At 65.7% G+C, this 56,456-nt stretch carries 55 protein-coding genes, 3 tRNA genes and 5 pseudogenes (1 of these 63 running past the window's edge); 33 read left to right on the plus strand and 30 right to left on the minus strand.

Annotation, left to right across the window (positions count from 1 at the left end):
• Nucleotides 1–91: 91 nt before the first annotated feature.
• Together P8R42_11795 and P8R42_11800 are read right to left on the minus strand one after the other, a co-directional pair.
• A tRNA-Arg gene (locus P8R42_11795) sits at nt 92–165 on the minus strand.
• Between the two features lie 45 nt (nt 166–210).
• Nucleotides 211–284 (minus strand) — tRNA-Pro (locus tag P8R42_11800).
• A gap of 207 nt (nt 285–491) precedes the next feature.
• On the opposite strand from P8R42_11800, the gene P8R42_11805 reads away from it, so the two are divergent.
• Both P8R42_11805 and P8R42_11810 read left to right on the plus strand, forming a co-directional pair.
• A complete protein-coding gene (locus tag P8R42_11805; GenBank protein ID MDG2305311.1) occupies nt 492–2,213 on the plus strand; it encodes a carboxylesterase family protein in 1,722 nt (573 codons plus the stop codon).
• A gap of 27 nt (nt 2,214–2,240) precedes the next feature.
• Nucleotides 2,241–3,125 carry an alpha/beta hydrolase-fold protein gene (locus P8R42_11810; protein MDG2305312.1) on the plus strand — a complete coding sequence of 295 codons (885 nt, stop codon included), beginning with the start codon at nt 2,241–2,243 and terminating at the stop codon, nt 3,123–3,125.
• 9 nt (nt 3,126–3,134) lie between these two features.
• On the opposite strand, the gene rdgB is transcribed toward P8R42_11810, so the two are convergent.
• Nucleotides 3,135–3,713, minus strand: coding sequence for an RdgB/HAM1 family non-canonical purine NTP pyrophosphatase (gene rdgB / locus P8R42_11815; GenBank protein MDG2305313.1), 579 nt, complete (start codon nt 3,711–3,713; stop codon nt 3,135–3,137).
• Entirely contained in the window at nt 3,710–4,489 is a 780-nt protein-coding gene (rph, locus tag P8R42_11820; GenBank protein ID MDG2305314.1) for a ribonuclease PH, read from the minus strand. The genes rdgB and rph overlap by 4 nt, the downstream gene beginning before the upstream one ends.
• A gap of 238 nt (nt 4,490–4,727) precedes the next feature.
• On the opposite strand from rph, the gene P8R42_11825 reads away from it, so the two are divergent.
• From P8R42_11825 to P8R42_11840, 4 genes are all read left to right on the plus strand, one after another.
• Nucleotides 4,728–5,726, plus strand: a complete 999-nt coding sequence (locus P8R42_11825; protein MDG2305315.1) for a sigma-54 dependent transcriptional regulator — start codon at nt 4,728–4,730, stop codon at nt 5,724–5,726.
• Entirely contained in the window at nt 5,723–6,172 is a 450-nt protein-coding gene (locus P8R42_11830; GenBank protein ID MDG2305316.1) for a response regulator, read from the plus strand. Before P8R42_11825 ends, P8R42_11830 begins: the two co-directional genes overlap by 4 nt.
• 75 nt (nt 6,173–6,247) lie before the next feature.
• Nucleotides 6,248–7,393 carry a hypothetical protein gene (locus tag P8R42_11835; GenBank protein ID MDG2305317.1) on the plus strand — a complete coding sequence of 382 codons (1,146 nt, stop codon included), beginning with the start codon at nt 6,248–6,250 and terminating at the stop codon, nt 7,391–7,393.
• 378 nt (nt 7,394–7,771) lie between these two features.
• Nucleotides 7,772–8,092 (plus strand): hypothetical protein, encoded by a 321-nt coding sequence (locus P8R42_11840; protein ID MDG2305318.1) that lies wholly within the window; start codon nt 7,772–7,774, stop codon nt 8,090–8,092.
• Here the strand turns inward: P8R42_11840 and P8R42_11845 are convergent.
• Entirely contained in the window at nt 8,067–8,846 is a 780-nt protein-coding gene (locus P8R42_11845; GenBank protein ID MDG2305319.1) for an RNA methyltransferase, read from the minus strand. The genes P8R42_11840 and P8R42_11845 overlap by 26 nt on opposite strands.
• 25 nt (nt 8,847–8,871) lie before the next feature.
• Between P8R42_11845 and P8R42_11850 the strand changes: the two genes are divergently transcribed.
• Complete coding sequence (locus P8R42_11850; GenBank protein MDG2305320.1) at nt 8,872–9,738, plus strand: VOC family protein; 867 nt, start codon at nt 8,872–8,874, stop codon at nt 9,736–9,738.
• An 80-nt stretch (nt 9,739–9,818) separates the two neighbouring features.
• Here P8R42_11850 and P8R42_11855 read toward each other — a convergent pair whose 3' ends face one another.
• Nucleotides 9,819–10,085, minus strand: coding sequence for a hypothetical protein (locus tag P8R42_11855; GenBank protein MDG2305321.1), 267 nt, complete (start codon nt 10,083–10,085; stop codon nt 9,819–9,821).
• A gap of 65 nt (nt 10,086–10,150) precedes the next feature.
• Between P8R42_11855 and P8R42_11860 the strand changes: the two genes are divergently transcribed.
• Entirely contained in the window at nt 10,151–11,491 is a 1,341-nt protein-coding gene (locus P8R42_11860; protein ID MDG2305322.1) for a hypothetical protein, read from the plus strand.
• A gap of 31 nt (nt 11,492–11,522) precedes the next feature.
• Here P8R42_11860 and P8R42_11865 read toward each other — a convergent pair whose 3' ends face one another.
• Nucleotides 11,523–13,091, minus strand: coding sequence for a GMC family oxidoreductase (locus tag P8R42_11865; protein MDG2305323.1), 1,569 nt, complete (start codon nt 13,089–13,091; stop codon nt 11,523–11,525).
• A 7-nt stretch (nt 13,092–13,098) separates the two neighbouring features.
• Entirely contained in the window at nt 13,099–14,037 is a 939-nt protein-coding gene (locus tag P8R42_11870; GenBank protein ID MDG2305324.1) for a hypothetical protein, read from the minus strand.
• 104 nt (nt 14,038–14,141) lie between these two features.
• On the opposite strand from P8R42_11870, the gene P8R42_11875 reads away from it, so the two are divergent.
• Complete coding sequence (locus P8R42_11875; GenBank protein MDG2305325.1) at nt 14,142–14,573, plus strand: DoxX family protein; 432 nt, start codon at nt 14,142–14,144, stop codon at nt 14,571–14,573.
• Nucleotides 14,574–14,579: 6 nt separating this feature from the next.
• Here the strand turns inward: P8R42_11875 and P8R42_11880 are convergent, their stop codons facing one another.
• The 3 genes from P8R42_11880 to P8R42_11890 all read right to left on the minus strand — a co-directional run bounded on the left by P8R42_11880 (nt 14,580) and on the right by P8R42_11890 (nt 17,475).
• Nucleotides 14,580–15,467 carry a DUF2333 family protein gene (locus tag P8R42_11880; GenBank protein MDG2305326.1) on the minus strand — a complete coding sequence of 296 codons (888 nt, stop codon included), beginning with the start codon at nt 15,465–15,467 and terminating at the stop codon, nt 14,580–14,582.
• The gene (locus P8R42_11885) at nt 15,467–16,375 is read right to left on the minus strand and encodes a CsgG/HfaB family protein (protein ID MDG2305327.1); all 909 of its coding nucleotides are present in this window, start codon (nt 16,373–16,375) and stop codon (nt 15,467–15,469) included. Before P8R42_11885 ends, P8R42_11880 begins: the two co-directional genes overlap by 1 nt.
• Before the next feature lie 191 nt (nt 16,376–16,566).
• Nucleotides 16,567–17,475 (minus strand): TIGR01777 family oxidoreductase, encoded by a 909-nt coding sequence (locus P8R42_11890; protein MDG2305328.1) that lies wholly within the window; start codon nt 17,473–17,475, stop codon nt 16,567–16,569.
• Nucleotides 17,476–17,563: 88 nt separating this feature from the next.
• Between P8R42_11890 and P8R42_11895 the strand changes: the two genes are divergently transcribed.
• Nucleotides 17,564–18,865: an ATP-dependent 6-phosphofructokinase gene (locus P8R42_11895; protein MDG2305329.1), complete on the plus strand. Its 1,302-nt coding sequence runs from the start codon at nt 17,564–17,566 to the stop codon at nt 18,863–18,865.
• Here the strand turns inward: P8R42_11895 and P8R42_11900 are convergent.
• The gene (locus tag P8R42_11900; protein MDG2305330.1) at nt 18,822–18,989 is read right to left on the minus strand and encodes a hypothetical protein; all 168 of its coding nucleotides are present in this window, start codon (nt 18,987–18,989) and stop codon (nt 18,822–18,824) included. The genes P8R42_11895 and P8R42_11900 overlap by 44 nt on opposite strands.
• A 519-nt stretch (nt 18,990–19,508) precedes the next feature.
• On the opposite strand from P8R42_11900, the gene P8R42_11905 reads away from it, so the two are divergent.
• Complete coding sequence (locus P8R42_11905; protein ID MDG2305331.1) at nt 19,509–21,227, plus strand: amidohydrolase family protein; 1,719 nt, start codon at nt 19,509–19,511, stop codon at nt 21,225–21,227.
• Between the two features lie 154 nt (nt 21,228–21,381).
• A complete protein-coding gene (locus P8R42_11910) occupies nt 21,382–22,971 on the plus strand; it encodes a sulfatase (GenBank protein ID MDG2305332.1) in 1,590 nt (529 codons plus the stop codon).
• Nucleotides 22,972–22,975: 4 nt separating this feature from the next.
• Here the strand turns inward: P8R42_11910 and P8R42_11915 are convergent, their stop codons facing one another.
• Together P8R42_11915 and P8R42_11920 are read right to left on the minus strand one after the other, a co-directional pair.
• Nucleotides 22,976–23,494: a thermonuclease family protein gene (locus P8R42_11915; protein ID MDG2305333.1), complete on the minus strand. Its 519-nt coding sequence runs from the start codon at nt 23,492–23,494 to the stop codon at nt 22,976–22,978.
• Between the two features lie 25 nt (nt 23,495–23,519).
• A complete protein-coding gene (locus tag P8R42_11920) occupies nt 23,520–24,278 on the minus strand; it encodes a class I SAM-dependent methyltransferase (GenBank protein MDG2305334.1) in 759 nt (252 codons plus the stop codon).
• 84 nt (nt 24,279–24,362) lie between these two features.
• Here P8R42_11920 and P8R42_11925 point away from each other — a divergent pair, with 84 nt between their 5' ends.
• Entirely contained in the window at nt 24,363–25,478 is a 1,116-nt protein-coding gene (locus P8R42_11925) for a sugar phosphate nucleotidyltransferase (protein MDG2305335.1), read from the plus strand.
• Between the two features lie 101 nt (nt 25,479–25,579).
• Nucleotides 25,580–26,851 (plus strand): CHAD domain-containing protein, encoded by a 1,272-nt coding sequence (locus P8R42_11930; GenBank protein MDG2305336.1) that lies wholly within the window; start codon nt 25,580–25,582, stop codon nt 26,849–26,851.
• 8 nt (nt 26,852–26,859) lie between these two features.
• On the opposite strand, the gene P8R42_11935 is transcribed toward P8R42_11930, so the two are convergent.
• Nucleotides 26,860–27,468 (minus strand): HAD family phosphatase, encoded by a 609-nt coding sequence (locus tag P8R42_11935; GenBank protein ID MDG2305337.1) that lies wholly within the window; start codon nt 27,466–27,468, stop codon nt 26,860–26,862.
• Nucleotides 27,469–27,555: 87 nt separating this feature from the next.
• Between P8R42_11935 and P8R42_11940 the strand changes: the two genes are divergently transcribed.
• The 4 genes from P8R42_11940 to P8R42_11955 all read left to right on the plus strand — a co-directional run bounded on the left by P8R42_11940 (nt 27,556) and on the right by P8R42_11955 (nt 30,220).
• On the plus strand, nt 27,556–28,008 hold the full coding sequence (locus P8R42_11940) for a cytochrome c (GenBank protein ID MDG2305338.1): 453 nt from the start codon (nt 27,556–27,558) through the stop codon (nt 28,006–28,008).
• A 2-nt stretch (nt 28,009–28,010) separates the two neighbouring features.
• Nucleotides 28,011–28,550: a nuclear transport factor 2 family protein gene (locus tag P8R42_11945; protein MDG2305339.1), complete on the plus strand. Its 540-nt coding sequence runs from the start codon at nt 28,011–28,013 to the stop codon at nt 28,548–28,550.
• A 22-nt stretch (nt 28,551–28,572) separates the two neighbouring features.
• Entirely contained in the window at nt 28,573–30,012 is a 1,440-nt protein-coding gene (locus P8R42_11950; GenBank protein MDG2305340.1) for an amidohydrolase family protein, read from the plus strand.
• Between the two features lie 135 nt (nt 30,013–30,147).
• Nucleotides 30,148–30,220, plus strand: a tRNA-Thr gene (locus tag P8R42_11955).
• Between the two features lie 557 nt (nt 30,221–30,777).
• Here the strand turns inward: P8R42_11955 and lnt are convergent.
• The 4 genes from lnt to P8R42_11975 form a co-directional block, all read right to left on the minus strand.
• Nucleotides 30,778–32,292: an apolipoprotein N-acyltransferase gene (gene lnt / locus P8R42_11960; protein MDG2305341.1), complete on the minus strand. Its 1,515-nt coding sequence runs from the start codon at nt 32,290–32,292 to the stop codon at nt 30,778–30,780.
• The gene (locus P8R42_11965; GenBank protein MDG2305342.1) at nt 32,293–33,447 is read right to left on the minus strand and encodes a response regulator; all 1,155 of its coding nucleotides are present in this window, start codon (nt 33,445–33,447) and stop codon (nt 32,293–32,295) included.
• A 33-nt stretch (nt 33,448–33,480) separates the two neighbouring features.
• On the minus strand, nt 33,481–33,603 hold the full coding sequence (locus P8R42_11970; GenBank protein ID MDG2305343.1) for a hypothetical protein: 123 nt from the start codon (nt 33,601–33,603) through the stop codon (nt 33,481–33,483).
• A 71-nt stretch (nt 33,604–33,674) separates the two neighbouring features.
• Nucleotides 33,675–33,818 (minus strand): ATP-binding protein, encoded by a 144-nt coding sequence (locus P8R42_11975; protein ID MDG2305344.1) that lies wholly within the window; start codon nt 33,816–33,818, stop codon nt 33,675–33,677.
• Nucleotides 33,819–33,990: 172 nt separating this feature from the next.
• Here P8R42_11975 and P8R42_11980 point away from each other — a divergent pair.
• Nucleotides 33,991–34,421: pseudogene (locus P8R42_11980) on the plus strand (IS3 family transposase).
• Nucleotides 34,422–34,429: 8 nt separating this feature from the next.
• Here the strand turns inward: P8R42_11980 and P8R42_11985 are convergent.
• The gene (locus tag P8R42_11985) at nt 34,430–36,091 is read right to left on the minus strand and encodes a glycosyltransferase family 39 protein (protein MDG2305345.1); all 1,662 of its coding nucleotides are present in this window, start codon (nt 36,089–36,091) and stop codon (nt 34,430–34,432) included.
• 470 nt (nt 36,092–36,561) lie between these two features.
• On the opposite strand from P8R42_11985, the gene P8R42_11990 reads away from it, so the two are divergent.
• Nucleotides 36,562–36,786: a hypothetical protein gene (locus P8R42_11990; protein MDG2305346.1), complete on the plus strand. Its 225-nt coding sequence runs from the start codon at nt 36,562–36,564 to the stop codon at nt 36,784–36,786.
• A gap of 102 nt (nt 36,787–36,888) precedes the next feature.
• Here P8R42_11990 and smpB read toward each other — a convergent pair whose 3' ends face one another.
• Nucleotides 36,889–37,362: an SsrA-binding protein SmpB gene (gene smpB, locus P8R42_11995; protein MDG2305347.1), complete on the minus strand. Its 474-nt coding sequence runs from the start codon at nt 37,360–37,362 to the stop codon at nt 36,889–36,891.
• 106 nt (nt 37,363–37,468) lie between these two features.
• Between smpB and P8R42_12000 the strand changes: the two genes are divergently transcribed.
• Together P8R42_12000 and P8R42_12005 are read left to right on the plus strand one after the other, a co-directional pair.
• On the plus strand, nt 37,469–37,804 hold the full coding sequence (locus P8R42_12000) for a hypothetical protein (GenBank protein MDG2305348.1): 336 nt from the start codon (nt 37,469–37,471) through the stop codon (nt 37,802–37,804).
• Nucleotides 37,805–37,813: 9 nt separating this feature from the next.
• Nucleotides 37,814–39,058, plus strand: a complete 1,245-nt coding sequence (locus P8R42_12005; GenBank protein MDG2305349.1) for a sulfotransferase — start codon at nt 37,814–37,816, stop codon at nt 39,056–39,058.
• 31 nt (nt 39,059–39,089) lie between these two features.
• Here P8R42_12005 and P8R42_12010 read toward each other — a convergent pair whose 3' ends face one another.
• On the minus strand, nt 39,090–40,007 hold the full coding sequence (locus P8R42_12010) for an SDR family oxidoreductase (protein ID MDG2305350.1): 918 nt from the start codon (nt 40,005–40,007) through the stop codon (nt 39,090–39,092).
• A gap of 96 nt (nt 40,008–40,103) precedes the next feature.
• On the opposite strand from P8R42_12010, the gene P8R42_12015 reads away from it, so the two are divergent.
• A complete protein-coding gene (locus P8R42_12015; protein MDG2305351.1) occupies nt 40,104–40,697 on the plus strand; it encodes a hypothetical protein in 594 nt (197 codons plus the stop codon).
• A 179-nt stretch (nt 40,698–40,876) separates the two neighbouring features.
• Nucleotides 40,877–41,791 (plus strand): annotated as a pseudogene (locus tag P8R42_12020) (porin).
• Here the strand turns inward: P8R42_12020 and P8R42_12025 are convergent.
• The 6 genes and pseudogenes from P8R42_12025 to P8R42_12050 form a co-directional block, all read right to left on the minus strand.
• Nucleotides 41,751–42,128: an aspartate 1-decarboxylase gene (locus P8R42_12025; protein MDG2305352.1), complete on the minus strand. Its 378-nt coding sequence runs from the start codon at nt 42,126–42,128 to the stop codon at nt 41,751–41,753. The pseudogene P8R42_12020 and the gene P8R42_12025 sit on opposite strands and share 41 nt — an antisense overlap.
• Nucleotides 42,129–42,277: 149 nt before the next feature.
• Nucleotides 42,278–43,099, minus strand: a pseudogene (gene panC / locus P8R42_12030) (pantoate--beta-alanine ligase).
• A gap of 54 nt (nt 43,100–43,153) precedes the next feature.
• Nucleotides 43,154–43,942 (minus strand): annotated as a pseudogene (gene panB / locus P8R42_12035) (3-methyl-2-oxobutanoate hydroxymethyltransferase).
• Between the two features lie 152 nt (nt 43,943–44,094).
• On the minus strand, nt 44,095–44,781 hold the full coding sequence (locus tag P8R42_12040; protein ID MDG2305353.1) for a deoxynucleoside kinase: 687 nt from the start codon (nt 44,779–44,781) through the stop codon (nt 44,095–44,097).
• Between the two features lie 60 nt (nt 44,782–44,841).
• Complete coding sequence (locus P8R42_12045; GenBank protein MDG2305354.1) at nt 44,842–45,066, minus strand: hypothetical protein; 225 nt, start codon at nt 45,064–45,066, stop codon at nt 44,842–44,844.
• A 214-nt stretch (nt 45,067–45,280) separates the two neighbouring features.
• The gene (locus tag P8R42_12050; protein MDG2305355.1) at nt 45,281–46,219 is read right to left on the minus strand and encodes a methionyl-tRNA formyltransferase; all 939 of its coding nucleotides are present in this window, start codon (nt 46,217–46,219) and stop codon (nt 45,281–45,283) included.
• A gap of 127 nt (nt 46,220–46,346) precedes the next feature.
• On the opposite strand from P8R42_12050, the gene P8R42_12055 reads away from it, so the two are divergent.
• Complete coding sequence (locus P8R42_12055; protein MDG2305356.1) at nt 46,347–46,784, plus strand: PKD domain-containing protein; 438 nt, start codon at nt 46,347–46,349, stop codon at nt 46,782–46,784.
• Between the two features lie 65 nt (nt 46,785–46,849).
• On the opposite strand, the gene P8R42_12060 is transcribed toward P8R42_12055, so the two are convergent.
• Both P8R42_12060 and P8R42_12065 read right to left on the minus strand, forming a co-directional pair.
• Entirely contained in the window at nt 46,850–47,584 is a 735-nt protein-coding gene (locus tag P8R42_12060) for an N-formylglutamate amidohydrolase (protein MDG2305357.1), read from the minus strand.
• Nucleotides 47,581–48,152 (minus strand): annotated as a pseudogene (locus P8R42_12065) (dienelactone hydrolase family protein). Before P8R42_12065 ends, P8R42_12060 begins: the two are co-directional and overlap by 4 nt.
• Nucleotides 48,153–48,401: 249 nt before the next feature.
• Here P8R42_12065 and P8R42_12070 point away from each other — a divergent pair.
• From P8R42_12070 to P8R42_12105, 8 genes are all read left to right on the plus strand, one after another.
• Complete coding sequence (locus P8R42_12070; GenBank protein ID MDG2305358.1) at nt 48,402–49,181, plus strand: IclR family transcriptional regulator; 780 nt, start codon at nt 48,402–48,404, stop codon at nt 49,179–49,181.
• 265 nt (nt 49,182–49,446) lie between these two features.
• Nucleotides 49,447–50,196: an electron transfer flavoprotein subunit beta/FixA family protein gene (locus P8R42_12075; GenBank protein ID MDG2305359.1), complete on the plus strand. Its 750-nt coding sequence runs from the start codon at nt 49,447–49,449 to the stop codon at nt 50,194–50,196.
• A gap of 19 nt (nt 50,197–50,215) precedes the next feature.
• Nucleotides 50,216–51,175, plus strand: a complete 960-nt coding sequence (locus tag P8R42_12080; GenBank protein ID MDG2305360.1) for an FAD-binding protein — start codon at nt 50,216–50,218, stop codon at nt 51,173–51,175.
• Nucleotides 51,176–51,256: 81 nt separating this feature from the next.
• Nucleotides 51,257–53,479, plus strand: a complete 2,223-nt coding sequence (locus P8R42_12085; protein MDG2305361.1) for a (Fe-S)-binding protein — start codon at nt 51,257–51,259, stop codon at nt 53,477–53,479.
• Between the two features lie 52 nt (nt 53,480–53,531).
• Entirely contained in the window at nt 53,532–53,978 is a 447-nt protein-coding gene (locus P8R42_12090) for a DUF192 domain-containing protein (protein MDG2305362.1), read from the plus strand.
• Between the two features lie 53 nt (nt 53,979–54,031).
• Nucleotides 54,032–55,186, plus strand: coding sequence for an SGNH/GDSL hydrolase family protein (locus P8R42_12095; GenBank protein ID MDG2305363.1), 1,155 nt, complete (start codon nt 54,032–54,034; stop codon nt 55,184–55,186).
• The gene (locus P8R42_12100) at nt 55,183–56,391 is read left to right on the plus strand and encodes an MBOAT family O-acyltransferase (GenBank protein MDG2305364.1); all 1,209 of its coding nucleotides are present in this window, start codon (nt 55,183–55,185) and stop codon (nt 56,389–56,391) included. Before P8R42_12095 ends, P8R42_12100 begins: the two co-directional genes overlap by 4 nt.
• An 8-nt stretch (nt 56,392–56,399) precedes the next feature.
• Nucleotides 56,400–56,456, plus strand: the 5' portion of a protein-coding gene (locus tag P8R42_12105; protein ID MDG2305365.1) for a hypothetical protein. It continues 69 nt past the right edge of the window; the window shows 57 of its 126 coding nt (coding positions 1–57); the start codon lies at nt 56,400–56,402; its stop codon lies off the right edge, out of view.

Below are 56,456 nucleotides of genomic sequence, written 5' to 3' on the forward strand. Positions count from 1 at the left end.
CGTCTCTGAACCCGAACAAAGTGGTCACACGACGGTTCCGAGGCCGATCGGAATCAGGTCGACGACCCCGCAACCCCCCGATTTCACGAACTGCGCCAGGAAGGACTTGAACCTTCGACCTACGGCTTAGAAGGCCGTTGCTCTATCCACCTGAGCTACTGGCGCGCATGATTTCGTCGGTCGGCCGCGGTGGCTCGAGCATTGTGTAAGTCGGGGTGAGAGGATTTGAACCTCCGACATCCTGCTCCCAAAGCAGGCGCGCTACCAGGCTGCGCCACACCCCGATGCTCGTGTTTGCTACCGCGATTGCCGAGGCATCATTAGAAGGTTCACCACGTCGACTGTCAATGTTGCGGTCCGCTCAGGCCCCCATGGCCCCTCATGCGGGCCATCGGGGCCGTTTCGAAGTCCCTCGACTGCTTCGTCCGGACACCCCTATTATGGTGGATGTTCTTGGGGCCGATACCCAGGACCCGGGGGAGATCCAAGCATTGAGCAGAATTTCGCACCTTCTCACCTTTGCGTTGACGGTGGGGCTTCTCGTTTCCGCGTGCTCGTCGAGCGATCCCGAGCAGACGACGTCGGACGACCCCACTCCCCGGGTCGAACCGACCGATCCCCCTACCCCGGCTGAGCCGACCGACCCACCGACGCCGGCCGACCCGGCGCCCCTCGACGTAACGACAGAAGGCGGCAAACTCCGCGGGACGACCGACGGGGGCGTTCGGAGCTTCATGGGAATCCCCTACGCGGCACCTCCCGTGGAAGGCCTCCGCTGGAGATCTCCCGCCCCGGCGGCCGCGTGGGAAAGCGTACGCGAGGCGAAGCTCGCCGGGCCTCCCTGTCCGCAGAACATCCCGGTCATGAACGCGCCCACGGGCTTCGAAGACTGCCTGTACTTGAACGTCCTCACGCCGGATCCGCTTCCCGCCGGGCCCGCCCCGGTCATGGTCTGGATCCACGGCGGCGGCTTCACGTCCGGCGACGGTCGGCATTATACCGGCGCGACCAATGGGCGGACCATCGCGGCCGAGACCGGCACGATTGTCGTGACCCTGAACTACCGACTGGGCCAGCTCGGCTTCCTCGCCCACCACGCGCTCACCAACGAAGACCCGTCCCGCCCGTCGTCGGGTAACTACGGCCTCGAGGACCAAGTCGCCGCACTCGAATGGATCGAGCGAAACATCGCCGCGTTCGGTGGCGACCCCGAGAACGTGACGATCTTCGGCGAATCCGCCGGCGGGATCAGTGTCTGTGCCCTGCTCGCCTCACCCCTCTCCGGTGGACTCTTCCACCGCGGCATCATCCAGAGCGGCCCCTGCACGACGAAATTCGCAACGCTGGCAGATGCCGAACGGCAAGGGGAACGCTTCGCCGAGCAGCTCGGCTGCGGCGACGCGCTCGAGGTCCTCGAGTGCATGCGCAAAGCGCCCGCGGACCGCGTCGCGGCGGCCCTCCCTCCCGATCCCGCGTTCTTCTTCTCCGAAGGCGAGTTCGGGAGCTGGTTCCCGATCGTCGACGACTTCGTTCTGACCGAGAACATCGCGGACAGCTTCGCCTCCGGGAGCTTCCACCGAGTGCCGCTGCTCGTCGGTTCGAACGAGGATGAAGGGACGCTCTTCGTGGCGCTCTCGCACGATCATCTCGGCCGACCGCTCGAAGCGTCACAGTACCGGGACCGCATCGCTCTTCTGATCAGCGACGATGACGAGACGATCGACCGCGTCGAGGCACGGTATCCGCTCGACGCATTCGAAACGCCCGGGCTCGCGCTTTCCGAGTCCTTCGGCGACGCCGCGCTCGCGTGTCCGACGATTGAAACAGCCCGCCTCGCCGCCGATCACACGCCGACCTATCTCTATCAATTCGACTACCCCGATGCGGCGTTTCAGATCCCGCTGAACATCGAGATCGACCTGGGCGCGTTCCACTCCGCGGAAATCTCCTACGCCTTCGGCACGCCGGCGACGGACGCGCCTTTCAGCGACGTCGAGGAACAGCTCGCAACGTCGATGGTCGGCTACTGGACGCGGTTCGCCGCGACGGGTGACCCCAACGGCCCCGGCGCCGTCGCATGGCCTCGTCTCGACGACAGCCGCCGCCACCTCATCCTCAGCACCGAGGTCCGCGAGGCCACCGGCGCGCGCGCCGACGCCTGCGCCTTCTGGCGCGAGCTCGGCCTCCGCGCACGCCTGACCCCGGCCGACTAGACGCAGAGTCCTCCAAGGAGACGAGCCATGAGCCCGCGCGAAGAACAGGTCGAGCGATTCCAAACCGATCTCGCACCAGGTGGAGTGGAGTACGAGGTCGTCGCACCAGAAGATCGCAGTGCCGAGCCGCTCCCACTTCTACTCGCACTCCACGGAGGCAACGGTCACGCCGGCTTCGCCGCTCTCGTCCGGTGGCGCCTCGCGCCTCTTTGGAAGAGTGGAGAGGTCCCGCCCTTCGTCGCGATCGTTCCGCGCTCGGGGCGATCGTTCTGGCTGGACCGCGCCGACGGCGCGGTTCGTTGGGAGAGCGTTCTCCAAGGCCCGTTGCTCGACCACTGCGCGACTGCACACGATGCCGACGCGAGTCCGGCCAAGACGCTCCTCTTCGGCATCTCGATGGGTGGAATGGGCGTCCTTCGCCTAGCGTTCCGTCACCCCGAACGCTTCGCGGGTGTCACAGCGCTCGAACCCGGCATCGAGCCGGCCCTGCGCTACGAGGACGTGCGCCCGGAGCACACGTTCTTTCGACCACAGGAACTCATCGAGAAGTTGCACGGCAACCCGGTCGACCCCGAGCATTGGGCAGCCAGCCATCCACCCGCCATCCTCGATGCGAACCCCGATCCCATTCGCCAGAGCGATCTCAAGATCTACCTCGAGGTCGGCAACCAGGACATGCTGAACCTCCACCACGGTGCGGAGTTCCTGCACAGACAGCTGTGGGACCTCGGCGTCGAGCACGAGTACCGGTTGATCGACGGTGCGGATCACATCGGCCGCACTCTCGCCGGTCGCGTCGACGATGCCTTCCGCTTTCTCGCGCGCGTGTTGAACCCGCCCGGGCCGGACCCCGAAGTCGAAGCAGTCAAGAAAGCCCTGACCGGCAAGGGCGGCTTCCTTCTGAACGAGTAGCCGTCCCGCTCAGCCCAGCTTCGGGAGCAGCGCGCGAAGCGCCGCCGCCCGGTGCGACACCTCGTTCTTCTTCGCGGGGTCGACCTCCGCGAGGGTCCGGCCGCCGAAGCACGACGCGAGGAACACCGGATCGTACCCGAAGCCGCCCGCGCCGCGCGGTGCCTGAGCGATCTCGCCCTCAATCACGCCCTCGGCGGAGATCCACTCGTCGCCGTGCGCCAGCACCAGGACGCAGCGGAAGCGCGCCCCGCGGTCGGCGGACTGCCCGATCTCCTCGAGAAGGTGGGCGGTTCGCCCGGCATCGTCGAGGCCCGCGCCGCCGTACCGGGCCGAGTACAGCCCCGGAGCGCCCCCCAAAACGTCGACTTCCAAGCCGGAGTCATCCGCCAACGCCGGGCCGCTGGTGAACCGCGAGATCGCCTGCGCCTTCTTGCGCGCGTTCTCCAGGTACGTCGCGCCGTCCTCGACGACCTCCGGCGCATCCGCCGGAAGCAATTCGAGCCGGAGCGCTCCGGCGGCCAGCGCCTCCAACTCGCGCCGCTTGCCCTCGTTGCGCGACGCAAGCGTGACGGGCCTCGCGAGCTTCACTTCTTTGCGCTGTTCTTCTTCACCCAGTCCGCGATCGCGCGCTCCTGGATCTTGTTGAAGCCACGAATCGCTGTCCATGCCGCGTCGAGCATCGCGTTGAGATCGTCTCGCTCGAACGTTCGTCCTTCGGCGGTTCCTTGCACCTCGACGAGACCGCCGGAGGCCGTCATGACGAAATTCGCGTCGACCTCGGCACGGCTGTCCTCAGCGTACGCGAGGTCCGTGAGCACCTCACCATCGACGAGTCCCACGCTGATCGCACCCACCGGCTCGCGGAGCGGCGACTTCTTCAGCTCCCCGGAAGCCATCAGGGTCTCGATCGCCTGGGCGACCGCGGCGTAGGCGCCGTTGATCGAGGTGGTGCGCGTGCCACCGTCGGCCTGGATCACGTCACAGTCCACATAGAGTGTGCGCTCTCCGAGCATGTTCAGGTCGAGCACTGCGCGCAGGCTACGGCCGATGAGACGTTGGATCTCGTGCGTTCGCCCTTTGATCTTGCCCTTGTTTGCCTCACGCGCACTGCGCGTATGCGTCGACCGAGGGAGCATCGAGTACTCCGCGGTGAGCCAACCCCGACCCGAACCGCGCAGGAAGTCCGGCACTCGATCCTCGAGGCTCACGGCGCACAACACGCGAGTTTCCCCAGCAGTTGCAAGGGCGGATCCCTCTGCGTGTGTCAGGTGACCGACGTCCAGCTGCAGCTTTCGGGGCTCGCTGGCCGCGCGACCGTCGGAGTGTTCCCCCCGTCGGACTTTCGACGCCTTGGGGGCTTTCACCTGCTTCTTTTTCGCTCTAGGCATGCTACGGGCGGTAGCAACCCCTGGTAAACACGGCAATTTTTCGGGCCGTCAGATAATTGTCGGAAAACGCTAAAGATTCGTCGGTTTTTGATCGAATTCTAGCCAGGATCAGGAATCGCCAGAGCAATCTATGGCGACACCCCGCGACACTGTGACATATTCTGGATCACTATTCGCAGAACCGGCCTCTCCCCCGCCGGCAAAAGAGACGTACGTGCAGCAGAACGGAACCACACAGCTGATTGGGCAACACCCGCTCGTGCAACGAGTCCGTAATCTGATCAGGCGGGTGGCCGTTACGGATGCAACTTGCCTGATCCTCGGCGAGAGCGGGACCGGCAAAGAACTCGCTGCGCGCGAGATCCACGGTTGCAGTCTGCGCTCCGAGAAGCCGTTCATCCCGGTAAACTGCGGAGCCATCCCCGCCGACTTGCTCGAGTCCGAAATGTTCGGTCACGAGCGTGGGTCGTTCACGGGAGCGGTCGGGAGCCGAGCCGGCATGTTCCAGCTCGCGAGCGGCGGTACGATCTTCCTCGACGAAATCTCGGAGATGAGCCCCATCCTGCAGGTGAAGCTGCTGCGGGTGCTGCAGGATCATGAAGTCCGACCGGTCGGTTCCGACCGTCCGCGTCACGTCGACGTGCGCGTCATCGCCGCGACAAACAAAGATCTATCGCTCCAGATCGAGCGCGGCCTCTTCCGCGAAGATCTCTACTATCGACTCGAAGTCATTCCGGTGAACCTGCCGCCGATGCGGGAACGTCGCTCCGACATCCCGCTTCTCGTGCGTCACTTCCTGGACCGTCACAACCAGAAGCGGCCCGAGCTCGAGGTCACCATCACCGAAGAGGCGATGGTCCATCTCTGGGAGTACGACTGGCCCGGCAACGTTCGCGAACTTGAGAACCTCCTCGAGCGACTCGTCATCCTCTCAGAAGACTCCGTCATCCGCGTCGAGAACCTGCCGGCCAATGTCCGCTCGTTCATCTCCGAGAAGAAGATTCCTAAGCCGGTCATGTCGGAGGAAGGCCTCAACCTCGCGAACGCAGTCGAGGAGTTCGAAAACCGGCTGATCGACGAGGCGCTCCGCCGCACCAAAGGAAACAAACAGGCAGCCGCTCGCCTCCTCGGACTCAAGCGCACCACCCTCGTCGCCAAACTCCGTCGCCGCCGTGGCGCAGTCGTCGTCGAGAGTGGTATGACCGCGACATGAAACCGGAAGAAACAGGGGATCAGATGCTCGGCAGCGTGCTGGTCGTCGACGACGACGAGGATTCCCGTCGTCTCCTCTCCCACCTTCTCGAGCGCCGCGGATACTCCGTCGTGGTCGCCGACGGTGGACAAGCTGCTCTCGACGTCCTGAGCAGCACCGACGTCGATGTGGTGCTGCTCGATGTGATGATGCCCGTCATGGACGGCTTCGCCGTCTGCCGGGAGCTGAAAAAGGCTCCCGCCACCGCAACGCTGCCCATCATTCTCCTAACCGCCCGCGACGACATGGAGACGCGCGCTACGGGAATGAACCTGGGTGTGAGCGAGTTCCTCGCCAAGCCGGTGAACAAAGAGGAGCTGTTCATGCGAGTGAAGACGCAGGTCGAAGCGCGCCAACGCGGCCGCCAGCTCGACCAGGCCCAGCGTCGCGCCGACCAGATCTCCTGAATCGGCGGCCCACGCCTAACCCTGGAGTCAGCAGCCCGGTTGACACCGGAGCGCCTCGTGTGATGTGCCCGATGAATGCCACAGGACCCCGCTCGATCATGGGTCGCCACCGGGCTTCTGCTCACGGCGGCAAGTCTGATTTCTTGTTCGGATGCGGACCTGAACGAATCGGTCCTCGTCTTCAGCGGTGAAGGCAACCGGCTGAACGCCTACGCACCCGACGCAGGCGACTTGAAGCAGACGGTCATCGAACGCAATTCGATCGACCCCGACGGATGGGACATCAACGCGCAGATTTGTTTCGACCCGCGCGCGCCCGCCGGGTCGAACCGCTTCATCGCCGGGGAGGATACGGACCAACCGGACCCGCCCGCCGGATGGGGATACTTCGAGTTGCACGGCCGCGAGATCGGCGAGCTGTCCGCGACGCGAATCGGGAAGCTGACACCGACGTATCAACCCGCGGGCAGCAGCCCTGAGAACTACGGCTGCGGGTTTCTATCGAACGGAACGCTCGTCACGACCGATGTCGGCAACCAGGCTTCGGGCGACGGGACGGGGCAGCTCATGCTCTGGTTCCCGCCATTCGACTCGACCGATGTTTCGTATTGCAAACTCGACATTGAGATTGGGACGGCGGGCGGAATCTACGTCGGACCGGGCGACGAGATCTACGTCGCGAGCGCTCGCGTGGCACCCGGCATCTGGCGCTACACGCCGCCCTACCCCACATCGAACGACGCGGCCGGCGGCTGCGGACGCGAAGACTCGACCGGCGCGCCCGTCGCCGATTCCATCACGAAGGGACTGTTCATCCCGTCCAGCGCCGAGACTCCGACGACGAGCGCCGTCTGGTCCAACGGGCGCGGCGGCTACTACGTGACGAGCGTATTGAACGGAGTGATCGCGGAGTTCGACCAAGACGGCCAGTTCCTTCGCCGCATCCTCGAGCCCCCCACCGGGGAAGGCCTCGGCCCAGTGCCCTACTCCACTGGATCGCCGTTCGGGATCGGTGTCGATTCGGGCGGGAACATCTACTACGCCGACATCGGGCTGGTCCTGCGCGACAACGGCAGCATCGGTCCGGGCTCGCAGGTCGGCACCGTGCGGCGTATCCAGTTCCGGGGCGACGAGCCACAGGCGCCGGAAACACTGGATTCCGGCCTCAGCTTTCCGGACGGAATCGGGATCCTCGAGTCGCGAGGGGAAGCAGGGGGGTAGTGCCCCCGAGCGGCACCCTGCTTGCGCGCCACCCCGGTTGTTTTTCCCAATTGGGTTGAAATTGCCGTCGACTCGTAGAGTTTCGTCTGAGTAGGTATTTAGATTTGGTGCTTCCGTTGTACCGCTTCCCTATCGCAAGGACGATGTCCGCAGCGGCACGAGACCCGCAGAGGGTAAACCTCTGATTAGTCTAGGGCTTCAGTGAGACCACCATTGGCCCCGACCATGGCGATACTGCATGAGATACCCTCGCGGTGCACACGAACAAGAATCAGACCCCATAGCCTGCTGCTTGCTGTGGCCCTTCTGTGCTTCGGGCTGCCGCCCAGCTCGGGCATCGCTCGGGCCCAGGAAGAAAGCGAGCTCGCCGAGCCTGAGGTGACGGCAGAGCCACGCCCTCAGATTCGGGTGCGCGGAGAGGTGGTGGAGACCGGTTGCTTCATCATCGGAGGGCGAAAGGGCCCCGACCACGAGCAGTGCGCCATCGCTTGCGCCCGCGCGGGTCAGGATCTCGGCGTGCTCGACGAGAAGACGAAGCAGCTCTACGTCGCCGTCGTCGACCGGCGGAGCGGCCCCTCCCAGAACCCGCTCATGCCGTTCATCGCCCACCGCGTCGAGGTGCGGGGAGAACCGCTCGAGTACGGCGAGCTCCCGGCGTTGATCATCTCCGACGTCAAGAGTCTTTCGGGACCCCGCTGATCTTCTTCGCGGCCCACGAGACCTGACGCGCGATCCCCCGCCACACGCGGATGTCGCGCTTCGTGAGCCCACCGCGCCCGAAGAGCGCGCGGATATCCCGCATGATGTGCGCGGGGTTTTGCGGCGAAAGAAAACCGATGCCGCCGAGCGCCGACTCGAGATGATCGAACATCGAGTCCCGCTCCTCTCCGGTCGCGGCGGCGGTGTCCGCTTCGCGCTCGGCGCGTCGCCGCGTCGTCGCCCCTCTCAAAGCCGGCGCCGCGCCTTCCTCCGCGAGGACCAGGTGCACCTCGTACGCACAGATCAGAACGGCCTGGGCGAGATTGAGCGACGCGTACTCGTCGCCGGTCGGAATGCAGAGCAGGCGCTGACACTGGTCGAGGTCGGCGTTGGAGAGACCATGGTCCTCCGGGCCGAAAACGAGCGCGACGCGCCCCGCCTGCGCCTGCGCGACGATCTCCGGGGCCAGCGCGCGCGGGCTCTCGAGCCGTTGGCGCGGTGTCGTCTCGCGTCCGACCGTTCCGATGGCGAGCGTCGTATCCGCGAGTGCGGCGGCGAGGTCGGGGACGGTACGGCGTGCCTTCAGGACGTCACCAGCGTGCGCCGCCATGTGCTGCGCCGTCGCGCCGACCGGCGTGCGCGGCGCGACCAGAACGAGGTCGTCGAGACCCATGTTCTTCATGGCCCGCGCGACCGACCCGACGTTCCCGCCGCGCCGGGGGCGCACCAACACCACGCGAATGCGACCTCGCATCCCCTTGGCTATAGCACTTCCTTCCATGAACCTCCGAGTCGATCACTTCTCTATCGCGGTGCACTCCATGGAGAAGGCGCTGGACTTCTTCTCTCGCTACCTCCCCGTCGAGATGAACTGGAAGCCGGCCGACGGCTATAACGACCAGTTCCGGTGGTGCGACTTCTGGGTTGGAAACGTGAAGTTCGAGCTCATCGAGAGTGCTCGGGCGGGCAGTTTCGTTGAGCAGTTCCTGCAAAAACGCGGAGAAGGCGTTCACCATCTTTCGCTTGAGACCGACGACCTCGAGGGAATCGTCGGCCCGATGGAACGAGACGGCCTGCGGATCGTCGATCGGTTCGAGTCAGACGACGGCGACAAGACCGCGTTCATCTCACCGCGCTCCGCCTTCGGTATGCTCGTGCAGTTCTGGCAGGTGAGCCACGGCGCACCACCTCCGCGCGACCGCATCGCCCCGATGCCGTTCGGCGACGTGCGGACGGCCTTCGATCATCTCTCCGTCGCCGTCGAGAGCCTCGACTCCGGGCTCGCCTTCTTCCAACGCTACTTCCCGATCGACAACCTACGCGATCGGCACATGGGCTACGGCGGCGACTTCGAGCTGCTCCAGTTCGATCTTGCCGGCTACAAGATGGAACTCATCGCCGACGCGAGCGGATCGAGCTTCGTCACCAAGTTCCTCAAAAAGCGCGGACAGGGCTTCCACCACATCTCCATCGACGTCGACGATCTCGCCCCCGTCCTCGAACGCCTCCGCAAAGACGGCGTCCGCGTCGTAGACGAAGCCAACCTCGGCAAAGGCTACAAAACCGCCTTCATCTCCCCCCGCGACGCCCACGGCGTCCTAATCCAATTCTGGCAAGTCCCGGACTTGGAAGGGGACGTTGGTTAGTCTCGCTGATTTTGTTTAGTCGTCGCGAGCTTTCCGAGGCCGAAAGAGGGCTTCGCCACGACTAAACAAAATTAGCGAGACTAACCAACGTCCCTACCCCCATAAGTACGCGAGACTACGACTTCGATTTCGGAGTCTGTGGGGGCGCCGCGGTTGCGGATGTGGCTGGTCCATTCGGGGGTTTCGCGGAGGGCGTCGAAGACGGCGCGGACGATTCGGGGTTTGACGGCGCGCTCCCACTCGGCGCGCCAGGAGGCCTCGTCGAAGTCGTCGTCATCGAGCTGCTCGTCCGCGATCTCGACCTCGAGGCTGAAACGGAGCAGGAAACTGTCCTGTATCTTGTGCATCTATCCTCCCGTGGCTGGTTGCGTCATCTCGACAGCGCCATGCCCCTCCGATATACCCCGCCCGGATGTCTCTGTCGCAGCTCCGGGCCAGTGGGCTCCTTCTGGTCGCCTGCCTGTTCACTCTGGGCTGCCCTAACGGGGAAAACCTCTACGTCCCGCCGCAGGCCACCGCCGCGCCGGGCGGTAGCAACGTTTTCATCTACGTCGCAGAGGCACGAAACGCGGCTGTCGGAACCAACGGTGGCGCGGTCAGCGCCTACAGGCTGGGCGCCGATGGACTGCTCCAGGGCGGCCCGCCGCTCTCGACCGTAACGCTCGTGAACCCGCGTCGCCTGGCGGTTCACCCGGCATTGCCTGTGCTGTATGTCGCGACCCGTTCGCAGATCGTCGGGTTCGACATCTCCAACGGCTCGCTCAGGTCCCTATGCGGCGACGACAGGTTGCTCTCCCCCCCCTGCGCGACGAACCCCCGCGGCAACAACTCCCTGTTCGACATCGCGGTGGGCGCCGATGAAGACGGCACCTTTACCCTCTACGCGGCGGAAACCGGCCAAGCCGGCTCCACCAGCAACCGAAGCCGCCTCGCGGCCTATCCTCTGGGCGACAACGGTGAGCTTCCGGGCTTCGCCGGCTCACAGGGAATCGGTAACGACGTCGTCCAGTTCGAGGCACTCGCGGTCAGCTCCACGTTCGTTTGGGGAGCCGACACCGCCGTGCAGCGAATGTACCGCTTCCTGCGCGAGTCCGACGGCTCGCTGCCGGCCGAAGCTCCGACGCCGACGCCCATCAACTTCCCGACGCCAACGCCAACACCGACTCCGAACGAAGACGGGCCGACGCCCACGCCGACAGCCGAGCCGACGCCCGGACCGGACTTCTTCCTCCTAAACTTCCCCGGCCGTGTCGAAGTCCGCGAGTACCCAAACCCGGAGCCGAACGGGGACCTCGGCATGCTCTACGCCGTCGAGGAAGGCGCACAACGTCTCGGCGCCTGGCCAATCGACGAATTCTACGACCTGCCCAACATTCCGGCCAGCGAGTCGCCGGTCCGGGGCTTCTATCAGTCGATCGTGATCAAGCCCGACCAGACGCGGATCTACGGCGCACTCTTCCAGGACGGCACCGTCGCGTCGTACCGCCTGAACGAGAACGGTGGCATCATCGCATCGTCCGAGGCGATCACGCTACCCAACCCTGCATCCTACCCGACGGGTCTCGGCTACCTTGAGTTCACGCCGACGGGCAACGCACCATCCAAGACCGTCCTCGTGTCGCAGGGCGGCCTCGACCGTGTCGATGGTTTCCGTGTCCGAGAGGACGGAAGTCTCGACGAGAAGCCCTATACCTCGACCGTGCCGCGCACGGGCACCTTCCCGTCCGACATCGCGATCAAAGTCCTGCCCTGAGCGGGCCGGCCGCTTCAGCCTCGGCGCGACTTTAAAGCGGCGCGCCGAGACCGGCCGAGAGCTGGTCTGCGATTCGAAGCGCGAGCGCCATCACCGTGAGCTGCGGGTTTGGACCGGTCGAAGCCGGGAAAAGGCTCGCGTCCGCAACGTAGAGATCCCGCAGGCCGTGGAGCTTGCCGCCGGAATTGGTCGCGCCGCGCCGCGGGTCGTCGGACATACGCACCGTTCCAATCGGATGCCATCCGTCGAGAGCGAAGTCGCGCAGCGGCGTACGCGCCTCAGCGAGAGCACGCGCCTCATCGGGTGACGACAGGCGCGGAACCGAACGCAGCGCCGGGTAGACTTCCTCGGCACCGGCCGCAAACGCCAACTCCGCAGTGACGCCGATCGCGCGAAGCAACCGCTTTCGATCCGCCTCACGAAGCCGGTAACGCACCGAGCGCCGACCCCGTCGGCCCACGCGAACCATACCGGTCGACTCCTCGCGGATCGTCGCGGCAAACGAGCCGAGCCGCGTGACCCGACTCATGACTTCCTTGTGCACCTCCCCAAAGCCGGGAATGGACGGGGCAAGCTCCTCGGGACGCGGGAAGTGACTCCGGATCGAGATTCCCTGCGACTCGAGCGAACGCACCGCAAAACCCTCGGGAACGCTGGCCCACCCGCGAACGTCTCCGCCAAAGCGCGCGGTGACACGCGCGGTGGGATGAAGGCGCAGGTGCTTCCCGAGATGTGGGCGTCCCCGACCAAGCCCGCTGCGCAACAACAGGTGCGGTGTCAGAAGCGCGCCACACGCGACGACCACTCGCTCCGCAACCACCCGCAACTTACGCCCCGTCGCACGACCCTCGGCCGACAGGAACTCCGCCGCCACCCCGAACGCCCGCCCCTGAGACACGAGAAGCTCCGAAGCCCTCGCTCGCGTGTAGAGCGCCGCGCCGGCCTCGATCGCCTGCGGCACGTAGCTCACGTGCATCGCCTGCTTCGCATCCTGGGGACACCCCTGCAGGCACACGCCCGAACCCAGACAGCCGTGCGCGCCCCGCCGAACGCGCTCTCCCGCGTACCCCGTATTCCGCGCACCGACTTCGAGGAGCTCCGCGTTCCGCCCGTACGTGATGTCGGGAACCGCGGCGATCTCGAGATCCTCGGTGATCCGCTCGAAGTACGGCCGCAACGCCGCCGCGTCGAGATCGGCGAGCCCGTGGTCGGCCGCCCAACCGTTCAAAACGTCGTCGGCCGGCTGCTCGTACGTCCCGGCGCCCAGCACGGTCGTCCCGCCGACGCAGCGACCGAGGCGCAGGCCGATCGCCGTGCCGTACGCACTGCCGAGCTGAGCCACGTCGCGATCGAGCACTGCCGCGCCGGGCCTCGGCCCCATCTCTCCTCCGAGGTGGTACGCGCCCTCTTCCACCAGGATCACCGAGTGGCCGCCGCGAGCGAGCGACAACGCGACGGAGGCCCCGCCCGCACCGCTTCCGATGACGCAGACCTGCGCGCGGTCCGAGACGTCGCGTTCGAACTCTGCGCCGTCGTGCACGCGTTCGGAATCACGCAGCGCACGAAGTCGTTCGGGCGTCGGCGTCAATGCGGCCCCCACAGAGGACTCATTGCGAGGTCTGGCCTCCGGTACGAATCAGCCGCAGGACCGGAGTCCCGACTTCGGGCTGGCGAAGCACGCCTCGGTCCGACGCCTCACCCGCCGATTCCGCCTCGAGGCGAGCACGGTGGGCATCGCGGTTCGGCCCTTCGGCCAGTCGACGATCGAGATAGCGCCGATCGAAGCCGATCTCGCCCTGGACACGAGCATCCGCATAGTACGCGGCGAGCGCCGCCGCGCGCCAAGCGAGAGCGATCCGCCGAAGAGCACCAACCCTCGAGCCACACAACCGGTTCAGGACTTCACTGCGGGTATCGGGCGATGCCTGAGTGAACGACTCGCGAGCGACCCATCGGCTCGCGAGATCCAACTGTCGCAACTCGAGGCGAATCCCGACCTCGGTCCGGCCGACACTCCGTCGCGCGAGAACGCGCTCCCGGACGCCCGATTCCGAGGCACCGATCTCGACCGCACCGCCCTCGGGGACCAGGGTCGAAAGCACGGCCTGGAGGAGCGCCTCGTCCCGCCGCTCGCGTGCCTCGCCGGGAAGGTCGGCGAACCACAGCCGCCCCCACGCACAGGCGCACAGGAGGGCGGACGCGAGCTCGATGGCGGCCCCCGACCCGAGGACCCGGGCCTGCGGACCCGCCCCTGCGGAAGCCCACAGTCCGAGCGCGGTGAGGCCCGATGCCCCCAGCGCCCCGGCCAGAGCGAGCATCAAAAACGTCTGCCGGCGCGGCGCACGGGCGATCCGGCCGGCCACCAGTGCCGCCATCACGGCGTACGCAATCGCGAACGGAATCCAGGGGGATGCCTCCGGAGCGAAACCCAGGAGGTTCCCGGTCACCCCGAGCAGCGACAGCGCGAGCGTTCCGCCGAGCAACCCAAAGGCCGCCGCAGCGCTACCAAAGAGCCACCGGAGGCGCCGATCCAGGGGGTCGCGCACGCGCGTTTGTACCACGACCGCGGGGGGCCTGACTACGAATCGGGCACCGACTCGGTTGACCGCAGCGCCTGCCGACCGTAAACCCGGGCGCAAAGGAGCGCATCATGGAAACCGTAGGAACGTTGGCAGCAGACTCGGGCTTTCTCACCTTCGCCCGATTCTCGGTAATCGCATTCTTCGCAATCGTCTTCCTTCAGTCGGGCATCAACAAGGTCGTCGATTCCGAAGGGAACAAGGCCTACATGCAGGAGGCCTTCTCGCAGGCGCCCACCCTCCAGGGGATGATGGGCTCGCTGTTCTGGGCGCTCACCGCACTCGAGCTAGCCGCAGGGATTTTCTGCGGACTCAGCCTCGTCACGTTCAGCTTCATGTCCGGCGGCTTCCTCGCGCGTTGGGGCATGCGCTTCGCGACGATCTCGCTCCTCGCGCTCCTCTTCGGCCAACGCATGGCCAAGGACTACGCGGGTGCCGCGGTCGTGGCCGCGTACTTCGCGGTCGCATTGCTCGGCAACCTGGTCTTCGCGCTCGGGCGCTAGCCCGATTTACTTGTCGAGCTCCTCGCGGACCGAATAGAACTTCTGCCGCGCCTCGGTGACGAATCCGTCGAGGTTGCGGCGGTGGTTCGCGATAAAGCTCGTGTCGCCACCGTTCAACACGACGAGTGGCTTCATCGCGCCGCAGCGAGCGAGCGGCTCTTCGGCCTCATCGAAGAGCGTGACGAGGATCGGGCGCGAGTTGAGTTCGCGCGAGTACTCGATCTTGATGGCTGGCATCATTTGGGCCATCACATGACAGTAACCGGTGGTTCGGTAGTAGACGTCGTCGACCTGGAACCACGGCACCTCGTCTCGCAGGAGGTCGGAGTGCGCCGAGCCGAGCAGATCACCCCATACCTGGATCAGGCGCATCAGTTCGACGTTCCTCGCGTTGATTTGACGCGAGGTTGCCGGGTCCTTCTGCAGCCCTTCGACGTAGGCCTCGAGGTGCTCGACGGCCGTGCGGTAGCGATCCTCGGCCGACGGGAACGCCCACTTCTCGGGGTCGTTGCGTAGCAGGTTGTCCGCCTGCACAAGGTTCTCGTCGTACTCGTCGCTGGAGATCTTGGTGAGGTGGTCCTTGAAGACCCGGACCGTCTCACGCAGGGCCTGCAGGATTCCCATCTGCCGGCTCGCATTATTGTCGGCCATGAGCGTCGGACCCCAGATGACCAGATCGTTCGGCCGCCACCCCGTCATCCCCCGCAGCTCCGTATCCATGATCGTCGCGGTCCCCGTGCCGAAGGCCACTCCGGGAAGCGACCCCTCGGGCACCGCCCCGATCCAGTCGATCTCCAACTCGTTGTGCGCCTTCTGACCGAAGTGCAGAACGAGCGGCGAGACGAGGAACACGAGGGCCATCAAGACCGCGAGGATAGGGACGAGACGTCGCATCAGCCAGTACGCTCCTTCAATCGATCGACGATCTGCACCGTCGCCGAATTCATCGCTGCGCGGGTCGCCTGGGCGAGCGCGCTTTCGGCCACCGCGGTGCTCGCGCTGCCGAAACCAAACAGAGAGAAACCACTTGTAGCGTTCTCCGAGGTGAAACTCCCGTTGGCTACCGCAGTCCCAACTATGCGTCCATTTCGCGCGTCGACGATGTTCAGATCGACCCCGACCTGCCCCGTTCGGCGCGCGACCGACTCCTGGTAGCCCGGATTCGCAACCGCGAGCCCCAGCCCCGTGTACGCGGCGGGGCTGTTCCCCGCGATCGCGCCGGCGATCCCGAGCGCGACGCCGATCAAACCGAGGCTACTACCAGTGCCCGACTCGTCGGACTCCGATATCTCGTTGAACTCGGTCACCGCGCCGCGAAGCAGATAGGGACCGGCCTCGCCCTTGCCCACGAGACGATCGATGCGATCGCGGTTCTGCCAGTAGTAGTCGTAGTCGATGACGATCAGGTTGCCGACGTTCGAGAGCGCGCTCACGAGCTGCGTCTGAACGCTCTCCCCGACATGAGCAGAGAGCTGTTGCCGGGGCGGCGTCCAACCGATCGGCCGCGGACCGTGCGGGAGGACCCCCCAGCTGCCCGGGCCGTACACGATGCTCTGGACGGGCGGTCCGGCGACAGCAGAATCCGCCTGAAGAGCGAAGGGTTCGACGGCGACGACGAAGCGGGGAAACCGCGGATCGTACGGCACCCGGACCAGCGGCACCTCGGCCGCCTCCGGAGCGTACGGCTCGGCCTGCACACCGGCCGCGTCCACCCTGGCGCGGGTACAGCCGCCGAGCGGCGCGAGGAAGAAGGCAGCCATCACGAGGCTGGCAAGGAATCGAGATCGTGCGGGGTTGCGCATCGGGGTCCTCTCCCGGGCGCTAGGCTCGAGCCCCGCACCCTGTTGAAGTCGCAAAGTCGCTGCGAAAGCGAACACGAGCCCCTGTGCGAGGTGACGGCACCCGGGTGAATTATTGCCTCGACCGATGGATCAGGGGCGAGGCTTCGGTGGGGACGGGAGCTTTTCGTGATTTCGGCCGGATGCAGGAGCCACTACCGGTGCAGGATCTCTGCGAGCGCGTCGCCGAGGCTGCGATAGCGAAAGCGATAGCCCGCGGCCTCAGCCCCCGCCGGTAGGACCCGCTGCCCGGTGAGCAGCATCTCGGCCATCTCTCCCAACGCCAGGCGCATGGCGAACGGCGGTACGGAGATCCACGAGGGGCGCCGCATCGCCGCGCCGAGGGCGCGCGAGAAATCGGCCATCGTCCGGGCATCGGGCGCCACGACGTTGATCGGGCCCACCATCCGATCGTTCGTCAGCGAGTCGACCAAAAGCGCTACCACGTCCTGCTTGTGGACCCACGAGAGCCACTGCTTCCCGCTTCCGATCGGGCCTCCGAGGAACATCTGAAACGGCACGATCATCCGCTCGACCGCTCCGCCGCCCTCCCCGAGAACCACGCCGATGCGCGGCAGAACGAGACGCACACCCAGCTCCGAAACCTGCGCCGCCTCCGCCTCCCAGTCGACGCAAAGGCGAGCGAGGAAATCGTCTCCGGGTGGTGCGCTCTCGGCAAGCTTCTCGTTCCCACTCGGACCGTAGTAGCCCACCGCCGAAGCGCTCACGAAGACCGATGGCCGGTGCGCCACGAGCGCGCACGCATCGACGAGTGATCGGGTCGTCGCAATCCTGCTTCGTCGCAGCGCGTGCTTGCGACCTGGCGTCCAACGGCCTTCGGCTATCGACTCTCCCGCGAGATTGATCACGGCATCACAACCATCCACGGCCTGTGCCCAACCCTCGGATGAGCCCGGGTGCACCAGTTGGACGATCGAGGGGAGTCGTCGCGCCGCGGCCTCCACGTCCCGTGTCGAGACGCGCACGTCATGCCCAGCGCGCAGGAGCGCCGGGCAGAGCGCCCGGCCCACAAAGCCGGTCCCGCCGGAAACCAGGACCCTCATCTAGCCGACTTCCACCGCGAGGATTCTGCCCGATCCCGCCACAGGTGCAATCACTCTGCGGGTAGTGTTACCGGCGTTTGCAGTGAAAGTGCCACCAGCAGCAGATCTCGGTGTCCGGCGCATCGACCCCGCGGACAAGCCGTCGCCGCTCCACAGCGCGTTTCTGCGCGACGACCTGGCCGTCGTCATCGCGACCGACCCCGAGGAGATTGCGGCCCAACTCGCCGGTGGGCAGATCGCCGCCTTCCGGCAGGCCGGACCCCGCGAGCACCTCGCCTTCGACGCAGCCCATACCACGATCGGGATCGTCACGTGCGGAGGCCTCTGCCCCGGCTTGAACGACGTCATTCGCGCGGTCACCCGAACCGCGCTGCGCCGGTACGGCGTAAAGAGGGTCCTCGGCTTTCGATACGGCTACTCGGGCCTCGTCTCGGAGTGGGGCCACGAGCCCTGGGACCTCTCTCTGGACGACGTCGCTCTCGTCCATCGCAGCGGCGGATCGATGCTCGGCGTCTCGCGCGGACATCAAAAGCCGGACGCGATGGTCGATGGCCTTCTCAAACACGGCGTGGACACTCTGATCGCGATCGGTGGAGACGGCACGCTGCGTGGCGTGCACGAACTCTGCGGGGAGATCGAGCAGCGTGACGCGCGCATCAACGTCGTCGGCGTGCCGAAGACGATCGACAACGACGTCGGCTGGGTCCAGCGAAGCTTCGGACTCGACACCGCCGTCGCCGTGGCGAGCGAAGCACTGAGCGTCGCGTCGACCGAGGCCCGCAGCGCCTGGGGTGGCGTCGGACTCGTTCGGCTGATGGGTCGCGAGTCGGGGTTCATCACCGCATTCGCGTCGCTGGCGAGCGGAGTCGTGGACTTCTGCCTCATCCCCGAGTCTCCATTCGAGATCGAAGGGAAAGACGGACTACTCGACGCGCTCGAAGCGAAGCTCAACCGCAGTCACGCCGCGGTCATTGCGGTCGCGGAAGGCGCGGGCAGAGATGTGCTCGGAGTCGCGAGCGTCGATGAGTCGGGGAACGAGATCCCGCACGACATCGGCCTTCACCTGCGCGACCGGATCCGGAAAGAGATGGCGGCCCGAGGGGTCACTGTCGACATGAAGTACATCGACCCGAGCTACACGGTGCGCGGTGTGCCAGCGACTGCCAACGACTCGGTCTTCTGCGCGCGACTCGGCCAACATGCCGTCCATGCGGCCATGGCCGGTTTCACCGACATCGTCATCGGCCACTGGAACGAGCACTTCACTTTGGTCCCGACGACGATCGCGACCGCCGAACGTCAGAGAGTACATCTCGACTCGTCGTTGTGGCGCAGCGTGCTGCAGCTCACCGGCCAGAAGCTCGGAAGCAGTCGATCAGGCTCTGCATGAAGGCCTCGAGCCCCGCGTCCCCACTCCCGCCTGCCGCTTCCTGCGCGAGCCGCGCGACGAGATTGCTGGTCCCGCTCGAGTAGTGGAACACCGAGCCCGGATCGTGAGCGAGAGGAGCCCGCACCGCGTATCCGTAGCAACTGATCGAGCGTGATCGCGTCTCGCGCGGTTCGGATCGGCCCACTCGGGAACGGCCGCACGCGCGTCCACGTGGAGCTTCCCCTGCCACACCAGGACACCGACCATCGCGTGCAGCCAGCTCTTGGCCAATGACCACGAACGATGGGTCGCCGTCGCAACCAAAACCGAGGCGTAGCGCTCCGCGACGATCTCGCCGCATTGGATGACGAGGACGGCCCGGGTCCGACCAAGCTCCGGCGAATCCTCAAAGGCGGCGTCGGGAAAACGTGTCAGGCCAGCTTGGTCCACCTCGGGCTCCGGTACCGATCGCGGCCAGGCAGCGTCCGGCCACGGGGCATCGGGCGGCTGGCGGGCAAGCGGAGTCAGATCGTGGCGGACCTCGGGCATCCCTGGTCGTCCGAGATGCCGAGCCGGAATCCGAGAGGGCTGGCCGCGTGCGCGGGGCCAGGCTATATCCCGAGCGAACCGGGCTGCGCGTCGCGGCCCTCTCAGGAGAGACTCAATGAAAGCCGATCTGGTCATCCGCGGCGGCACGATCGTCGACGGCAGCGGAAATCCTTCGTTCACGGGCGACGTCGTCATCGAGGGCGACCGCATCGCAGCGATCGGCAAGCACAGCGGCCCCGCCGCCGAGGAAATCGACGCCCGCGGCAAGATCGTCACCCCGGGCTTCGTCGACATCCACACCCACCTCGACGCGCAGATCACCTGGGACCCCCTCGGATCTCCTTCGAACATGCACGGCGTCACGTCGGCCATCGTCGGCAACTGCGGCGTCGGCTTCGCGCCGTGTCGCCCGAAGGATCGCGACTACCTGATGTTCCTGATGGAGGGTGTCGAGGACATCCCCCAGGCCGCGATGAAGGCCGGCGTCGAATGGGAGTGGGAAACGTTCTCGGAGTACCTCGGCGCACTCTCGCGCCGCCCGCTCGGCATCAACATCGGCGCCCACATCAGCCATGCGCCGTTGCGCGTCTTTGCGATGGGCGAGAAGGGAGCGACAGATGCGGCTGCGTCAGACGAGGAACTCGCGATCATGCGCGAGAGCATCCTCGACGGCATGCGCGCCGGCGCACTCGGCATCGCGAGCGGGCGCACGACGGTTCACCGCACGCCCGCGGGAGACCCGGTCCCAGGTACGTTCGCCGACCGACGCGAGCTCGACACCCTCGCCGGCGCCCTGAAGGACTTCGGCGCAGGCGTCTTCGAGCTCGTGACGCTCGGCGCAGGTGGTGAGGACGCGACGGGCTTTGATCGCGACCACGAATGGATGGTTCCAGTCGCCCTCGAGAGCGGGCGCCCCATGAGCTTCGGACTCATCCAGTGTCTCGCGTACCCGGACGTCTGGCGGGACATCCTCGCGAAGGTCGAGGAGGCGAGCCGCCAGGGCGCGCGCCTGATACCGCAGGTTGCGGCACGCGGCGTCGGCCTATTGATGGGCTTCGGCATTTCCGTTTCTCCCCTTTGGATCTTCCCCGCCGCCGCCGAACTGTCGACGAAGTCGGTCGACGAGCAGCGCACCGCCCTGCGGGACCCCGCGCTACGCGCGCAGCTTCTCGAGAGCGTGAAGAACGAGAACGGCGACATCCTCGGCGGCATGGCCACGGTCAACCACGTGTTCTGTTTGGAGGGCGACGGCATTATGGCGTACGACCTCCAGCCCGAGCGGAGCGTCGCCGCGATCGCCAAGCGCGAAGGCAAGCACTGGGGCGAGGTCATGCTCGACTTCATCGCCGAGACCGACTCGAAGGGCTTCTTCATCGTGCCCCTCTTCAACCCCGATCTCGACGCCGTCGGCGAGATGCTCGCGCATCCGAACACGCACATCGGCCTCGGTGATTCGGGCGCGCACACGAGCCAGACGTGCGATGCCAGCTATGCGACCTTCGTGCTCGCGTACTGGGTTCGCCACAAGGGCAAGCTCACGGTGGAGCAAGCGGTTCGCAAGCTCTCGTTCGACCCCGCACTCGCGTGGGGCCTCCACGGACGCGGGATCCTACATCGTGGGAGCTACGCCGACTTGAATGTCATCGATCTCGAACGTCTGGATCTGGAGCTCCCCGAACTCAGGCACGACTTCCCCACGGGCGCGCCACACCTGAGCCAGAAGTCGGTCGGCTACGACGCGACGATCGTAAACGGGAAGGTGATGATGCGCGAGGGCCAGCACACTGGCGCGCTCCCCGGCACGCTGCTTCGAAACGAGCGCGCCGTCGACTAGAATACCTTCCATCGCCCGACTTACAATCGCCGCGCTGCCGGTATGGCTCGCGCTAGTAGGGCCTCTGTGGGGTCTCCCCGTCAGTTGGTCGGGACTCGACACACTCCGCTTTGCGGGACTCGACGCCGGGCTCGCCCTCGCGATGGTTGGCGCGATGGGGCTCGCCGCGACACTCGGCCGCGTACCGAAGTTTGGTGCCGCGCTCGCGGTGGGCGGCATCCTCGCGTGGAACCTCCGCGAAGTAACGCGATGGCCGGAACATCCCCCCGAGGCCGTAGCGGCGACCGTGGTGATCGGGGCAGCCTTCGCCGCCTGGTTCGGATGGATCGCCACCCGCATCCGCGGCGGCCCGAGCGCAGCCGCACTCGCCGCAGGCCTCGGTTGCGTCGCAGGAATCCTCGCCCTCTCCTATCCGGGCTCCGAGACGTTTCGGCATCACCTGCTGCGTCACCACACGCTGATCGGGACGCCAATCTATTACGTGTTCGAAACCCCGCTCGAGGACGTCTACCGAACAGCCAGGTCACCCGCCGCGACGACCCGCGCGCCGAGCGACGGTACCCCCGCCGAGAAGAGGCACGCAGTTGCCGGTGGCGATCTCGTCTTCGTCCTCGTCGACACCCTGCGTGCCGACCAACTCGACCGCGGGATGCCGCGAACCGCCGCCTGGGCCGAGTCGGGCTTTCGCTTCGACGACGTCGTCGCCAACACCAGTTGGACCAGGCCTTCGGTCGCCAGCATGTTCACCGGCCTTGCCCCCGAGGAACACGGCGCGACCGGCCAGGCCGATGGCCTCCCCGAGAACAGGCCCACGCTTGCCGAGCGACTGCAGCGGCGCGGCTACGAAACGGCCGCGTTCGTGTCGAACTACGGAGCGATCAGCCGTGAAGCCGGCTTCGCACGCGGGTTCGACACGTTCGTCGAGGTTCAGGCCGGGGACGATCACGCGACGCCGCGCGCCGAAGTCGTGAATGCAGCCGTCGAGAACTGGCTCGGGAAGCGAAGGGCGCGTGCCGGGTCCCGCCCGCTGTTCCTGTACGTCCACTACCTGGACCCTCACGAGCCGTACTTCGGCTTCGAACCGTCCCAACAATTCGCAGAACTCCGCGCCGCCTACGACACCGGCGTCGAGTATTTCGACGAGCAATTCGAGCGATTCCGGGAGACGATCGAGCGGGACGTCGGCCACGATACGACCTTCCTGTTCACCGCCGACCACGGTGAGGCGCTCGGAGAGCACGGCATCCACGGCCACGGCAACGCCCTATACCCCGAGCAGATCGACATCCCGCTGGTCCTTCACGGTCCGGGCCTCGCCGCGGGACGCTCGAACGCCCGGCTCGAGGGGCGCGACGTTTTCGGACTCGCGCTCCGGCTCGCCGACCCGGGGGATCAGCCCATCGGCGATTGGGCCGAGTCCGAAGACCGGCCGACGCGGTTCATGTCGGTGTACACGCGGCTGCCGGGAGCGGCGCACCGTCCGTTCTTCCAGATCACCGCAAGCCGCCGCCTCGACGACGGCGACGACGTACTCATCTGGTCCGGATACGGGAATACCTACGAGTTGTTCGACCGCGCCGCCGATCCGGAGTTCCGGCACAACCTCGCAGACGAGCGCCCGGATGCGATCGCCCGGCTCCGCCCGGAACTCGAGAGACGCGGCCTCGTGCGAGCCGAAGGCTCCGCCGTGCGAAACTCAAACCAAACACGCGAGCAACTGCGCGCTCTCGGCTACATCGAGTAGTCGATCAGCGCCGGGGTTTGCGCCGCCGATATTTCCAGGGCGGCTCGGGGTCCTTGTCGTGCCACAGCCCCCGCCCGGCACTCTTCGCCTCACGCTCGAGCGCGGCAACCTCGGCATCCTTCGAGTAGCGACGAAACTGCCACGCGAGCCCCTCGCCGACGATCACGTGTGCATAGTTCCTCCCATCGGGGAGAAACACCTCACCGACGACGCGACCGTACACATCGCTCGGCGTCGTCACTCGCACCACGACCTCCGTGCCTTCGAGCAACTCCTTCGATCGGGAGCGAGCTTTCTTGGAGAACGGCTGACCCTTCTCCGGCGCATCGATACCGAAGATGCGCACGTTCACCTTGCGACCGTCGCTCATCATCACGAACGAGTCGCCATCGAACGCGTGCTTTACTCGCCCATGAATCCCGTCAATCTTCCGCGCGGACGGGGTAGTCTCTTCTCCCTGCGCACACGCCGGCAGGAAGAGGGCCCACAGAAGGATCCAGACACGATGGGGCTTGATCATCATCACGTTGCTTCTCCCCTCTCCCGCCCTACGCCGGCGGATAGTTCGTATCGAGAAGGTCGCCGGGGGTCAGGTCCCAGCGAAGGCCCTCCGCCGCTGGACCAGTCTTTCGCGCGAGAGCCGCAACCGCGAGGGAGCACGCCGTGCGGTGAAGGCCGCGCACCGGCATCGTCCGGGTGAGCGCGAGCATGCGGCCCGGCTCGCCTTCGCCGAGGCGAAGGATCTCGAAACCCGTCTCGGCATTCAGCAGAACGCGCATTGCCTCCGAACTGAACCGCCAGAAGTCCCACGGCTGCTCGTGCGGTGGCCAAGCGGGATGCGTCGCGATCAAGACGAGGCCGCCCGGCTTCAACACGCGATTGATCTCGAGCACGACCTTCCAGGGCATCGCCAGGTGTTCGAAGACGGAAATCGCGAACACGGCATCGAAGGACTCGGCCGGGAGGCTCGCGGAGAGCGCGTGCGCGTCGCCGACCACATCCACATCCTGCCCGGCGCGGACGTCGAGGCCGACGAGATCCACGTGCGGCGCGAGGTCGTTCCGGTGGCGAACGCCGGTCACGTTCCGCGAGCCGAGTTCCAGAACCCGCGGCGCCTGCTGCGCGTTCACGCGGGTGGTGAAGTCCTGCACGATCTCGTAGTAGGCCTGCCCGTCGGCGCGCCTCCGAAACGGAGCCAACAGGAGCGAGGCCAGTTCCAGGGCCACGTAGAGCCCTGCATCGTAGGCGAGCCGGCGGCTCCCCCGCTCCCGCCACAACGCTGCAACTCGTTGCCACCGCGTCCCCATCGTTCTTCCGCGGATAGCGCACGAGAGACCGCGCCGCGAACGCTGGGACTTGCGACCACCAACACCAATCGCGAGAAAAGGGGCATGCAACGTTTTGCGGTGGTCATGGCCGGCGGCTCCGGCGAACGGTTCTGGCCGGCCAGTCGGCGGGCGCGGCCCAAGCAGCTCCTGCGCCTCACCGACCCGGATCGCTCCATGCTCGAAGAGGCGATCGACCGGATCGCACCACTGATCCCCCGGGAAAACGTCCTCATCGCAACCAGCGAGCTCCTACAGGGCCCGATCCGGGACGGAATCCCGAATCTCCCTCCCGAAAACGTGATCGGCGAGCCGGCGAAGCGAAATACCGCGGCGTGCCTCGCGCTTGCGGCGGCGCATCTCGAGCAGCGCTTCGGCGACCCGCGCGAGCTTTCCATGGCGGTGCTGACGGCGGACCATCTCATCGGCAATCCCGACGAGTTCCGGTCGACGGTGTCTGCCGCACTCGACTTCTCGACCGCGAACGACGCGCTCGTGACGATCGGCGTGCATCCCACCCGCCCCGACACCGGGTACGGCTACATCGAAGTCGAGGAAGCCGTCGCGGAAGCCGAGCTCCGCAGCGGCGCTCGTCCGGCGATCCGACCGGTCCTGCACTTCCGCGAAAAGCCCGACAGGCCGACGGCCGAAGAGTACGCCTCCTCCGGACGACATCTCTGGAACGCCGGCATGTTCTTCTGGCGGGTCTCCACGTTCCTCGACGGTCTTGCCACCTCGATGCCCGCGCTGCGAACCGCCACCACCGGGATCGTCGACGCTCTCGGCGAAGGCGACGCGGGCGCACCGCGCGTCGCGGAACTTTTCGGCGCCCTCGAGGACATCTCTGTCGATTACGGCCTCATGGAACGCGCGAACAACGTTTACGTGATCCCCGCCACATTTCCCTGGGACGACGTCGGGTCGTGGGACTCCCTCACGCGCACGCGAGAGACCGACGCCGACGGAAACATCACGACCGGTGAGCCCGTCCTAATCGATTCCAAGAATTGTGTGGTCTACGACGAAACCGGAAGCGGCACCGCCGTTGCCGTCGTCGGCCTGAGCGACGTCATCGTCGCCACAACGCCCGACGGAATCCTGATTTGCCGCAAGGACAATGCGCAGGACGTGAAAAAGGCCGTGGCGGAGCTCCGGCGGCGGGGGCGCGAGGGCTTGACCTGATTCACAACTCCGGCCGACCGCGAACCCTTGCGGGAGAACGGTGGAACGGCCGCTCGGGGGCCTCTTTTGGCCTCGCCGGATCCGCAGGCTAGGCTGAACCCATGGGCAGTCCGCGGTCGGTAAAGCAGGTAGCAGGGACGATCCGACTGCGCGCAGCCGAGGTCTTCGAGAAGCAGCGCGAGAAGATGCGCCGCAACCTCGGAACCGCGATCGACGGCCGAGACCCCGAAGGAGTCCACGACATGCGCGTGGCCTCGCGTCGTCTGCGCGCGGCGCTCGCCCTGTTCGCGCCTTGGCTCGAGAAGCGCGAAGTCCAACGGACCGGCAAGCTGTTGCGACGGCTCACTCGCGCACTCGGCAGCGTACGCGAGCTCGATGTTCTGCGGATGCGCTTCGAGGATCTGGCCTCGAAGGCGAGTCCCGAGCGGAAGCTCGCAATCGAGATCATCGACAGTCGCATCGCGCGAGCACGCGTTCGTGCGCGAGGCCGAATGATCAAGTCGTTCGCCTCCATCGACCTGGACGAGGTGGATACACGCCTGCGTTCGCTCGCGGGCGCCCCGCCGGCTTGGGCCATCGAAGGCGCCGAGGAGAGCGGGCTGGACGCGGGCATCCCCTGGGATCCTCCGAGCCTCGACACGACTCCCGACGAGCCCATCGAGACCCTGATGCAGCGACTTGGCCCGCAGGTAAGCGACGCGGCGCGACGCATCGTGGAAACAAAAGTGCCCGGAGAGAGCGGCAGTCGAGAGGCCTCGAAGGCTCTCCACGAGATTCGCATCTACGCGAAGAAGCTTCGCTACCAACTCGAGATCATCGCACCCCATAGCGGTGCCGCAGCGGCCCATCTCGTCGACACGCTCAAGGGGCTGCAGGAACACCTGGGCGAGTTCCACGACGACTCCGTCCTCGACGAGATCCTCGCAGACAACATCTCGCGACAAGCGGCCCGCGCTCGCCCTCTGCTCGTCCACGAACTACGCCGGCTTCGAACGGCGCGACGCGCCGCGCTCCGTCGTGACGAACGCGAGTGTCGGAGCTCGCTCGACACCCTGCGCCTCGGCGGCTTCGCCCGTGCAGTCGCGGAGCTGTTCGTGCCGATCGAAGTGCCGGCCGTCGCAACCGCCCCCGAAGTGGCGACGCCTGGTCTCACTCCCACCGCGGCTCCCGCTGCCCCACCCGCGGACGCTCCTGCCCCGAGGGCCGCAGCCAAACCGCTCCCCGTCGACTCGAAGCGACGCAGCGCCCCGGCCGCGGGATACGCCGGCGAGCCGGGCCTCGAAGGCCTCGCGCAGGCACGACCCGACACCTCGGCTCCGGCCCGGGCGGCGGGCGCGGCGCCCAACGGCGCCGGACTCCCCGCGAAGAACTGAGGCTCCGCTCAGCCCAGGAGGCCGTACTCGCCGAGCACCCCTCGCACGGCATCTGGCCCCTTCACCACACGGGCGTGTAGACCCGCAGCGACCGCCCCATCCACGTTGATCTGGTTGTCGTCGAGGAAGAGGACGCGGTCGGGCACACAACCGAGCTTCGACACCACCAGGTCGAAGACTTCGCGATCCGGCTTGAGAGCACCAAGCTCGTGAGACGAGAAGCACTCGTCGAAGGCGTCGTGGAGCCTCATCTCGTGCAGGAATCGGGGCCAGTGCAGCTCGTTGCAGTTGCTGAGGCAGCCCACGCGGACCCGGCTTCGGGCCTCGGCGATCATCTCTCGAACCCCGGGATAGACCCCCTTGGGCCAGCTCGTGAACTCCCGAACGAACTCGTCGGGACCGATCGCGAGTCCGAACTCCGCGACGATCTCGCGGGCGAACTCGGCCGCTCCCGCCCGGCCGCTTTCGAACCTCCGCACGGCCGTGGACCGCAGCCAGCGCTCCCAAACCTCGGCCTCGTCGCCGGCTCCCGTCCAGCTTTGCCAGATGGGGACACCGGAAAGCTCGATCACCACTCCGCCAAGGTCGAACAGAACAACTTCGTATGGATTTGCCATGGGCTTGCTAGCGCATCTCGGATTCTGGTGTAGAAACCCTATCAGGAGCAGCGGCCTGCCGCTGCGGACCATCGAATAGGAGAATCCATGAACCTAGCGCGCTCGCTCATCGCTGTCCTCGTCGCCGGATCGATCGGGTCGACCGCTTCCCTCGCCGCTGCGGAGGAAGCCCTCTCCCCAACGGCCGAGGCCGGCCGCCAGGAGTTCAACATCTACTGCGTCCCCTGCCACGGTGAGAGCGCCACCGGGAACGGCGTCGCCGCGGCCGCTCTGAAGGACCCTCCCGCCGATCTCACCATGATCGCCGCGCGCAACGGCGGCACGTTCGATTCCGCGAAGGTCGCCGAGATCATCGACGGCCGCGAACAGATGCCGGCGCACGGCTCGCGCGAAATGCCGATCTGGGGCGACCACCTCGACGACGACGCGGACGAAGCAGGCGACAGGGAGTCACTGGTCCAAGGGCGTGTCGCACTACTCGTCGCGTACCTCGAGACGATCCAGGCGAAGGCACCCGCCAAGAAGAAGGAAGGCTCCTGAGAATGAGCTTTCCGCGCGAGGAAATCGCCGCCGCAGCGAACCGCTTTGCGAATGCCAACGTGAAGGCGGAAGAGGAGCGCAACTGGGCACCCCTCGCCGACTTCTATACGGACGACGCGGTCTACTCGTATGTCGGTCTCACCTCGGGCGGCGCCGTCGCTGCGCACGGCAAGGCAGAGATCCGCAAGATCGTCATGGGCCGCGACATGGAGGACTACGCGGGTTGGACGTTCCCGTTCCAGTGGATCGCGATCGACGGCGCGCGAGTCATCACGCGCTGGTCGAACCGAGCGCCGGAGCGACGCGACGACGGCTCGGTGATCGAGTGTCCGGGCATGTCCGTTCTCGAGTACGCAGGCGACGGCAAGTTCAAGAGCCAGTTCGACCTATACGATCGCCTCTCGGTGAAGGCGGTGATCGACGAGGCCATCGCGACGCGCGGTGGTGGTGCGGCGCCAGTCGCCGAGAAGAAAAAAAACAAGAAGTCGAAGAACAAGAAGAACAAGAACAAGAAGAAGTCCGGCAAGGGCAAGAAGAATTGAGCCGCCTGCCCGGAGCCGCGGTATGACCACGGCGAGCGGCGTCGCAGCGATCAAACGCCAACTCGACCACCCCGTCATCGACTCGGACGGGCACTACATCGAGTTTCTGCCCGAAGTGAAGGAACGCCTCCGCTCGATCGCGGGGAACGAAGCCGTCGAGGGCTTCGAGCAGATCATCTACGCGTCCCGCCTGTCCGAATCGCTCGATGCGGCGCAGCGACGCCAACTCGCACTCACCCGCATTCCGTTCTGGGCCCTACCCGCGCGGCAAACCGTCGACCGCGCCACGTCGATGATGCCCAAGCTCCTGCACGAGCGCCTCGACGAGTTCGGACTCGACTTCGCGGTGCTCTATCCGACCTACGGCCTCGTCGGAGTTCATCTCGTGGTCGCCGAACAACGCCAGGCGCTGTGCCGGGCCTTCAACGAGTGGGCGGCGGACGCCTTCGCTCCGCACGGAGACCGGCTGACGCCGGTGGCATCGATCCCGATGCATTCGCCCGAAGAAGCAATCGCCGAACTCGATCACGCGGTCGGCACGTTGGGCATGCGGGCCGTTATGATGGCCGGCTTCGCGATGCGCCCCTTCGAGGGTGAGAACCTGCCGCGGGGTGCGACGTGGCTCGATACGTTCGGGCTCGACTCGCCGTACGACTACGACCCGGTGTGGAAACGCTGCGAGGAACTCGGAATCTCCCCGACGTTCCACTCGACGGGCATGGGCTGGGGCACGCGCGTCTCGACCACGAACTACGTCGCGAACCACGTGGGTAGCTTCGCCGCCGCGCAAGATGGGATCTGCCGCGCGCTGTTCATGGGCGGGGTGCCGTGGCGATTCCCGAAGCTCCGGTTCGCGTTCCTCGAGGGCGGCGTGAACTGGGCGCGCGGTCTGTACTCCGACCTCATCGGACACTGGAGCAAGCGCAACAAGAAGTTCCTGCCCCACTACGACCCGGCGAATCTCGACCGCGGCGAGTTCGAGAAGCTGCTCGACCAGTACGGCAGCGAGTCGATGCGCGCCCACCGCGGCCGACTGGACGAAGCGCTGTGCTTCCTCTCGGACCCGGAGACGAGCCCGGAGACCACCGACGACTTCGCGCGCTGCGCGGTCGAGCGCGCCGAGGACATTCGCGACGTGTTCGTCCATCGCTTCCACTTCGGGTGTGAAGCCGACGACCCCATGAACGCGGGTGCGTTCGACACCCGACTCAACCCCCTCGGTGCTCGGATGAAGGCCTTCTTCAGCTCCGATATCGGCCACTGGGATGTACCCGACATGAGCGGCGTCCTCGGCGAAGCATACGAGATGGTGGAGCACGGATTCTTCGACATCGAAGACTTCCGCGACTTCGTGTTCTCGAATCCGGTGTCGCTGTGGTGCGGGACGAACCCCGACTTCTTCCGGGGGACACGGGTGGAGAGTGCCGTCGAGCATGAACTCGCGCGCAGCGGGCCCGACTAGGACTCGCCGCGGCCCAGCACCTGCCCCAAGCTCCGACGACCGTCGAATCCCGGTTTTCCGTTGGATTTCCGAGGCCCCCGTCCCGAGATCCAGTTGCCGGCGTCGGGGCCATCCGGTACGGAAATCGAGTCCCTTGCCACCCTAGCTCAGTTGGTAGAGCAACTGATTCGTAATCAGTAGGTCACCGGTTCAATTCCGGTGGGTGGCTCTTTGGAAGTCAAGTATTATCAATGACTTCCGGGACCGGACGAAGGCGGCGATCAACGTCCTGACCAGTCTTGTGTGACAGGGGTGTGCCAACTTTCTGCATCCTCTTCTGCACCCCGTGAATCACCGTGGTCGAGCGATGAGCACGGTAGGATTCAGCGGCCCGTGACGGCGTTCCGAGACCTTCGGTGAGCCGCGCTTATCGCCGTCGTCGTCGATGGGCAGCCAGGACTCCCGCTGCCAGATGTGAGTTCCCTCCACCGCGGGACAACCCAGTTGCACTCAAACTGCTCCGGGATCACCCCGGACCCACTGAGTCGACGCGGCGTCCCGAGAAACAATCAGCCACGGGCGATGAATCGCATCGCTTCACGAGCGCGTAGCAAGTCGTAAAGGACAGCCGGCCGATCCGGGGAGGCATCTGGAATTGCAGCCAGGTCTGCTCATCGCCCACGACCGGCACGGATCGCGCTCTGCTCGGCACGCTGCGCCGCCGCGCCAACCGAAAAGCACCAAAAGACGGATCTCGAGCCCACGCAGGGTGAACCGTCGTTGTCGCTACCGTCGAACGGCCGCCGACGTCGCCGGTCCTCGTCGGATCGCCCGCAGCGAGCCCAGTCCGGCCAGAACCAGGGCCAACACGGCAAGCACGTCGCCGTGCTGGTTGTAGAACGTCCGGCCGGTCCGCGCCTCCACGACACCGAAGAGCGTGTCCTGCGCACCGTACTCGCTGCTCACGAGGACGCGCCCGTCGGGCCCGATCAGCGCAGATTTTCCGGACCCCGTCGCTCGCAACAGATACCGCCGGTTCTCAATCGCGCGTAGCGCGGTGCTGCGGAGCTGCATCCGAGCCGCCGCTCGTGTCCCGAGCCAACTGTCGTTGGACAGGTTGGCCAGCACGGTGGCTCCGTTCGCCGTCACGCGGCGGGCCATCCCCGGCCGGAGTCCCTCCGAGCACAGGAAGATACCGACGGGGATGTCACTCGTCGCGATCGGGGAGGCCTTTCGTCCGGGGGTGAACTGGGTGCGATCGGACGTCACCCACGCCGGCAACGGGCTTCGCTCTGCGAACGGCAGGAGCTCGTTCTTGTCATATCGTCCCGCGAGCTTTCCGTCGTGGAGAAGGAACGCGGAGTTCTGCAGGATCAGCGGAGACAGCCCGCGGTGGTACGGAGCGCCGAAGAGGAGGTCCGGTCCTCCGTTCGCCGTCACGTCGAAGAGTCGGGCCCGCTCCTCGGAGCGAGGCCGCAGGTTGAACGCGATCGCGTACTCCGGCCACACGACGAGGTCGGGTTCGAAGAGCTCGGTCTCCTCGGTGAGATCGAGGTAGTGATCGAGGTCTTCCCCGGCGCCCTCGGGTTGCCAGCGGGCCTCGTGCGGGATGCCGCCCTGCACGATCGCGACGCGGAGCCCGTCCTCGGATACAGGCTCGGCCGGCCGCACGACCCCACCGTACGCGAGCGCGGCGATCACTGTCAGTCCGATGCCTACGTTCCAGGCGCCTCTCCGATGGGGTAGGAGCGACGGCGAGAACCAGGACGCGATTGCGAATGCAGAGGCCGTGAGCACCATCCCCGGGAGGTACGCTCCGCCGATGTCAGCGGATTGCAGCACGACGGAGCCCGGTGTCTGCGTGTGCGCCGCGAGTGCCCAGCCGAAGATCGAGCCGGCGCTCGTCCGGGCCCACTCCACCGTACCGAGACCCGCGGCGGCGAGCAGGGGGTTGGCGGCACCGCGTCCGGCGAGCCAGGAAATCCAGGCCGCGTAGCACCCGTACAGCGGCCCGAACGCGATCGTGAGTCCGAGGAACGCGGCCGCCCCGACGGCCCAGGGGACGTCGAAGTACGTCGAGATGAGATGCGGCATCGCGCTCGCGAACCCGAACGAGCCCACGAGGAACCACAGCATCCCGAGTCCGAACGCCCGGCCCGGTCGCACCGCCGCCACGGCCACGAACAGCGGCGCGAACGCGACCCACCCGAGGGCGTCCACGCCGAGCGGGGGAAGAGCGATTGCGTACAACGCGCCGGAGAGCGCCGCGAGGAGGGACGGGGCCGTCCGCCTCCGGTCCATCTACTCCATCATCCCGAGAGGCCGTTTTTCTTCAGGAGGCCCTGGTACGTGATCCCGAGCTCGCGCGCAGCGCGCGCCTTCTTCCCCTCGTTCCGGTCGAGGGTGGCTTGGATCTCTTTGCGCTCGAACGCATCTGTCCGGTCGCGCAGACCGCCCCCGTCTTCCTCGCCTCCGGTCGGCGGGGAGGTCGTCGTCGACGCGAGCGCCGGATCGTTCAGGAAGAACTCGGAGAGCGATGCGGCGGAGATCGGCCCTCCAGGATCCGACAGAAGGACCGCGCTCCATCTCATTCTCGAGCTCTCGCACATTGCCCGGGTACGGGTAGTTCGTGAGAACCTTCATGGCCTCCGGCTCGATACCAGCGACCCGCTTGCCGAGGCGTGCGGCGTGCTTCTCGATGAAGTGGTCTACGAGGTCCGGAATGTCCTCCGAGCGCTCGCGCAGAGGCGGAACCCGGACCGGGACGACGCGCAGTCGGCAGTAGAGGTCTTCGCGGAAGCGGCCTTCGGCGACCTCGGTCTCGAGGTTCCGGCTCGTCGAGGCAACGACGCGCGTGTCGATCTTGCGCGGGCGCGTCTCTCCCACCGGCGTGATCTCGTTCTCCTGCAGGACGCCTAGAAGCTTGGCCATCGGTTCGCCGCTGCTGACGAGGCCGCATGGGTGATCGCGCGTTCCGCGATCGCGCCGGTACGCGTTCTCGCCGGAGAGTCGCTCGTTTGCCTGCGCGAGTTCGGCGACGAGCCGCGCGCTTTCGTGCTCCAGGCCGAACGTCTCGATCGCACGTCGGAGTGTGATCTGGAGCTCCTTCGGATCCCAAGGCTTGGTGATGTAGCGGTAGATCCGGCTCGAATTGATCGCTTCGACGAGCGTGTCGATGTCGGTGTAGCCCGTGAGAATGATGCGGACGAGATCGGGCCGCGCGTCCATCGTCTTCTGCAGGAACTCGAGACCGTTCATGTCGGGCATCCGTTGGTCCGCAACGACGACCGCGGTCGGTTCCTTCTCGAGGATCTCGAGGCCCGCCGCTCCGCCCGCGGCGCAGTACACCGTGAACTCGCGACGGAAGGCGAGCCGGAACGACGCGAGGATGTCCGGCTCGTCGCCCACGACGAGGGTCGGGAATTTCCGGTAGTCCAACTCGGAACTCGAGCCCATACGAAGTGAGTTGTCGCCTTTGCCGGACTCTTGTCAAACGGCCTCGGCGGGCGGGGTGTCGCCTTTCGCCAGGAGGATCACCCCAAGGGTCGTTCCGCGGCCCGGCTTACTGTCGACCTCGATCCGGCCGTCGTGCGCGGTGATGATCTCGTGCACGGTAGCGAGCCCGCGTCCGAGCCCGCGCCGATGTCTTTCGTGGTGTAGAACGGCTCGAAGATTCGCTCGGCTTACTCGGGCGGCATCCCGCGCCCGTCATCGCGGACCTCGATGCGGACCTCGCCGTTCGCGGACTTCGCGGTGACCCAGATGTTCCCTTTTTCCTCGATCGCGTCACAGGCGTTCGCGAGGAGGTTCATGAAGACCTGATTCATCTGCCCGGCATCTCACTCGACCAACGCAAGCTCCCCGTAGTCGCGATGAATCGTGATCCGCTCGCGCCAGCGCGTTTCGAAGAGAGCATTGCGGCTCCTGGGCGACACGAAGCGCGAGGCGAGCGTCCCCGAGGTGAAGGGCCTGCGCGACGAGAACGACCGCTTGACGCGCGCTCTGGCCGATCCTGAGAAGTCGCCCAGGGAGCTGGCGTGGCAGGAGACGGACCGGACGGGCCATTTCATCTCGGAATCCAGCGTGTACCGCATCCTGAAGGCGCACGACCTGATCACGAGCCCGGCCTACGTCTTGATCCGCGCTGGGGGTTGCTTCCAGCATCCAACGAGGCGACCGAATGAGCTTTGGCAGACGGACTTCACGTATCTGCGCGTCGTGAGCTGGGGCTGGTACTACCTCTCGACCTTGCGCGAGCGAGGGCGAAGGCGGGAGTCGACGAGGTGCGGGGCGTGCACCGACCTCGACTGCGGAGCGACAACGGCCCCTGCTACGTCTCGGGCGATCTGACGACCTACCTCGGTCGCCACGGGATGCAACACACGCCAGGAGCGCCGTACCATCCGCAGACGCAGGGAAAGATCGAGCGCGACCGCCGCTACGACCGAGGCTCGGAAGCGGGGGCCGGCCCCTTCCGCTCTTTGCGAGGCTGACGACGTGCGAAGAGTTCGAAACCGATCTCTCCCTGCGTGAAGGAACTGCTGAGCAAAGGGTCCAGACTCGTGTACAGGCCGCTCGAGAAGAAGTCCGACCGATACGTCCCGACGAGATCGTACCCCGCACGGCCCGAACGCAGTCCGTCTAGATCCTCCTCGAAGCGGGCGAGCCCGCGCGAGTACACCGAGTTCGAAACGATGTCCGGCAACACGAAGTAATCCGGATCCGACGAGAGCCAGTCGCCGGGCTCTCGCAACTCGAGCGGCAACTCGAAGAAGGCGAAGGGAACCTGCAGCCCGATCCATGCAGCGTAGTAAGACGGCGTCGCGATCGTCGCCCCCTCGACCCGCGCCTCCGAACGCTGAACCGCGTCCGCCACCTGCCACTGTTGGTCGACCGAGAACCTCGACACCTGAGAGAACGAGACGGCCGCCGAGTACACCAACGCAATGCTCACGAGTCCGGCCGCAAGCCGTTTCGCCGGAATATCCGCCAGGAACATCGCCGCGAACAACACGAAGAGCGGCACGAACGGAAGCAGGTATCGAACCTCGAAGCTGTTCGAGAGCCCCGCGCTCAGGAGGTAGACGGAAACGGTCACCAGCAGCAGCTGGTCCGCCACGGTCCGCCGCCGAACCGCCCAGACGACACCACCCAGCCCGAGCAGATAGATCGCCCAGCCGCACGCGTACGGAAACGCGACGGCGAGTTGATACACGTACGGATGCCCCAGTCTGCCAAGCCCCGGAGCGAGATTCTTCTGCCACCAGAGCACGTTCTCCCAAGACGTAATCTCTCCGTAGAACGCGAGGATCTCCGCGACGTAATCCGCGTGCCACACACACAGCGGACACGAGACGAGGACGCCGACACAGAGGCCAAGGAGACTCCACGCAGTGAGCAAAACGAACGTCGCGACACTTCGCCTCTCGAACGCGACGCGGGAAATCGCCCACGCAACGGCGACGGCAGCGAGCAAGCCGGAGTACTTCGTACCGAACGCGAGACCCGCCAGGGCCCCGGCGCCGAATGAGATTCGAGCCTCGCCCCGGATCGCGAGCTCGTAGGATGCCCACACGATCGCGGTCATCCAGAAGACCACGAGTGGATCCGTCGAGATGTAGTGCGCCTGCATCACCGACAACGGCGCGACCGCCATCAGCCCGGCGGCGAAGAGGCCCGCGCGCACCGAGTGGAGTCGGGTCGCGAAGAGACCGACGAGGCCAACCACCAGGACCGAGAACGACGCGGCGACCACTCTGCCGACGAGGAGCCCCGACTTCTGCACCTCCCACGGAGAGGGGATCCAGCCCATGAGCGTCGAGAACCAGGTCGAGAGACCCAGCGCGTACCCCATCCCTGTAGGATAGAGGTATGCCGATGCGCGGTCGGGCCGAGCAAACGAGTTCAGACGGAGAGGAACGAAGTCGCCGGTGTACCGCCGCCAGAGCTGCAGCTCATCGGAGAAGGCCATGCCCTCGTCGATGCCCCAGTGGAGCCGCCAGAACCGGGCCGCGCCGGCAACCGCGAGAATCCCGGCGCAGGCGAGCCCGAGGGAGATCCAGCCGAACGGGAGGGTCGGGTCACGCTCCTCGGCCGTCATGGCGCTCGCATTCCGGATTTCGTCCCACGCATCAGAGTTTACGGGCCGCGGAGGGCCGTAATCCGCTCGAATCCATAGGCGGACTGCCAGACGCACGCAACCGACGGGCGGAAGAGCACCCGGCGAGCCGGCACGCCGGCCTGCAGCCCAAATAGTCCCGCGCAGCGGGAGACCGCCCCCGTAGCTCCACGCAGATCGACCGGCAGCCGCCCCGGGCTTTACCGTACTGCCCGTTCGCTGCCGGGATAGCCCTATGAATCATTGGGATAGTCCGGCCAACCTGAGGAGCCCGCCCAGGAGACCTCGCCCGGTCCTGTCCGTCCCAGCTCTCGCCCTCGTCGTCCCCTTCGGCGGTCGATGTCCCCGTCCCCGGCCGCTCCGGTCGTGTCCGCTGTGACAAGAACACCGGCGACCTGAAAGTCAGCGAGTCCAGGTCGAAGGCGCTCTCCGGCGCGACCTTCCTGATGCCGATGGCCGGTGGACCGGACGATCCCCGAATCGTCGGCTTGATTCGCTACTGCAACCAGTTCGACCCGCCGTACCAGAAGGACGGCGCCGTCGATGCGATCTGGGAGGCCAAGGTCAAAGGGTCGGAAGCGACCGCACCGGCCGTCTGCCCCGAGCCCCGACCGCCGCTACCGTACAGCTCGGCTTCCGCCGCCTTCGTGACGACGACCTCGAGCTTGCGGCGCTGAGTCGCGCCGCCTGAGAACTCTCCGCTTCCTCGGCGGACGAAGACGCGAACGGATCGCAAGGTTCGGGCGCATTTTCGTTTGCGGAGCCGGCGCCTGGCGAAGTCAACGTCCGCGGTTCGCAGATTTCATCGCGCGATCGATCTCGCGCTTGCTCTCCGCTTTCTTGATGTCGTCGCGCTTGTCGTGGTGCTCTTTGCCCTTGGCCAGGCCGAGCTCGATCTTCACTCTACCACCCTTGAAGTACAGCCGGGTGGGCACGACCGTGAAGCCCTTCTCGCGGATCTTGCCGGCCAGCCGGTCGATCTCCCGCCTGTGCATCAGGAGCTTTCGGGGCCGATCCGGGTCGGGGGCCTCCTTGCCGGCATGACCGTAAGGGGAGATGTGGACGCCGACGAGAACCATCTCGCCGCGGCGCGAGATCCGCGCGTAGGAATCGCGGAGATTGACCTTCCCCTCCCGCAGAGACTTCACCTCGGCACCCAGCAGCGACAGGCCCGCCTCGAACTTCTCCTCGATGAAGTAGTCGTGGCGCGCCTTTCGATTGACGCTAATGTTCTTTTCGCCCGCCTCGGCCATCGCGGGACCAGAGGTAGCAGACGACCGGAGACCCGGATAGCGGCTCCCCTCCAGGCGTTTTCCGACGGGCGTACAAACGCTAAGGGTAAGGACTGTGAGTCTCCTCGTGACAGCCACTCTAGCCAGTGCCCTCGCCGCCGTGTTCGGCGGCATCCTGCTGGTCCGCCGGGCCGATGCCCGCAGCGCCTCGCCCGCGGGGGCCGCGGACCCGGCCCCCGCCGATCCGACCACTCCCCTCGGACGACTCAAGGGGGTGATTCAATCCGGCGACTGGGGAGCCGCCCTTCCGTCCCTCCTCGCCCTCGGCGGCATCCTCGGTGTCATGCTCTTCGGCGCACTGGCTCTGATCTTCGCACTCGACCAGGCGCGCAGCGGCTGGCCGATGCTCATCCTGGCCATCCTCACGGCCGGATGGGCCCTCCGAGAGTACCTCCGGGCCTAGGACGCAACCATGCGTTGGCAGCCACCGCCGCGAGCACCGTGGGTCGACCAACTAAACGCACTCGGCGAGAACCTCGACGGTGGAGGTCGCTCCTTGGTCTCGCTCGACGCGGCCGGGCTCCTGCGCGATGCGGCGGCCGGGACCGGCCTCGACGATTTCGGCGACGATTGGTTTCGGGAACCGCTAGGCGTCCTGCTGCGCTCGTTCGAGGAGGAGGCCAAGCTCACACTCGTCGGCCGCCTCATCGCGCGCGCCGACGTTCAGCGACTTCTCTCGAACCGTCTGCGGATCGAAGACCACGTGAAGCGACACCCCGAGATCGGCGACCAGAAGATCGAGGCGCCCATCGTCGTCACCGGTCTCGGCCGCGCCGGCACGACCTTCCTTCACGAATTGCTCGCGCAGGATCCGGACAACCGTGTCCCAATGCTCTGGGAGATGATGTACTCAGTCCCGCCGCCCGAGACCGCGACGTACGAGACAGACCCGCGCATCCTCGCCTCGCACCGCGAGATCTCGCTGATGGACGAAGTCGTACCGGCCTTCCAGAGCATGCAGGAAGTCGCGGGCGACCTCCCAAACGAGTGCATCTTCCTCGTCGCCCATCAGCTCTCGACCGACAAGTTCATCGGGGAGTTCGACATTCCGAGCTACATGGGGTGGACGAGTTTCAACGACCAGCGCCCGGCGTACGAGTACCACCAGAAAATCCTCCGCCTTCTCCAATCCCGACACCGGGGCACGCGGTGGGCGCTGAAGGCACCGAGCCACCTCCACCTGCTTCCCACCCTGTTCGCCACCTACCCCGACGCCCGCGTCGTCATTCCCCACCGAGACCCGCTCCGCGTCCTCGGCTCGCTCTCGAACTTGATGGCGTCCCTGCGCTGGATGCGAAGCAACGAGGTCGACTACGATGGCATCGTCGCGGCCATGAACTTCGGCGCGCAGTACCAGATGGACAACCTCTCGCAGCAGCGCGACGACGGCACGGTCCCGACAGATCAAATCCTCGACATCCGCTACGTGGACCTGGTCGCCGACCCCATCGCGACCATGAAGCGCATCTACGCCTACTTCGAAATCACGTTCAGCACGGCGTTCGAAACCCGACTGCAGGCGAGGCTCGGGTCACGTCCCCGCGGGGACCGCGCGGCACACGAGTACACCTTCGACGATACGGGACTCGACCTCGCCAAAGAGCGCGCGAAGCACGCCGGGTATCAGGAGCGCTACGACGTTCCGTCGGAACTCTGATGCGACCCCGTCGACGGCGGTACGGTCGTCGTCAGGAACCGAGACCGGTCGCCTCGGCGCTGATCTCCCACAACCGGTCCTGTACAGATTCCTTGGCCGCGAGCTTCGGAGCGCGCGTCGGCTTGCAGTCTGCGAGGTACTCCCCGCCCGTCTCTGCGTACTCCGGTGCGGTCGCCGCGTAGACGCTCGTCGCCGCGCCGCCGCCGACCTTCTTCATCCACGGCCACATGAAGAGGCCGAGAACGATGAACGGACCGGATTGCGACCGCGCGAGTTCGGTCCGCACGATTCCTGGATGCAACGCGTTCGAGGTGATGCCCTCGGCCGCGTAGCGCCGCTGGAAGGTCCGCGTGAACATCAAGTTCATCAGCTTGGAACTTCCGTACGCCTTCCAGCCACTCCACTTCTTTCGTTCCCAGTTGAGGTCGTCGAGCTCGGTCGTGAGGCCCGACATCTGCATCGCCTCGGAGGCGACGTTGACGACCCGGGCCGAGCCGGCGGCACGCAGGGGATCGAGCAGCAGGTTCGTGAGTAGGAAGTGGCCCAGATGATTGGTCCCATAGTGCGCTTCGAAGCCATCCGAGGTCTCGCGCCGATCCGGAAGCATGACACCCGCATTGTTCAGGAGGAGATGAATCGGGCGGTTCTCGTCCTTGAGGTCGCTTGCAAATGAGCGGATGGACGCCAGAGATGCCAGGTCGAGTTCGCGCAACTCGAAGGACTCGGGCGACAGAGCACCTTCGGACTCACGCACAATCGTCTTGCGCGCCTTGGTCGCCTTACCGATATCGCGGCAGGCCATTACGACGCGGGCTCCGCGAAGCGCCAACACCCGAGCGGTCTCGAGGCCGATCCCTGCATTCGCGCCGGTGACGATCGCGGTCTTCCCAGCGAGATCGACTCCGGCCGAGACCTCTTCCGCGGTGGACTTCCGATTCGGCTTGGACATCATCCACTGCCTACCATGCCGCGACCGGCCCCCGCAGCGGTTAGGCTCGCCGTGGGACTCATGCTAACCCTCGCCGCCATGAAAGAGAAGAGAGCCATGTTCAAGAGCAAGTGTTTTATCAGCCTCGTGGGTGCGACCTGCGCCCTGACGCTCGTCGCCTGCGCGCCCAAGCGGAAAGTCGACGACACGGGCACGGTTCAAGCGGCCACCGTCGAGGAGGCGGTCGTCGAGGGGCACGCCACGGTCACCAAGGTCGACAAGAAGAACCGTAAGGTCACGGTCAAGCGAACCGACGGCCACTCGGTGACGCTCGACCTCGGCCCGGAGGTTCAGAACCTCGACCAGATCGACCCCGGCGACGACGTGAAAGTCGCCTACTACGAGTCGGTCGCCTTCGATGTGAAGGTCCCCGGCAAGGCAACGCCCGGCGTCACGATGGTCGGCGGCGCAGACGTCGCCGAGAAGGGCAAGAAGCCCGGCGCCATGGGTGCACGGATAGTGACCGTGACGTCCACGATCGAAGCGATCGGCGACGACCCGCCGTCGGTTACCTTGAAGGGCCCCGAGGGCGGCACCCGCAAGATCAAGGTCGAGAACCCCAAGTACCTGGAGAACGTCGAGGTCGGTGATCTCGTCGAGATGATGTACACCCAAGCGGTCGCGATCAGCGTCGAGGAAACGACCAAGTAAGTCGCAACGTTCAACGGCGAGAGTGCGCGGGGCGGGGCTCCCTGCTCTGCGCACTCCTCCCGATCTCCCCTGCGGGGCACGCCGGATTGATCCCCGACGTCCTGCCCGAGCGTCTGCGCGTGACGCTCGAGTAGGCCGCCGAGAACATCGGCAAGTGGAGCTTCACGTGGGACGAAGGCCTGTATCTCGACTCACCCGAACAGTACGGGACCTTCAAGCTCGGAGGGCGACTCCAAACCGACGCGGGCGTCGTCATCCCCCGTGCGGCGATAGACCAAGAATTCGGCATGGGAGGCTCCGCTGCGCGCGCCGTCGTCCGCCGCGCTCGCTTCTACGTGTGCGGCACCACGGGCAAGCACGTCGCCTGGAAGCTCCAATACGACTTCGCGAATCAGCTGTTCGCCGACATCTACCTCGCGCTCCGCGAGATCGGCCCGGTCGACCTCGTTTTGCTGGGCCACTTCAAGGAACCGTTCTCCCTCGAAGAGTTGGTGAGCAGCAATCAGACCGTGCTCATGGAACGCGGCCTTCCAAACGCGCTTCTCACCGGCAAAAAGACGGGAGCATCCGCGTTGCAGGCGTTCCTCGACAACCGCCTCACCTTCCAGATCAGCATGTTCGCCGACACGTCCAACGTCGAGCAACTCGGCGACACCTTCAGTCAGACGGGTTCCGGCTTCGGAGTCGAGGTCGCTTACACCGCGGGTCGGCTCTACACGCAGAAGGCGGGGATTCTGACCAAGGCGGCGGTCGTGGACCAGGGAACGCGGACGTTTCACGGCCTCTACGTGCTGGCCGCCTGGCTCCTCACCCACGACCACCGACTGTTCGAGGGACAGCGCGGGATCTGGGGACGTGTCACGCCGCGGTGCGATGCGTTCACTTCCGGTTGCTGAGGAGTCTGGGAGGTCGCCGCACGCTTTTCACGTCTCGACCACGAGAGCGGCGCGTCCCGCGGTGGGATCCTGAACGACACCACGCTCGGACTCAATTGGTACCTCACGGACACGACGACCTGCCGCCGATCAATCTTGGGTCAGGCCCCAGCGCCGATCAGACGGCGACGACCGCGCCTACTGCACTCTGGTGTTTGATCCGGTTCTCGTCGTCGACCATTACGATCATCGGCTTGTGGGCGCGCGCGGCGTCTTCTTCGATCCACGTGAACGCACCGATGATCAAGAGATCTCCCTCGGAGACCTTCCTGGCGGCCGCTCCGTTGACGCAAATTACGCCGGAGTCTGGCTCGCCTTCGAGCGCGTACGTCTCGAAGCGCTCACCGTTGGTGACGTTCCAGATCTGAACGGCCTCCCACTCGAGGAGGTCCATTCCTTCCATCAGCGTCTTGTCGACAGTGATGGACCCCTCGTAGTGCAGGTCGGCGCCGGTGACGGAGGCGCGGTGGATCTTGCCTCGCAGGACTTTGCGCATGGGCTGAGTCTTGGCCATGACGATGCTCATCAGCGTCCGGACGACTTCGCGTAGAGCGCGGCCGTCGGGACCTGGTGCGAACCCGACACCCGGTCGGTGTCGGAAGATTTCGTGATGAGGTCCGGGCTCACATCTGAAGGGTCGACCCGGACGTTGTCGATGAGGCGGACGCCGCCCAACCAGATCGCCACCGCAAGCTGAACGGGCCGCTCGAGATTCGAGACGGCTTCGAGGGAGTCGACGTCGACGATCCGGGCATACTCCACGGTCGCCCGCGGCTCAGCGGCGAGAGACGTGCGCACCACGCTCTCTACGCCGGCCGAATCGCGCTCACCATCGGCGACCGCCAACCGCGCGGCGTCGAGTGCCTGCGGCACGCAGATCGCGGCCATGCGCGATTCCGTATCGAGTCGAGCGTTGCGGCTCGACAGAGCGAGGCCGTCCTTTTCTCGGACGGTCTCTCCGCCAACGACGTCGATCCCGAAATCGAGATCGCGAACCATCCGTCGGACGACGGCGAGCTGCTGATAGTCCTTCAATCCGAAAACGGCGACGTCCGGCTGAACCGCGTGGAACAGCTTGCTGACGACCGTCGTGACGCCGCGGAAATGTCCGGCGCGATGTGCGCCACACAGATCATCCGTGAGCCGCTCGACATCGACCGTCGTGACGAAATCATCGGAGTACATCTGTCGCGGATCCGGCGTGAACAGAACGTCGACGCCTTCCTCTGCGAGCAGGCGACGATCGCGTTCGAGGTCGCGGGGATACGAGACCAGGTCGTCTTCGCGGTCGAACTGAATCGGATTCACGAAGATCGAGACGACCACACGGTCGCCGCGCTCGCGCGCCTGGCGAACCAAAGAGAGATGCCCCTCGTGGAGATAGCCCATCGTCGGCACGAAGGAGACGGTGAGACCGGCGCCGCGCTGACGCGCGGACCAGGTGCGCATCTCTTCGATCTTCGATATCTGCTGGAGTCGATCTCCGGCACGCTCTGCGCTGCCCTTCACGTGGTAGCACTCATCGTCGCTCGGGAAGGCGCCGGTGTTCACCTCGTCGACGTAGGTTTCGACGGCCTCGGTGATCTGGCGACCCAGGTTCGCGTACCGGCGAACGAAGCGAGGCACCTTGCGCTCGCCCGTGTCGATTCCGAGCAGGTCGTGCATGACGAGCACCTGGCCGTCGCAGTGCGGGCCGGCACCGATGCCGATCGTCGGGATGTCGACGGTTTCCGTGATCTGTCGCGCGAGGTCGAGAGGCACGCCCTCGATCACCATCGCGAAGGCTCCCGCCTCGGCGACCGCGCGGGCATCCTCGAGCACCTTCTGCCGGCTCGCGTTGTCGCGCCCCTGCACGCGGTGTCCTCCCATGCGGTGCATGGCTTGCGGAGTGAGGCCCACGTGGCCGAAGACCGGAATCTCCGCATCGACGAGCGCGCGGATCTTTTCGGCCTGAGCGACTCCGCCTTCGAGCTTCACGGCACCCGCACCGGCCTTTAGGAACTTGCCGGCGTTCACGAGCGCGTCGTTCGTGGTCAGGTACGACCCGAACGGCATGTCGCCGAGCACCATGGCTCGCGTGTTCGCCCGAGCGACCAGCCGGGTGTGATAGACCATCTCTTCGAGGGTGACCGGCAAGGTCGACCCTTCCCCCTGGACGACCATGGCGAGGCTGTCGCCCACGAGAAGAATGTCGACGCCGGCGCGATCGATGAGGCTCGCGAACGTACAATCGTACGCGGTAACCATCGTCAGGCGGCGTTCCGACCCTTTCGAAGAGAGAATTTCCGGAACAGTGATTGGTGCGCTCACGACCTAGACCTCCCGGACCGAAGCGGAAGGCGGTGAGCGTCGGCGGAAGTTAGCCCGACTGTTTCACCCGGAACCACCGTGCAGGCTCTGCAGCGGGGCTCTCTATTCTCCGTCCCGGTCCAGCTATCCGTCGCTCTTTACGAGTCGACGGGCTATCTGGATCCCAGCGGTATGTAATGCTGCACACCTCTTCGCGCGCTCCGGATCTCCCGAATCAGGTCGACGCGTTCGTCGCCATTTTCGAGAAAATCGATCGCGGAACAATTCACGACTAGAAGAGGTGCTTCCTCATACGAGTGGAAATACGTCCTGTACGCTTCCGAAAGTGATTCCAGGTATTTTGGCGAAATGTGACGCTCAAAATCCCGGTTTCGTTTTCTCAGTCGCGCTTGCAGAACTTCGTAGCTGGCCTCGAGGTAGACTACGAGGTCCGGCTTTCGGAACTGACTATCATCGTTTTGCGCCAACGCACCAGAGAGTTCGCGGTACAAAGCAAACTCCATCTCCGCCAGTGTGAGGCGTGCGAATATCTCATCCTTTGCGAGAAGATAGTCACTGATCACCGGCCGGGCAAGGGCCTGATTCTCGGCCCCGAGAGCCTTTATTCTGGACTGCTGGGTTCGCCTTAGGGTCAGGAATTTCAGCTGTGCAGCAAGCGCCCACCTGGCCTGCTCCCCGTAGAACGAACGCAGGAACGGGTTCCGGTCGGCGGGGTCGAGTTCCTCCTGGGCACCGAACTCGAGAGACAGGATCTTTGCGAGCGAGGTCTTGCCGACCGCGATCGGTCCCTCGACCACGATGTAGGGGGATCCCCCGAGCAGCGAATCTTCGGGTGCCACGGGCGCGGACGCTACCACAGCCTTCGGAAGATCCGAACCGGTCGCGTCGCCGGGCGTCGCCTACGACTTCTCAACGATCCCGTCGAGCGTCGGCGGGATGACGGTGTCTCGCTTGGGCTCGAAACGCAGCGCGCACTTCTCACAGCCGAGGCCGATCGTCTCGGTCGCGTCGATCCCCATCCCCATGAGGCGACTGTAGGTCACGTCGACGAAGTTGCAGTAGGGTTTCAGATCGGCGGCGTCCTGCGCGGCGTACCACTTGTTGACCGCGCACTCGTCGAACACGAGCGAAACCTCGCCGTCATCACCACGCTCGACGTGCCAGACGAAGTCGTCTGCGAACTCGCGCTTTTGCGAACGCCTTGCCTGGGACTCGAGGTAGAGGCGACTCGGCGCCGTGAAGACGAGCGAGGGTCGGATGCGCCTTGCGCAAGAAGTACTCGAACGCCCGATTCGTCATGCCGCAGGCTCCTCCCCGGCCACCTGGGGCCGGACCTCCTCATACCTCTCCGTCCCCGAACGCCGCGCCGACCGACAGACCGAGTCGCTGCGCCGCCTCGGCGGCCGGGAGCTTTTCCTTCCCCACCCGCATCTTGGCGATGGTCAGAGTGCCCGCGTCCGCCCCGGAGCCAACCGCCACGGTGAGGCCGCCGTCCCCGACGCTCACCACCGTGCCCGCCGGTACCGCGGAATCCGGCGCCGGCCCCCGCTTCGCGCCATACAAGCGGCTCTGCTCCCCACCCGCCCGGGCATGCGCACCCGGCTGAGGGTCACAGCCGCGAATCAGGTCGTAGACCTTCTTGGTCGGCTGGTTCCAGTGGATGCAGCCGTGCTCGTCCCTGCAGAGGGGCTCGTAGGTGGCCTCGGACTCGTCCTGGGCGACCCGCGGCGCCTTGCCCGCGGCGATGAGATCCACGGACTCGACCATACCCGCGATGCCGGGCTCGAAGATCTTGTCGAAATACAGCGAGGCTCCGGTGTCGTCAGGCGAGATCTCGATCTCCTCCTGGAGCAGGATCGGCCCGGTATCGATGCCCGGATCGGTCCAGAACACCGTGAAACCGCCTCGGGTCTCCCCCGTGATGAGCTGCCACGCGAGCGCGCTGCCGCCCCGGTAGCGGGGCAAAAGCGAGGGGTGAAAGCAGATCGACCCGTGCTTCGGCGCGTCGATGACCGCCTGGGGGATGATCTTGGTGACGAAGGCCAGGACACCGACGTCGGCCTCCGCCGCCTTCACCTGCGCCTCGACCTCCGGTGTCTTGTAGCTCGGGGGGGTGTGGAGCGGGACGCCGGCCTTTTCCGCCTCGGCGGCGAGCGGGTCGGCCCGGTCACCCCTGGGAGCGGGCGCGTAGACCGCCGCAATGTCGTGACCACAATCCCGGAGTCCGACCAGCACTCGCTGGCCGAAGGCGGCTTGCCCGAAGAGCACGATTCGCATGACCCAAAGAGCTACCACGGCGAGGCTTTCTGTTTCCAAGGCTCGGAGGCGGTGGTACATCTGGGAAGATCGGCGGGCAGCTGTGGCCCGCATCCCAAGAATTGATTCCCGGAGGAACAAGCACAAGATGAGAGCGTTGCGATCGTGGAGCATCACCCTGGCCGGATGCATCGCCGGCACCACCCTTCTCCTCGCCGGCTGCACCCAGCCCGACACCGCCGACACACCGACGCCGGCGGCCGAGGCACCTGCCGCGACGGAACCTGCCGCCGCCAAGGCGAGTGCCGTTCCGATCATCATCGACGAACTCTACGTCGACGCGGAGGCCGAGCCCGATGAAGGGACCCCGCCGCTGATCGTGATGTTCACGTCAATCGTGGAGGACCACACCGGCGACTTCACCTGCGAGTGGGACTTTGGGGACGGCACACCCAAGTCGAGCGAGCTGAACCCGAAGCACACCTACAAGAAAGAGGGCGACTTCATCGTGACCCTCGTCTGCAAGGACACGAAGGGCGTCGAGGGCGAGACCGAGATCGACGTCACTGTCTACGAGTACGAGTAACGCTCGTCCGCTCTACGGCGGATGTGAACGGCCCGCCGCGCACTGCACGGCGGGCCGTTTTTCTCTCAGTCCAACGCGTCGAGGGCAGCGGCGAGTTCTGCCGCGACGCTTCGGCAGGCCTCGTCGGTGCGGATGAGGGCGTTGTTGATCTCGAGTTCGACGTAACCGATGCCGTGCGCCCGCCCATGGCGACGCGCGGCATAGATGAGTCCGTCGAGACCCGAGTAAGGCTGGTTGTACCTCACGATGAAGCCTCGGCCCTTGAGCGCCAAGCCCAAACCGCGCGCCAGCGGCTCGTGGTCGTCGAAGAGAACACCCATGTCGAGCCGGCGCGTCCGACCGTCCATCGCCGGCGTGAAGCTATGGAGGGAAAGGAGCCGGACCGTGCGCCCGTCCGCCTCGCGGCGCGCGCGCGCGACCATCCGGTCCACCCGGTCGTGGTACGGCTCGTGGTAGAGCGCCAGTCGCCGGCGTCGTTCGACCTTCGTGACCTTGGCGTTGGCCGGGATCATCCGGCCGTCACTCCTCTGCGGGATCAGCGACGCTTCGTCGGGCGTCCGATTGCAGTCGACGAGGAGCCGCGAGTACTTCGACGCCACGCTCGGCGCCCCGAGCTGCTCCGCCACCGCCTTCATCACAGCCGCCGCTCCGACGTCCCAGCCGATGTGGTCGCGCAAATCCGCGCGTGCGAGGCCGAGCGTGCCGTATTCCCGCGGCACGGCGCAACCGCCGTGCTCGCACGTGAAGACCCAACTCGACTCGCGCGCATCACCCCCTGCCCGCCCACGCGACACCGTCACGTGGCCAGATGGTCCTGGAGGAGAGCCGGGAGCTTCTGCCACGCGTCTGCCGCAGCGGCCTCCTGATAGGAAGGACGCTCGTCACAGAAGAATCCGCGAGCGCCACCGTCGTACAGAACGCCCTCGGCCGAGCCCGGCACCTCGGCGAACTTCGCCTTCACGGCATCCACCTCGTCGAGCGGGATGAAGCCGCCCTTCTCCCCGAACAATGCGACGATCGGGCACGAGAGGTCCCCCGCCTGATCGAGGAGCCCGCCGATGCCGCCGCCGTAGAACGTCGCGGCCGCCTGGAGCCGGAGATTGCAGTCCGTGAGGAAAGTCATCCTGCCGCCCATGCAGAAGCCGGGCATTCCGATGCGATCGCCGCGGACGGCGAAGCATCGACCTCCGAGAGGATGCCTTCGTCGGCCAGAGTGCTCATCAGGCCGATCGCCTTCGGAAGATCCGAATACTCGGCCAAGCCGTCTTCCGAGCGGTAGTAGAAATCGGGTGCGATCCGGACACAGCCCTCCGCCGCAATCCGATCCGCGACGCTTTTCATCTGCCTGTTCAGGCCAAAGGCCTCCATCGCGACCGAAACGCCAGGAAACGGCCCGGATCCGGCCGGAGAGGCCACGTGAGCGGCCATCGAACCGTCCTTCGTGGCGATCCGGATGTCCTCGGTTTTGATCTCCATCACTCTACCCCCCGTCTTCTCTAATGATTTTAAAACAGGGCCCCAAGAGGCCGACCCACTTCGTTTGACACACCCCGACTCCGAGCTTACCTTAAAACAGCTTTATGGAAGGGCCTTGCCGGCCCGTCGGAGCGCCCTAACATGGTTCGCCGCGAGAAGACCAATTACGTCATTCAATCCGTCGCGCACGCGCTCGACGTACTCGAACAATTCAGCGGCGATGTCGATGAATTAGGCGTCACCGATCTCTCGAAACGACTCAAGCTCCACAAGAACAACGTCTTCCGATTGCTCGCAACACTCGAGTCGCGTGGTTACATCGAGCAAAACAAGGCTACGGAAAACTACCGTTTAGGCATTCGCTGCCTGCAGATCGGCCACACCTACCTCGGGCAGATGGGTTTGCTTCGCCAGGCGCTGCCGATCATGGAGAGCGTCGCGAAGGATTGCGAGGAGACGATCTACCTCTCGCAATTACGACGAGGCGCGGTCGTTCCCGTACAAGCCGTCGAAGCGGATCAGCCGGTTCGAACAGTGTCTCTACTCGGACAGTCGCTTCCGCTGCACTCGACTGCTGCGGGCAAGGTTCACCTCGCGTTCGAGTCCGAAGAGGAGATCAAGAACTCTCTTCCAGAGACGCTGACGAAGCACACCGACCGCACGATCACACGGCGTGTCGAATTGATCGCCGACCTGCGCGCGGTCGCCGAACGCGGGTACGCCCTCGACTCGGGCGAATACCTCGCCGACCTCGGATCGATCGCCGTTCCGATCCGCGATTACACCCGCGCGGTCGTCGGCAGCCTCTCGATCATTGCCCCCGAGTACCGTCTGACCGCGAAACGCGTCGAGCAGGAAGTGGCGCCGGCGGCTCTCCGAGCCGGGAAAGACCTCTCCAGCCGCCTCGGCTACAACCCCTGACCGCCCCGCCCCGCCCCGCCGGCCCGACGCCGACACGCGGGCTGCTGCGCACGATCGGGGCGTGGGAGTCACTGCCGGGTCGGCCGAAACCGGCAAAAAGTGACGACTAAAGAAACCGCGGAGATTAAAGAACGTCCCCACTTTGGGAACTCACCTCTGCCGCGCTGCGTTGACAGGCGGGGGCAGATTGCTACCAGACGGGGGAACACCTCGGGTAAGTTTTTCTTTCCCCCCGAGGGTATTTCCATAAGGAGGAAGCGTCGGCGTGAAGATTCTGGTCCCCATAAAGCGGGTTCCTGACCCGCAGACCAACATCGTCGTAAAGCCCGATGGAACGGGCATCGTCGAGGACAATGTAAAGTTCGTCATCAACCCTTTTTGTGAGATCGCTCTCGAAGAAGCGCTCCGCATCAAGGAGGCTCAAGGAGAGGGTGAAGTCGTGCTCATCTCCATTGGGTCGACGGACTCGACCGAGCAGCTCCGCACGGCGCTCGCGATGGGCGCCGACCGCGCGATCCTCGTGATCACCGACGGCAAGCTCGACCCGGCCCGCGCGGCCGAGGTGCTCGCGAAGCTCGTCGAGCAGGAGTCGCCTGAGCTCGTGGTCCTCGGCAAGCAGTCCATCGACGACGATGCCAACCAGACCGGCCAGCTTCTGGCCGCCGCGCTCGATTGGCCTCAGGCCACGTTCGCGTCGAAGGTCGACATCGAAGGCCAAGACGTCACGGTCATCCGTGAAGTCGACGGCGGTCTCGAGACGATCGCGTTCACGCTGCCCGGCATCGTGACGTCCGATCTGCGTCTGAACGAGCCGCGCTACGCCTCGCTCCCGGGCATCATGAAGGCCCGAAAGAAGGAGCTGAAGGAGATCCCCCTAGCCGACCTCGGCGTTTCGGCGGATCCCAAGGTGAAGCAGCTCAAGGTCGAGTCTCCTTCGAAGCGCGAGGCGGGCAAGACCGTCGAGACCGTGCAGGAGCTCGTCGAGCTTCTCCACACTGAAGCCAAGCTCATCTGACGGCGGGAGAACGAGTTCCATGAGCAAGAATCTGGTTTACATCGAACACGCCCACGGCAAGGTCCAAAAGGCCTCGGCGGTCGCATTGGCCGCCGCCAACAAGTCAGGCGGAGACACAGTCGCCCTCGTCCTCGGACAGGGAGTCGACGAGGTCGCCGCTCAGGCTGCAAAGCTCGGCGTCTCAAAGGTCATCGTCGTCGACGATGCCCGGCTCGAGAACTACCTGGCCGACATCCACGCGAAAGCGGTCGCCCAGGTCGCCAAGGCCGAGGGATCCGAAAACGTCGTAGCGGGTGCCACCGCGATCGGGAAGGACCTCTTCCCCCGCGTTGCCCACCTCCTCGAGGCCGGAATGGCCAGCGAGATCACTGACGTGAACGACGACGGTTCACTCGTTCGTCCCACCTACGCCGGCAACGCCATGGCGACGGTGACGATCGAGACGCCCACCAAGGTCGTCACCGTTCGCGGTACCGCCTTCGAGGCGGTCGAGGCGGGCGGCAGCGACGCCCCGGTCGAAAAGGCCGAACTCGCAGCCGACGTGGCCAGCAAGATGCGCTTCGTCGAGTTCGCCGAGACGAAGAGCGACCGTCCGCAGCTCACGGAGGCCACGATCGTCGTCTCCGGCGGCCGCGGGCTCAAGTCGGGCGAGAACTTCACCGAGGTTCTCGAGCCGCTGGTCGACGCCATGGGCGCCGCCATGGGCGCCTCGCGCGCCGCGGTGGACGCGGGCTTCGTGCCCAACGATCTCCAGGTCGGCCAGACCGGCAAGGTGGTCGCCCCCCAGCTTTACGTCGCCGTCGGCATTTCCGGCGCGATCCAGCACCTCGCTGGCATGAAGGACTCCAAGGTGATCGTCGCGATCAACAAGGATCCCGACGCCCCTATCTTCTCCATTACCGACTACGGCCTCGTGGCAGATCTGTTCAAGGCCGTGCCGGAGATGACGGAAGAAGTGAAAAAGCTAAAAGCCGGCTGATTTTTCCGCTATAACGCGCGGCTCCAGCGCAGGCTGCCGGATCCCTCGGCAGCCTGCCTGCTTTTCTGAGGGGGAGGCACCATGGAGGACCTGCAGGACCTGAACCGGGGTGAGACGCGCGAGATCTTCTGGAACGCACCAGAGATCTTCAAGGAGCACTTTGTCGAGCTCTTCGACTTCATCGTGCTCGGCCTGCCCTTCGTACTGTTCGGCCTCTGGGGCGCCACGATCATCTACCCGCTGTACCGGTGGTACGCGATCGTGCAGAAGGGCCAACCCGAGAACCGGTTCGACCAACTCGGGATCCGATTTCAACGGATGCTCTTCGAGGGCGTCGGTCAGGGTCGCGTCGTTCGAGAGCCCTCCGGCATCGCCCATCAGGTTCTGTTCGTCTCGTTCTTGATCAGCTTCCTCGGCACGTCGCTCATCACGGTCGAAGCGGACACGACGCTCGACTTCTACTTCGGCGCTTTCTACGGCGTCTACAAGTTCATGATGGATCTGGCCGGCGTCGGCCTGATCGGCAGCTCGGGGTACTTCCTGTACCGCCGCTACGCCGCGCCCACCCGCGCGCTCGAGCAACCGAAGCAGATGGTCGACAACTTCGAGAACGAGTCGGGGTACGGCTTCCCCCTGACGATGTTGTTCCTGATCGGGATCACGGGCTTCATGCTCGAGTCTTCGCGCATCGTCGCCGAGCCGAACAGCGCCGTCGGCCTCGCCTTCGTTGGTGGCCCTTTGGCCGAAGTGTTCCGCGCGATGGGGACCGGCGAGGCGTTCCACCACTGGGTGTGGATCGTGCACATGATCATCGTGCTCTCGTTCCTTTACTCCCTCACGTCGACGAAGCTGCGGCACATGTTCATCGCGCCGGTGAACATCTTCTTCAAACGCCTCGGCCCCGGCTATCGCGCGACCCCCGTCACCGACTTCGAGAACGCCGAGACCTTCGGCGTCGAAAAGGTCGAAGAGTACAGTTGGAAACAGTTGCTCGACATGGCGGCCTGCCTCGAGTGCGGCCGTTGCACCCTCAACTGCCCCACCGTAAACACGAACAAGGCGCTGAATCCCAAGCACCTCGTGATGCGACAGCGCGAGCAGCTCGTCGCGCGGCACGGCATCTCGTTCCTGTCCGCACAGATGGCCAAGTTCACGGCCAGGGACGCGGGCGGTGCCGATGACGCCGACACCGGAGGCGAAGGCGGCGACATCGCCCTTCGCGAAATCGGCAGCGGCAAGCCTCTCATGGGCGGCGAAGACGGCCAGGACGATGCATGGCTCGCCCAGGCCGACATGATCAACGACGTCGCCACCGAAGACGTCGTCTGGGGCTGCACGACGTGCGGCTGGTGCGAGGAAGGCTGCCCGGTCGCGATCGAGCACATCCAGCGCATCGTCGACATGCGGCGCAACGGCGTCCTCATGCGCGCAGAGTTCCCGCAGGATCTCGCGAAGTCCTTCAAGGGCACCGAGAACCAGTCGAACCCGTGGGGCATCGCCGCCGACCAGCGGGCCGCATGGGCGACCGAGATGAACGTCCCGCAGATGGCCGAGATCGGCGAGGACGAGAAAGTCGACGTTCTGTACTGGGTCGGCTGCGCCGGTTCGTTCGACGAGCGCAACCAGAAGACATCGAAGGCCCTGGTCAAGATCTTCCGCCAGGCGAACATGAAGTTCGGCATTCTCGGGATGGAAGAGAACTGCACCGGCGAGCCCGCTCGTCGCCTCGGCAACGAGTACCTGTACTTCTCTCTCGCCTCGATCAACGTCGAGACGCTGAACCGATACAAGTTCGACACGATCGTCACGCAGTGCCCGCACTGCTTCAACACGATCAAGAACGAGTACCCGGACATCGGCGGCAACTTCAAAGTGATGCACACGACCGAGTTCATCGAGAGCCTCCTCGAGCAGGGCAAGATCAAGCTCGAGAAGGACTTCATGCAGAAGCGCCTCACGATGCACGACCCGTGCTACCTCGGGCGCCACAACAACATTCACGAAGCGCCGCGCAAGATTCTCGATCAGATCCCCGGGATGGTTCGCGAGGACGTCGAGAACTCTGGCCGCAAGACCTTCTGCTGCGGCGCCGGCGGTGGGCAGTTCTGGAAGGAAGAAGAACACGGCACTGCGCGCATCAACGAGACGCGCCTCGATCAGCTGATGGAAGCGAAGCCGGATACCGTCGCCGTCGCGTGCCCGTTCTGCACGACGATGATCACCGATGCGACCAAGGCAAAGGGCATCGAAGAATCGGTTCAGGTCAAAGACGTCGTCGAGATCGTCGCCGACTCTCTTGAATAGCTCCGCCCGAGCACCGCGAAGCGCGCGCCCTGCCCTCTTCGGGTACGGGCGCGTGCTCGCGGTTCTCGCGATCGCGATCGCGCTCCTTGCGAGCTGCCGACCCACGGCCGGCGATCACGTCGTCCTCGAACCCAAGAGTGGCGATCCGGTCACCGTCACAGTCGAAGTCGTCGCGACTCCCCAGGCCCGCCAGCTGGGCCTCATGTATCGCGATGAGCTCGGCCCGAACTCCGGGATGCTCTTTCTCTTCCCGGCCGCGCAGCCGCTGTCGTTCTGGATGCGCAATACGAAGATTCCGCTCGACATCCTCTACCTCGCGGACGACGGCCGGATTCTGAACATCCACGAGCGCACGACGCCGTTCTCGGAGAAAGGCCTGCCCAGCGCGGGGCCGTCACGGATCGTCCTCGAGGTCGATGGCGGCTTCTGCGCCGAGCATGAGATCGCCGCCGGAGACTACGTTCGGCTCGGGGACCTCGACTCGCGGGCCGTTCGCTAACCTCCGAACCGATTGCGTACCGGCCGCCGGATATGGTCCCCTCCTGTACCTTGATGACCTTCGTGCAAACCCTGTGGTTCTGGGGCAAGATCGTCCTGGTCCTACTCCTGATCGACATCCTGCTGTTTCGCGTCGGGTGGTTCTGGGAGTTCAAACGCGAGCACCTGGCCGGCGCCGGCCTCGGGCAGACGGAGTACCTCCACGGCGTTACCGGTCGACTGGCCACTCATAATCCTGCGCGGCCCCTGGCCGTGGCGATCGGGAACTCCGTCGTTCGGATGACGGCGGCCGAGGGGACGATCAACCGGGCCCTCAGACGGTCGAAGGCGGGGACGAAGTTCCTGAACCTCGGCGTCGACTCGAGCCATACCGACGACGCCGCCCTGATGCTGAACGTGGCACGCGAGGCGGAGCCGTGGCTCGTGATCTACGGCTTGGCCTATCGCGACTTCATGCCTCGCACGAAGAAGTCCCTCGTCCGGCACAGCTTGATCGACTCGACGTTCGATGTCCCGACGATGAAACCCGCATCGATCGACGAGCGGCTCTCCCGTTTCGTCCGCTCACACTGGCGGCTCTACCACCACCGGGAGTTCGTACGCGCGATTCTCGCGCAGGAGTGGGCGACGCTGACCGGCTCGTTTCCGGCAGCCGCCTGGGCCGCAGAACATCCGCGCGCGCTCGGAGCCGCCGGTGCAGCCTTTCCACCCCAGTTCCTGGCGTCTGCATCCTGGCCGGCCTGGCAGCGCTGGAACCAGTCCCGGTCGTTCGCAGACTACGAGGCCTATCTCGCCACGCGCGGCCGACTCGCCACCGTCTACAAGAAGCGTCGGGCAAAACCGTTCGACCTCGAATCCAGCCCTCAACTCGCGGCCCTCGAGTGGATGCTCCGCCGAACAAAGGAAACAGGCGCGCGGATGATCCTCGCGTACTTCCCGGAGAACCCTGTATTTCGCGATCCGGAGGCAGCCGCGTACTTCAACCCGGAACTCTCGGATCGGCTCGCGGCCCTCCTCGAGCGTGAGGCCGCGCGCTTCGGAGCCCAATTCGTCGACCTACGGGCCCTACTCCCGGCAGAGGACTTCGTGGACCTTCAGCATACGAACCTCCGCGGGAGCCTAAAGATCAACCGGACCCTGACTCGCCTCGTCGACCAAGAGGCGCGAGCCGCGGCGTCTTCGGAAGCGATAACCGGGTCCGTGCGGTGACGTTCAACAGCTGGAGCTATGCCGCGTTCCTCCTGACCGCGGTCGTACTGCGCTTCATCGTTCCGCGCGCACTGGTCGGCCCGCTCCTCCTCGCGCTCAGCTTCGGCTTCTACGCGTGGGGCGCACCGGGCGACCTGCTGGTCCTTCTGCCCCTTGTCGGCGCGGTGCACTTCATCGCGAGACAAGCGGCCCCCGGACGCCCGAGTGGTGGACGTTGGCTCGCCGCCGGTGTCACGCTCTCCGTCGGGCTTCTCGCCTACTACAAGTACCAAGGCCTCGCGGTCGAGAGCGCGAACTACGTGAGTGCGCTCCTCGGGACGCCACTGGCGTGGCTGCCACCACAGACGATCGCGCCACTCGGCATCTCGTTCTTCGTCTTCCTGCTCATTCATTACCTCGTCGAGGTCCACCGGGGGAACGTGGCGCCGCTCGCCGCTCGCGATGAAGCGCTGTTCGTCCTGTTCTTCCCCACCGTCGTATCGGGGCCGCTAAAACGCGCCGAGGACTTCGCGCCACAGACGCAAGACCCGGCGCGACCGCAGGCGAGCGACCTACACGAGGGTCTCTCGCGGATCGTCGTCGGCCTCGCGAAGAAGACGCTCGTCGCGGACCAGATCGCGCCCCTTACCGCACCCGTGTTCTCGCACCCGGCCGGACACGATTGGGGCGATCTCTGGCTCGCCGCCTACGGCTACGCCGTCCAGATCTACTTCGACTTCTCGGCGTACTCTGACATGGCCATCGGCAGCGCACGGATGCTCCGCATCCGAGTTCCGGAGAATTTCGACTACCCCTACTTCCGAACCAACATCGTTCAGTTCTGGCGGCACTGGCACATGACCCTCACAGGCTGGATCACGCAGTACGTCTACTTCCCGCTCGGCGGGAACCGTCGGGGCCAGACACGCGCGTACGCGAACCGCTTCATCGCAATGGCACTCTGCGGGCTGTGGCACGGCTCGGCCTTCCACTTCGCTGTGTGGGGCGCGTACCATGGGCTCTTGCTGAACCTGTTCCACATCTATCAGAAGGTGCGCGCTCGCCTCCTTCCCGGCCGTCCCGACGGCTTCGACCACCCCGTCGCCCGCTTCACGAGCGGGCTGTTCACCTTTCACCTGGTTACGATCGGTTGGGTCTTCTTCGCCGCTGACCTCGCGCCGGCGATCCAGATCGTCGGGCGAATGCTCCTCCTCATGGAAGGATGATGGGTTCCGTGCGAAAGCGCATTCGAGCCGGCCTGGCGGAGAACGGACTGGTCGTGGTCTACGCG

The organism is Candidatus Binatia bacterium (assembly GCA_029243485.1).
GTDB lineage: Bacteria > Desulfobacterota > Binatia > UBA12015 > UBA12015 > VGTG01.

Coding starts and splice junctions, on each gene's coding strand:
- P8R42_12080 (MDG2305360.1), top strand. CDS start 50,216: ATGAGCAAGAATCTGGTTTACATCGAACACGCCCACGGCAAGGTCCAA.
- P8R42_11860 (MDG2305322.1), top strand. CDS start 10,151: ATGTCTCTGTCGCAGCTCCGGGCCAGTGGGCTCCTTCTGGTCGCCTGC.
- P8R42_11810 (MDG2305312.1), top strand. CDS start 2,241: ATGAGCCCGCGCGAAGAACAGGTCGAGCGATTCCAAACCGATCTCGCA.
- P8R42_11950 (MDG2305340.1), top strand. CDS start 28,573: ATGACCACGGCGAGCGGCGTCGCAGCGATCAAACGCCAACTCGACCAC.
- P8R42_12055 (MDG2305356.1), top strand. CDS start 46,347: ATGAGAGCGTTGCGATCGTGGAGCATCACCCTGGCCGGATGCATCGCC.
- P8R42_12050 (MDG2305355.1), bottom strand. CDS start 46,219: ATGCGAATCGTGCTCTTCGGGCAAGCCGCCTTCGGCCAGCGAGTGCTG.
- P8R42_11920 (MDG2305334.1), bottom strand. CDS start 24,278: ATGGGGACGCGGTGGCAACGAGTTGCAGCGTTGTGGCGGGAGCGGGGG.
- P8R42_11850 (MDG2305320.1), top strand. CDS start 8,872: ATGAACCTCCGAGTCGATCACTTCTCTATCGCGGTGCACTCCATGGAG.
- P8R42_11835 (MDG2305317.1), top strand. CDS start 6,248: ATGCCACAGGACCCCGCTCGATCATGGGTCGCCACCGGGCTTCTGCTC.
- P8R42_11985 (MDG2305345.1), bottom strand. CDS start 36,091: ATGACGGCCGAGGAGCGTGACCCGACCCTCCCGTTCGGCTGGATCTCC.
- P8R42_12025 (MDG2305352.1), bottom strand. CDS start 42,128: ATGCGCAAAGTCCTGCGAGGCAAGATCCACCGCGCCTCCGTCACCGGC.
- P8R42_11965 (MDG2305342.1), bottom strand. CDS start 33,447: ATGGGCTCGAGTTCCGAGTTGGACTACCGGAAATTCCCGACCCTCGTC.
- P8R42_11990 (MDG2305346.1), top strand. CDS start 36,562: ATGGCCGGTGGACCGGACGATCCCCGAATCGTCGGCTTGATTCGCTAC.
- P8R42_11875 (MDG2305325.1), top strand. CDS start 14,142: ATGGAAACCGTAGGAACGTTGGCAGCAGACTCGGGCTTTCTCACCTTC.
- P8R42_12015 (MDG2305351.1), top strand. CDS start 40,104: ATGTTCAAGAGCAAGTGTTTTATCAGCCTCGTGGGTGCGACCTGCGCC.
- P8R42_11830 (MDG2305316.1), top strand. CDS start 5,723: ATGAAACCGGAAGAAACAGGGGATCAGATGCTCGGCAGCGTGCTGGTC.
- P8R42_11935 (MDG2305337.1), bottom strand. CDS start 27,468: ATGGCAAATCCATACGAAGTTGTTCTGTTCGACCTTGGCGGAGTGGTG.
- P8R42_11845 (MDG2305319.1), bottom strand. CDS start 8,846: ATGCGAGGTCGCATTCGCGTGGTGTTGGTGCGCCCCCGGCGCGGCGGG.
- P8R42_11855 (MDG2305321.1), bottom strand. CDS start 10,085: ATGCACAAGATACAGGACAGTTTCCTGCTCCGTTTCAGCCTCGAGGTC.
- P8R42_11915 (MDG2305333.1), bottom strand. CDS start 23,494: ATGATGATCAAGCCCCATCGTGTCTGGATCCTTCTGTGGGCCCTCTTC.
- P8R42_12010 (MDG2305350.1), bottom strand. CDS start 40,007: ATGTCCAAGCCGAATCGGAAGTCCACCGCGGAAGAGGTCTCGGCCGGA.
- P8R42_11885 (MDG2305327.1), bottom strand. CDS start 16,375: ATGCGCAACCCCGCACGATCTCGATTCCTTGCCAGCCTCGTGATGGCT.
- lnt (MDG2305341.1), bottom strand. CDS start 32,292: ATGGACCGGAGGCGGACGGCCCCGTCCCTCCTCGCGGCGCTCTCCGGC.
- P8R42_11930 (MDG2305336.1), top strand. CDS start 25,580: ATGGGCAGTCCGCGGTCGGTAAAGCAGGTAGCAGGGACGATCCGACTG.
- P8R42_11975 (MDG2305344.1), bottom strand. CDS start 33,818: ATGAATCAGGTCTTCATGAACCTCCTCGCGAACGCCTGTGACGCGATC.
- P8R42_12070 (MDG2305358.1), top strand. CDS start 48,402: ATGGTTCGCCGCGAGAAGACCAATTACGTCATTCAATCCGTCGCGCAC.
- smpB (MDG2305347.1), bottom strand. CDS start 37,362: ATGGCCGAGGCGGGCGAAAAGAACATTAGCGTCAATCGAAAGGCGCGC.
- P8R42_12095 (MDG2305363.1), top strand. CDS start 54,032: ATGACCTTCGTGCAAACCCTGTGGTTCTGGGGCAAGATCGTCCTGGTC.
- P8R42_11940 (MDG2305338.1), top strand. CDS start 27,556: ATGAACCTAGCGCGCTCGCTCATCGCTGTCCTCGTCGCCGGATCGATC.
- P8R42_12085 (MDG2305361.1), top strand. CDS start 51,257: ATGGAGGACCTGCAGGACCTGAACCGGGGTGAGACGCGCGAGATCTTC.
- P8R42_11880 (MDG2305326.1), bottom strand. CDS start 15,467: ATGCGACGTCTCGTCCCTATCCTCGCGGTCTTGATGGCCCTCGTGTTC.
- P8R42_11945 (MDG2305339.1), top strand. CDS start 28,011: ATGAGCTTTCCGCGCGAGGAAATCGCCGCCGCAGCGAACCGCTTTGCG.
- P8R42_11925 (MDG2305335.1), top strand. CDS start 24,363: ATGCAACGTTTTGCGGTGGTCATGGCCGGCGGCTCCGGCGAACGGTTC.
- P8R42_11910 (MDG2305332.1), top strand. CDS start 21,382: ATGGGGCTCGCCGCGACACTCGGCCGCGTACCGAAGTTTGGTGCCGCG.
- P8R42_11905 (MDG2305331.1), top strand. CDS start 19,509: ATGAAAGCCGATCTGGTCATCCGCGGCGGCACGATCGTCGACGGCAGC.
- P8R42_11890 (MDG2305328.1), bottom strand. CDS start 17,475: ATGAGGGTCCTGGTTTCCGGCGGGACCGGCTTTGTGGGCCGGGCGCTC.
- P8R42_12005 (MDG2305349.1), top strand. CDS start 37,814: ATGCGTTGGCAGCCACCGCCGCGAGCACCGTGGGTCGACCAACTAAAC.